This window comes from Kribbella sp. NPDC003505 (genome assembly GCF_040610875.1).
GTDB lineage: Bacteria > Actinomycetota > Actinomycetes > Propionibacteriales > Kribbellaceae > Kribbella.
Map to the genome: position 1 here is coordinate 280,431 of NZ_JBEXNA010000010.1, position 54,663 is coordinate 335,093.

Sequence of the window (54,663 nt, forward strand, 5' to 3'; positions counted from 1 at the left end):
CCGTGGTCGGAGCGCACGTCGGCGGGGCGATCGGGTGCCTGGTGCTGTTCGGCCTCGGGTTCGGCGTGTCGTCGATCGCGACCCCGGCGATCCTGCTCGACCGGTACGGCGCGAGCGGCTTCGGCACCATCGCCGGGATGCTCGGCACCCCGACCACGATCGCGAAGGCGGTCGGGCCGCTCGTCGGCGCCGGGGTGGCCGGCGCGTTCGGGTACCGGCCGCTGATCCTCGCGGTGGCCGCCGGCTGCGTGCTGGCCGGTGCGGCGCTGGCCCTCACCCGCCGGCTGGTGCCGCCGGCGTCGACCAGGATGTGACCTGGGTCGTGGTGCGGGTTGCGGCAGAGGGCATACTTGAAGCACGAGTGAACCCACTCGCGTGCTCCGGGGTCGGTGTAATTCCGAGCCGGCGGTAACAGTCCGCGACCCGGTCGCTGCGGTACGGCGATCGGTTGACCTGGTGGAATTCCAGGACCGACGGTGAAAGTCCGGATGGGAGGCGCACGCGGTCGACGGGTGCGCTCTGGCGCCCGACGGCGCGGAGCGTGGGCTGTGACGGCCCACGCGACGCGGTTTCCGGTGGGCGGCGGAGCGGACGTGCCGGCCGGAGGCCCCGGAGTGCGTCCGTGACGACGAGGGGCCCGAGCAGTGAACGACGCGTCGCCGATCGACATCGCCTGGATGAGGCGTGCTGTCGAGCTGGCTGCGAGGGGTGTCGGCAGCACCCATCCCAACCCGGTGGTCGGGTGTGTGATCACCGGCCGCGACGGGCATCCGGTGGGCGAGGGCTTCCATGCCGTTGCCGGCGGCCCGCACGCCGAGGTCGAGGCGCTCCGGATGGCCGGCGCCCGCGCCCGCGGTGGTACGGCGTACGTCACGCTCGAGCCGTGCAACCACACCGGCCGGACCGGTCCGTGCGCGGACGCCCTGATCGAGGCCGGGATCGCGCGCGTCGTGTACGCCGTACCCGACCCGAACCGGACTGCCGCGGGCGGCGCCGAGAAGCTGCGGGCCAAGAACATCGAGGTCCAGCAAGGGGTCCTGCGGTACGAGGCCGAGGCGGTCAACCACGTCTGGCTGCACAGCGTGCGGGTCGGGCGCCCGTTCGTCACCTGGAAGTTCGCGACGACGCTGGACGGGCGGTCCGCGGCCCCGGACGGGACGAGCAAGTGGATCACCGGCCCGATCGCGCGGGCCGACGTCCACCGGCTGCGGGCCGAGTGCGACGCGATCGTCGTCGGCACCCAGACGGTGCTGAACGACGATCCTGAGCTGACCGTCCGCGACGAGAACGACGTCCCCGCGGCGCGGCAGCCGCTGCGGGTGGTCGTCGGTGACCGCGAGATCCCGCCGACCGCGCGCGTCCGCAACGACCGCGCCGAGACGTTGCTGCTGCCGACCCACGATCCCGCCGAGGTGCTCCGGCAGCTGGACGACCGGCAGATCCGGCATCTCTGGCTCGAAGGCGGCCCGACGCTGGCCGCCGCGTTCCTGCGCGCCGGTCTGGTCGACCAGATCGTCGCGTACGTCGCCCCGGCCGTGCTCGGCTCCGGCTACGCCGCGGTCGGCGACCTCGGCGCGGAATCGATCGACCACCTGCGGCGGTTCAAGCTAGCGGACGTCACCCGCCTCGGCGACGACGTCCGGCTGACCCTGGTTCCTCTGGGAGGAAAGTAGATGTTCACCGGCATCATCGAAGAACTCGGCACGGTCGAGTCCCTGGACCTGCTGGATGGTGACGCCGCGCGGCTCACCATCCGCGGTCCGAAGGTGACCGAGGACGCCGCGCACGGCGCCTCGATCGCGGTCAACGGCTGCTGCCTGACGGTGGTGGAGTACGGCGGCGGCCTGTTCACCGCCGACGTCATGCGCGAGACGCTGCAGCGGACCAGCCTCGGCGGTCTGGAGAAGGGCTCGCCGGTCAACCTCGAGCGGGCCGTCGCCGCGCACGAACGGCTCGGCGGCCACATCGTCCAGGGCCACGTCGACGGCACCGGCACGATCGCCTCCCGGACCCCGGCGGAGCGCTGGGAGGACGTCCGGGTCGCGACGTCCCCGGAGATCCTGCGGTACGTCGCCGAGAAGGGCTCGATCGCGATCGACGGCGTGTCGCTGACCGTGACCGACGTCGACGACGCGACCGGCACGTTCGGGGTCAGCCTGATCCCGACCACGCTGGAGCTGACCGTGCTCGGCGCGAACAAGGTGGGCGACACCGTCAACCTCGAGGTCGACGTGATCGCGAAGTACGTCGAGCGGCTGCTGACCGCGGGCGCCGGGCAGGACAACGGAGGCGAGAAGTGAACGCGATCGACTGGCTGCTGCACTCCCAGGTGACGATCGCCGGGTCGCCCGTGCTCGTCCGGGAGATCGTCGGCAACGTGTTCGGTCTGGCCAGCGCACTGTTCGGCATGCGCCGGCTGGTCGCGGCGTGGCCGGTCGGCATCGTCGGCAACGTGCTGCTGTTCACGGTCTTCGTCGGCGGGATCTTCGATACCCCGCAGGACAAGGACCTCTGGGGTCAGGCGGGCCGGCAGGTGTTCTTCGCGCTCGTCAGCCTGTACGGGTGGTACCGCTGGTACCAGACCCGGCACCACGGCGCCGACAAGGCTGTGCAGCCGCGCTGGGCAACCGCGCGCGAGCGGCTCGAGCTCGGCGGTGTCGCCGTGGTGCTGTACGCGATCTCGTATTTCGTGCTGCGTGAGCTCGGCTCGTGGGGCCCGCAGTGGGACGCGTGGATCCTCACCGGCTCGATCCTGGCGACGTACGGGATGGCGCGCGGCTTCGTCGAGTTCTGGCTGATCTGGATCGCCGTCGACGTGGTCGGCGTACCGCTGCTGGTGCAGGCCAAGTTCTACCCGTCCGCGACGATGTACATCGTGTACGGCCTCTTCTGCGTCCTCGGGTTCGCGTCGTGGTGGAAGATCCAGAACCGTGAGCGGATCCAGACTCCTGAACCGGTGGTGGTGGGTTAGATGGGTGACGTGCTGAAGCTCGACACGATCGAGCACGCGATCGAGGAGATCCGTGCCGGGCGGCCGGTGATCGTCGTCGACGACGAGGACCGCGAGAACGAGGGCGACCTGATCTTCGCCGCGTCCAAGGCGACGCCCGAGCTGCTGGCGTTCCTGATCCGGTACAGCTCCGGTGTGGTGTGCGTGCCGATGGAGGGCGCGGAGCTCGACCGGCTCGGGATCCCCCTGATGACGCCGCACAACCGCGAGCGGATGCGGACGGCGTACACGATCTCCGTCGACGCGCGGGACGGCATCTCCACCGGAATCTCGGCCGCCGACCGGGCGCGGACGATCCGGGTGCTGGCCGATTCCGCCTCGGAGCCGTACGACCTGGTGCAGCCGGGACACGTGTTCCCGCTGCGCGGACGCGAAGGCGGCGTACTGGTCCGGCCCGGGCACACCGAGGCGTCCATCGACCTGGCGCGGCTGGCCGGGTTGACGCCGGCCGCGGTGATTTCGGAGATGGTGAACGACGACGGCACCATGAAGCGCGGTCCGGAACTGCGGGAGTTCGCCGACGAGCACGGGCTCGTGCTGGTGTCGATCGACGACCTGATCCGGTACCGGCGTCGTACCGAGTCCCAGATCCAGCGGGTCGCGACGACGACGCTGCCGACCCGGTACGGCGATTTCGTTGCCCACGGCTACCGGAACGTCGTGGACGGGTCGGAGCAGCTCGCCCTGGTGCGCGGCGAGATCGGGGACGGGCCGACGCTGGTGCGGCTGCACTCGGAGTGCCTGACCGGCGACGTGTTCGGTTCGCTGCGGTGCGACTGCGGGCCGCAGTTGGACGAGGCGCTTCGGCAAGTCGCTGCCGAGGGTGGTGTCGTCGTTTATCTGCGCGGCCATGAAGGGCGCGGGATCGGGCTGCTGCACAAGCTGCAGGCGTACGAGTTGCAGGACGCCGGGCGGGACACCGTCGACGCGAACCTGGACCTCGGATTGCCGGCCGACGCGCGCGACTACGGCACCGGGGCGCAGATCCTCGCCGACCTCGGGGTGACGTCGGCGCGGTTGCTGACGAACAACCCCGACAAGCTCGCGGGCGTCCAGGGGTACGGCATCGACGTCGTCGAGCGCCGCGGGATCTTCATCGACCCGACCGAGCACAACCTGCGGTACCTGCGCACCAAGCGCGACCGGATGGGCCACCACCTGCCAGGTGGCGTGTTGACCGAAGAGAACGGAGCCGGCTGATGTCGGGCAGTGGAGCACCCACCATCGAGGCACCCCGCGTGGACGGCGCCCGGGTCGCGATCGTCGCCGCCCAGTGGCACCCCAAAGTCACCGACGGCCTGCTCGCCGGCGCCCTCCGCGCACTGGAGGACTCCGGCGTCACCGACCACGCCGTCATCCGCGTGCCCGGATCGTTCGAACTCCCCGTGGCGGCCCTGCACGCCGCGAAGTCCGGGTACGACGCCGTGGTCGCGCTCGGCGTGGTGATCCGCGGCGACACCCCGCACTTCGAATATGTCTGCCAGGCGGCGACCGAAGGCCTCATGCAGGTCGGCGTCAGCACCGGCGTCCCCGTCGGCTTCGGCGTCCTCACCTGCGACAACGACCCCCAGGCCCTGGACCGAGCCGGCCTCCCCGACAGCCGAGAAGACAAAGGCTACGAAGCCACCCAGGCAGCCCTCTCGACCTTGGCCGCCGTCCGCCAACTGGGGTAGGACGAACCTGAGCTCATGGGACACCCTATGGGGTCGGTGAACAGCTAATAACCTGTTCACCGACCCCATTGCTTGTTCATAGACCTCAGTCGACGCGGGTGTGTTCCATGAACCAGTTCGTGGTCCAGGATTGGCCGCCGTCGGTGGAGAAGGACTGTTCCCAGGCGGCGTTGTCGGTGCCGGGGGTCCAGAGGAAGCGGACGTCGATGGGTTGGCCGTTCCAGTCGTCGGGGCCTTCGAAGGTGCCGGTGCCGTCGGGGGTGAAGGAGCCGATGACGGGGGTTTCGAGGCGGCCGCGCTGGCTGTTGATCCAGTGGATGGACCAGGTTTTGGCCTCGGGGTCGTAGAGGCGGAAGGTCGCCCCGCGGAAGCCTTCGCTCGGGAACCAGCCTTCGTCGAAGCTGATCGCGCCGTCGAAGTACGTGGTGGCCTCCATCGTCGCGTCGTGTTCGTACCACTCGAACGGCTCCCCGAGCACCGGACGCCGGCGCCGGTTGTGGAAGGACCAGCGGCCGACGAGGAAGTCGAAGTCGTCGGTCAATTTCGGCAGCTCCAAGGCCGGCGGGGGAGTGGAGCGTCGCGTGAAGTCCATGATCCAGTTGGTCTCCCACGTCTCGCCGCCGTCGTTGGAGTACGCCTGCTCCCAGTGCGCGGTCTCAGCGGTGATGTCGGACCACTCGTAGCTGCAGAGGATCGGCTGCCCCTCGTGCGAGTCCTCACCGACCAGGCGGCAACGTGAGCCGTCCTCCGACCAGCCGCCGTGCACCGGCGGGTACAGCTGCATCGTCCGGCTGTCGACCCACCAGATGCTCCACTGCCGCGACTCGGGATCGAACAGCCGGAGCGACAGCCCGTACGAGCCTTTGGTCGGGAACCGCATCTCGTCGATGCTGATCTGCCCGTCGAAGTACGTGCGGGCGGTCGTGGTCCCGTCGTACTCGAGCCACTCGTCGCACCCCGCGAACGCCTGCTTCAGCGTGCGGTGGTGGACGTCGAAGTACCCGTTGAGGAAGTCGAAATCGCCGGTCACCTTGGTCCAAGTCGTCATGGTGCCAGCCTGCGACCAAAACCTGACAACCCATGGCAGCGATCAGGACTAACCTCGGAGTATGCGTTCGAGCCGGCTGTTGTCGATCCTGCTGTTGCTGCAGACGCGCCGGCGGTTGACCGCGCGTGAGCTCGCCGACGAGCTGGAGGTTTCGCTGCGGACGATCTATCGCGACGTCGAGGCGCTCGCCGCGGCGGGAGTTCCGGTGTACGCCGACCAGGGGCGAGCAGGCGGGTATCGCCTGGTCGAGGGCTACCGCACCCGCCTGACCGGTCTCACCGAACAGGAAGCGGCCGCACTGTTCCTCGTCGGTATGCCGGGCGCGGCCGCGGCGCTCGGGCTGACCGCGGAGACGAGCGCCGCCGAACTCAAACTGCTGGCAGCGCTGGCTCCCGATCAGCGGGATCGCGCCGGTCGGCTGAAGAACCGCTTTCACCTCGACCTGCCCGCCTGGTACCAGGACGCCGAGGACTCGCCGCACCTGTCCGCGATCGCCGACGCCGTGCTCCACGACCGCCGGGTGTGGGTCCGGTACCGGCGTTGGGAGGAGCCTCGCGAGGTCGAACGGGTCCTCGAGCCGTACGGACTGGTCCTGAAGAACGGCAGCTGGTACGTGGTGGCGTCCACGCCGGGCGGGCTGCGGACGTATCGCGTCTCCAACATCCTCGAGCTGACGCCGACCGACGAGGCGTTCGAGCGGGCGACCGACTTCCACCTCGCGCACTTCTGGCAGAACCACCTGACGGGCTTCGACCGCCAGCGTTTCACCGGCGACGCCGTCGTCCGGGTGGCGGCGCGGCTCGCGGGCAGGATGTACGACGTCTCGTACCCGACGCTCGTCAAGGCGGTCGCCGCGGCGACGCCGGAGCCCGACGGGAGTGTCGTGGTCACGATCCCGATCGAGTCGATCGGCAACGCCGCCGCGTCGCTGAGCCGGTTCGGCGACGCGGTCGAGGTCCTCGAACCGCCCGAGCTGCGGGCGGAGATCGCCGCGCTGGCCCGCAGGATCCTTCGGCTCTACTCCTGAGCCCCACGGTGGCGCGCATCACCCGATTCCGTCTTTCCCATATATTACGAGTTTCGTACTATATGGATAACGGAAGAGGAGGCGCGATGAGGATCACGGTGTTCGGCGCGACGGGCGGGATCGGCGGCCACGTCGTACGGCAGGCGCTCGATGCGGGTCACAAGGTGACGGCGGTGGTGCGGACGGCGTCCGCGTTCGAGCTGGAGCACCCGTCGCTGGAGGTGGTACGGGTGCCGGGGCTGGATGCGGCGGAGACGCTGCGCGAGGCGGTCGACGGCAGTACGGCGGTGATTTCGGGAGTGGGGCCGCGCGGCCGGAAGGACGGGCCGGTCGCGTCGCGCAGTACGCAGTCGATCCTGGGCGCGATGGAGGCGACCGGGGTACGGCGGTTCGTCGCGGTGAGCGCTGCGCCGCTCGGGCCGATCCCGGCGGACGAGGGCTTTCTGAACCGGCGGCTGCTCTATCCGGCGATCAACGCGTTCGCCGCGGACGTGTACGCCGACCTTCGGGTGATGGAGGCAGACATCCGGGCGAGCGTGACGGACTGGACGATCGTGCGGCCGCCGAAGCTGACCAACAAGCCGTTGACGGGCCGCTACCGGACTGTTGTCGGCGGCACGGTGCCGCGGAGTTACTCCCTCTCGCGCGCGGACGCGGCGCATCTGATGCTGGCGGTGCTCGACGACCCGGCAACCGTTGGTCAGCCGATCGGGGTGGGGTACTGATGGTGCTGCGTGGGGTGAGCTTGTTCTTCAGCGGGTTGTTCGCCGGATTCCTGGTGTGTGTGATGGTGCTCGAGACCTCGCTGCGCTCGTTCGGCGCTGCCGTCTACACCCAGGTGCGTCTGGTCGAGCTGGACTCGCTGGACAAGCTCGCGTCGGTGACGCTGATACCGGCGATCGTCACGACCGTGGCGGCGGTGATCTGGAGCCGCGGCAACGGTCGACGGTCGACGATCGCCGCGGTCGCCTTACTGGTGATCGTGTTCGTGACGACACTGGCGGTGAACCTGCCGATCAACTCGGACCAGTTGTCGTGGTCGGTCCAGCAGCCGCCGGCGGACTGGGCGGGCGTCCGTGATCGTTGGCAGATCGCACATGCGGTGCGTACGGTCGCGGCGGTGGCGGCGTTCGGGCTGCTGGTCGGGGCATCCGTGCGTCAGCGCAGCGGCGGCCGGTCGAGTTCGCCGGCCATCAGCGAGGTCCGAGTCGGTCGGTGATGAGGTCGTGGGGGACGGCCTGGGCGGTGCGCCCCTGGAAGCCGGTGGTGGTTCGAGCCATGGTCAGTGAGTTGAGCAGGGCTTCTTCGACCGATTCGGTGACTGCCTGGAACGGGCCGCGGAGGTCGTCGTCGGCGTAGTCCGGCGTACCGGCGGTGGTGAAGGCGATCGCGTAGTCGCCGCTGCCGGGCGCGTAGTCGGAGCCGACGCGGCCCATCGCGAAGATCGCCCGCCTCGCCAGGCGCCCCAGCTGGCGCGAGTCCAGCGGGAGGTCGGTCGCCACGACGATCATGCAGGAGTTGCCGTCCGCGTCGATCGGGGGCGCCGGTACCGGCCGGCCGAGCACGGTCAGCAGCCCGGAGAAGTTGGCCTGCACCAGGACCCCGACCGTTTGCCCCGATGTCAGAGAACGTGACGCCGTACCGATGCCCGCCTTGAAGCCGAGCGCGGTCGTGCCGGTGCCGGCTCCGACGCAGCCTTCGGCGGGGAGAGCGGGCGAGGCGGTCTCGAGGGCTTCGTGGACGAGCGCGGGAGTGATGGGACGGCGGCGGATGTCGGAGAGGTAGCCGTCGTTGGTTTCGCCGACGATCGGGTTGAGGCTGGTGGTTCGTGGGTTGCGGTCCAGGAGCCAGGTGATCAGCGCGTCGGCGACGCGGAACGTGCTGAGGGTCCCGGTGAGCAGGACCGGGGTCTCGATCACGCCGAGCTCGTCGATCTGCGTCGTCCCGACCAGCTTCCCGTACCCGTTGCCGACAGCAACCGCGGCCGGCAGGCCGGCCGCCCAGCCGGCCGGGACGATCGCGGTCACGCCGGTGTTCAGCCCGTCGCCGGTGATCGTGGTCTGGCCGACGAGCACGCCGGGTACGTCGGTGATCGCGTTGAGCGGCCCGGTGGGCAGCGTTCCGACGACGACGCCGAGATCGCGGGCTCTCCGTGGACTGTGCATCCAGCTATCGTCGGCCACATGCTGCAGCACCTGGCCGGCCGGGTCTGGATCCACCCGCACGACCCGGATCCCGACGCGATCCGCCCGTCCGTCGCCGTGATCGCCGACGAGCGCGGCAGCGTGCTCGTCGACGCCGGCAACAGCCCCGAGCACGCCCGCGCCGTCGGTACGGCGATCGAGGCGGCTGGACTGCCCGCGCCGAGGTGGCTCGTCTACACGCACCACCACTGGGACCACACCTGGGGCGCCTGCGCCTGGCCGGACGTCACCGTCATCGCACACTCCACCGCCGTCGACCTGCTGGCCAAGGAAGCCGAGCGCCCCTGGAGCCACCGCTACCTGCACGACCAGGTCGAGGCTGATCCGAAGCTCGGCCCGAGTTTCCGCGCCCGCGCCCTGGCCGTCCCCGACTGGACCGATTTCCGCATCGTCCTCCCGGACGAGACCTTCGACGACCCGCTCACGCTGCCGAACGACGTCGTACTGCGGCATGTCGGCGGCAACCACGCGCCCGACTCCCTCATCGTCCTCGCCGACGGTGTCGCCCTCCTCGGCGACGCGTTCTACCCGCCGCCGTACCACCTGCGCACCCCCGACGACACGGTCGACTACGCAATGATCAAGCAGTTGCTGTCCGAGCGGCACGACTGGTACGTCGACGCGCACTCACCGCCCCGCAGCCGGTCAGCCGCGCTCGCCGGGACCTAGCGGCGACCGGTCGCCGACGAACCACAGGTGCCCGAACGGGTCCAGGAACGACCCCTGCCGATGCGTCCCCCAGGGCACGGCGTGATCGCGGACCGGGTCGAAGCTCCCGTCCGCGCCCGCCTCGACGGCACGCTGGACGAAGCCGTCCGGGTCGTCCACGAACACCTCGACCCGCACCGTGGGGGCGCCGGTCGCCGCGGGCGTGTCCCAGATGTTGTTCCCGGGCTCACCGAGGAACAGCGGGGCGCCGCCGACGCTCAGGCCGATCACGCTGCCCAGGTTCCACAGTTCGACGGCGCCGAGCGCCTGTGCGTACCAGCGTGCGGCGGCCGGGGCGTCGGATACCGCCAGCATCACCGAGATCTGCGTCGGTCTGTCCATGTCCCAGTAACGCACGGCGAAGGTCCGCCCACCGGACCTGGCGGCGGGCCGCGCGACCAGGACCCGTAGGCTGGGCGCGCGATGAAGAGTTTTGAGGAGCTGTTTGCCGAGCTGGGTGAGAAGGCGGCGACACGGCCGGAGGGTTCCGGGACCGTGGCGGCGCTGGATGCCGGCGTGCACGCGATCGGCAAGAAGCTGGTCGAGGAAGCCGCCGAGTCCTGGATGGCCGCCGAGTACGAGAGCAAGGAGCGGGCCGCGGAGGAGCTGTCCCAGCTGCTCTACCACGCCCAGGTGATGATGCACGCGCTCGGCCTGGAGCTCGACGACGTGTACCGACATCTGTAGGAGCACCTCCCGCAGATCACCGGTTCACAACCCCAGAAAGGGTCAGTCGCCATGCTGCGCGTCGCAGTACCGAACAAGGGCTCGCTGAGCGAAGCCGCCACCGAGATGCTCGTCGAGGCCGGCTACAAGCAGCGCCGGAGCACCAAGGACCTCACTCTCACCGACGCGGCCAACGAGGTCGAGTTCTACTACCTCCGTCCGCGTGACATCGCCGTGTATGTCGGCGAGGGCACGCTCGACGTCGGCATCTCCGGCCGCGACCTGGTGCTCGACTCGCACGCCGACGCGGACGTGATCATGGGCCTCGGGTTCGGCTCGTCCACGTTCCGGTTCGCCGGCCGGCCCGGGGTCGCGGACTCCGTGAAGGACCTGGCCGGCAAGCGGATCGCCACGTCGTACGCCGGGGTGCTGCAGGACCACCTGGCCGAGAACGGGGTCGACGCTTCGGTCGTGCGTCTCGACGGCGCCGTGGAGTCGGCCGTCCAGCTGGGCGTCGCGGACGTGATCGCCGACGTCGTGGAGACCGGGACGACGCTGCGCCAGGCCGGGCTCGAGGTGTTCGGGGAGCCGATCCTGCAGTCCGAGGGAGTGCTGATCAAGCGGCACGGCGTGGAGACCCCGGCGAACGGTCTGCAGCAGCTCGTCCGCCGGCTCGAGGGCGTCCTGATCGCGCGCAACTACGTGATGATGGACTACGACATCCGCGCCGAGGACGTGGACGCCGCCACCGCGGTCGCGCCCGGTCTGGAGTCGCCGACCGTCTCGCCGCTGCACCGGCAGGGCTGGGTCGCCGTCCGCGTCATGGTCCGGCGGGCCGAGGCGCAGCGGCTGATGGACCAGCTCTGGGAGGTCGGCGCCCGCGCGATCCTCACCACCGACATCCACGCGTGCCGGATCTGAAGCCTGCCGTCATGTCCGGGTCGACAGACAGCGTGTACGCGTTCCATCCGCGGATCGTGGCGGCGATGGCGGCCGGCATGGGGTTGTCGTTGATCGCCGTGTTCGGGGTGATCTGGTTCCGGTTGTCGCCGGAGGACCGCGCCACGTTCGACTGGTTCCAGCGGATCACCCTGCTGGCGTTCTTCGGCGCCGTGCTCTGGATCCTCTACCGGATGTCGACGCTGCGGGTGACCGCGTACCCGGACCGGCTGCGGATCCGGAACGTGTTCAAGTCCTACACGCTGACCTGGTCAGAGGTCACCGCGCTGCGCTTCCGGCCCGGGGACGCGTGGCTGCAGCTGTTCGATGCCGACGACAACCGGATCGGCATCCTGGCGGTCCAGGCCGCCGAGGGCGCGCGGGCGACCCGGGCCGCCAAGCAGCTGGCGGCGGTCGCCCGCGAACATGGCGCGGGTCCTAGACGGACACCTGAAAACTAGTCGTGTGCGATTCGCCCGGCGCGAGGACGACCAGGTCCTGACCGGTGCGGAACGCGTCCGGCGGGCAGGTCATCGGCTCGACCGCGAGCGCCGTACGGCCGACCGCTTCGCCGGTGAACAGCTGCATCCACGGCGTGTCACCGGTCAGCACGGAGCGCGCGCCGCTGTCCGGGTCGGTCAGCGCAACGGACCACTCGGCATCCAGCCCGGTGAAGGCGTTGTCGATCGAGGTCTCCCCGATCAGCCGGCCACCGCTGAAGTCGTACGGCGACCCGGCGACCGGCGCAAGGCCCGTCGGGGTCATCCGGTCGGCGGACACTTCGAGGCGATCGGCCGCGGTGAACTCGAGGACACAGTCGTCGATCACGCGCCCGACGGTCAGATACGGATGTGCTCCGTAGCCGTACGGCGCCGCACTCCTGCCGATGTTCGTCGCGACCGCGGTGACCGTGAGGCGGTCGGTGAGCTCGTAGGTGAGGCGTAGGTCGAGTTGGTGGGGGTAGCCGGGCTGGCCGTGCAGGCGGTGGGTCGCGACGACGACCGCCGGGTCCGAGCCGTCGTCGGCGCGGGTCCAGTTGGCCCAGCGGGTCAGGCCGTGGATGGCGTTCTGCCGGGCGGGCTCGGTCAGGTACAGCTGCTGGTCGGCGCCGTCGAACGTGTACTGCCCGTCGGTGATCCGGTTCGGCCACGGGAACAGGTGCTGCCCGAGCCCGGCGTGCGCGGCCTCGTCCTCGGCGTACCCGAGCAGGACCGGCCGTCCGTCGTACGTCAGCTCCCGCACCCCGCCCCCGACACTCACCACGGTCGCCTCGAACCCGCCGCCGCGAAGGACCCACTGCTCACCCGATGGCAAAACGTTCATGGGTCTATCCTCACCGACCCTGTCCATCGGGAGCGACCCTGTTCGTGGTGATGCTGTAGACACGCTGACAGGAGGTACGACGTGAAGTACATGCTGCTGATCAACGCCGGTGAGCTGGACCTGCAGGACGCGCCGGTGGGGTGTGAGCCGGAGGACTGGATGCGGTTCGACAAGGAGATCCAGGACGCCGGCGTGGTGGTCGCGTCCGAGTCCCTGGCCGATCTGGTCACCGCGACCCGGGTCGAGGTGGCCAACGACGGCCGGCGGACCGTGACCGACGGGCCGTTCGCGGAGACTCGGGAGGTGCTCGGCGGGTTCTACGTGATCGACGTACCGGACCTGGACGTCGCGCTCGACTGGGCCGCGAAGTGCCCGGGGTCGCGGGGCGGCGGGTCCGTGATCGTCCGGCCGGTCGCCGAGTTCTGATGGAGCAGGTCGAGGCGGTCTTCCGGGAGGAGCGCGGCCGGCTGCTGGCCGCACTCGCCCGGCGCTTCGGGGACCTCGACCTGGCCGAGGAGGTCACGTCGGAGGCGATCGAGGCGGCGCTCACCCGCTGGCCGGTCGACGGCGTCCCGCCGAACCCGGGCGGCTGGCTGATGACCACCGCCCGGCGGAAGGCGGTCGACCGGCTCCGGCGGGACCAGGTGTACGCCGCCAAACTCGCGATCCTGCAGGTCGAGGCGGACCGGTCCGCGCCGCAGGCCGCCGGGGACGACCTGCCCGACGAGCGGCTGCAACTGTTCTTCACCTGCGCGCATCCCGCGCTCGCCCCGGAGGACCGCGGCGCGCTGACCCTGCGCTGCCTGGCCGGGCTGACCACGCCGGAGGTCGCGCGGGCCTTCCTGGTCCCGACCGCGACGATGGCGAAGCGGATCGTCCGCGCGAAGAAGAAGATCCGGGAGGCGCGGATCCCGTTCCGGGTGCCCGGGCCGGACGAGCTGCCGGAGCGGCTGCCCGGTGTCCTGCAGGTGATCTGTTCGGTCTTCACCGAGGGGTACGCCGCCAGCGCCGGCCCGTACCTGCAACGCCTGGACCTCGCCGAAGAAGCGATCCGCCTGGCCCGCATCGTGCACCGGCTGCTCCCCGACGCGCGCGAAGTCACCGGCCTGCTCGCCCTGATGCTGCTGATCCACGCCCGTCGCGACGCCCGCACCGGCCCGGACGGCGAGATCGTGCTGCTCGAGGACCAGGACCGCGGCCGCTGGGACCACGAGATGATCGCCGAAGGCCGCGATCTGGTCGTCGCGGCCCTGACCGGCGGCCCGCCCGGACCGTATGCCGTCCAGGCCGCGATCAACGCCGTGCACGACGAGGCGACCGACTTCGCCGGCACCGACTGGCAGCAGATCGTCCAGTTGTACGACGTCCTGCTGGACCTCGACCCGTCCCCGGTGGTCGCCTTGAACCGCGCCGCCGCGATCGCGCTCCGCGACGGACCCGCCGCCGGCCTCCAACTCCTCGACGAGCTCGCCGCCGAACCCCGCCTCCAGGACTACCACCCGTTCGCGCTGGCGCGGGCGGACCTCCTGCAGCGCCTCGGACAGGTGCCCGAGGCGATCACCGCCTACGAGCACGCACGTGCGCTGGCCGGTTCCGAACCGGAACGAGCTCAGATCCGTGACCGGCTGGCCGCGTTGCAGCAGACTGACGCCATGGAGACCGTTTACGAAGCGGCGGGTGGGGCCGACGGCATGCTGCGGCTGGCGGCGGCGTGGCACGAGCGGGTGATGGCAGACGAGATCGTCAGCCACGCCTTTCACGGCGGGGCGCGGCCGGATCACACCGAGCGGCTCGCGGCGTACTGGGGACAGGCCCTGGGCGGACCGTCCGTCTACACCGAGTCCTACGGCAGCGAGGCATCCGTCCAGCGCCGGCACGCGGGTAACGGTGAACACGACGAGATGAACCATCGCGCGATCGACTGCTTCGACGCGGCGCTGGCCGATGCCGGCATCGACGACGAACGGGTCCGCTCGGTGCTGCACGACTACTTCGCCTGGACCACCTTCAACACGATGTACCGGCACAAAACCGAGGACATCGACGACGGCCAGGCCGTCACCCAGTGGTCGTGGGACGGACGTCAGGAGGCGGCTGAGTCGTGAGGCGGTAGCGCCACCGACGTGGCGACCAGCTCGAGCGCTGGGTCGAAGGGTGTCGACGGGTTGCCGTCGACGATGACGTGGGCGCGGGAGCGGGTGGCCTGCTCGGCGAAATGGTCACGCTCCCAGCGCATCCACTCCAGCCAGTGGTCGCGCAGGGCCTCGCCGTCGCGGTCGATGCCGCGGTCCAGCCGGACCTCGTTCGAGGTCTCGACCCACAGCCGCAGCGACTGCCAGTGCGCCGCGTCCCGGTCGCAGGCGGTGACGCCTTCGACGATCAGCAGGTCGACCGTGCTCGGTACGACGTGCAGCTCGGCGTACGCGCCCTGGTACCAGTCGTACCGCCGGTAGCGTCCCTCGCGACCGTCGGCCAGGCGCTGTAGGACGTGGTCGCGGAGCAGGGCGAAGCCGCGCTCCGCTCCGGTCCAGCCGTCGTACAAGTCGTCCATGTGGATGACGTACGTGTTCAGGTCGCGCAGTTTCGCGCGGGCCTCGACGTGGGCGGCGACGGTGGTCTTTCCGGAGCCGGCCGGTCCGTCGATGCCGATCAGCCGGGTGCGGCCGAGCTGGGGTGATCCGGCCTGGACGTTGTCCAGGAGCGAGTCGATGGTCAGGGGCGTGGGGCCGTGGTCAGGGGCCTTGTCAGTTGATTCCATGGCGTTTCAGGATGTCCTCGATCTCGTCGAACTCCGACGATTCCTGCTGCTTCGCCTTCCCCTTCGACGGCTTGGCAGCTTTGGCGGTGGCGGCTGACGCCGGCGCTGGGCCTGTGGACGTCAACTCACCCGCGGGCGAGGCGGGCTTCTTCTCTGCCTTCTTCTGGTTCCCACCGCGGCCGCGGGCCACACCGGAGACGATGTACAGCACGACCGAGACGCCGAACAGCGCGACACCGGACCACACGGTCGGCGAGAAGATCAGGTGCGTGACCCAGCTCACGGAGGAGCGGACCACGTCCCAGACCAGCTCCAGCAGCCCGGTCAGGTACAGCGAAACCGGAAGCAGGGACCAAGCCACACCGCGCGTGCCGGCCGCGACCCCGCGGCGCCGCCACGCGGCCCACGAGCCGATCAGACCGAGCAGCGTGAGCCCTACGCAGAACGGCAGCAGCGTCAAATCGTTGAAGTCAGGCACATACCCAGGCTCGCACAGTCGGACCGCGATCCAAGAGGGGAACAGCCCTGACGGACCCCTGAAACCGCGGTCCGGGACAATGAAGCCGTGCAACCACCGCAGCGGAGACTGGCATTCACCGGGTTCGACGACGACGACGGGTCGGCGGATCCGGCGCTGGCGAACGCGCTCGCCACGGGCGACGGGGGAGCGGTGCTCGCGGCGCTCACCAAGGCTCGGCTGCTGGTGCCGGTCGTCGCGATGCTCGGCGAGGTGGAGTACGACGAGAACGGGCTGGCGCACGACAAGACGTCGGACATGGCTGTCGCGCTGCTCCAGGGACAGGACGGGCGGAACGCACTGCTCGCGTTCACGGGCACCGAGAGCCTGGCCCGCTGGAGTCCGGAGGCGCGCCCGATGCCGGCCCGGGCGCAGCTGGTCGCGACGGCCGCGATCCAGGAAGGCGCGGCCGCGATCGTGCTGGACATCGCCGGCCCGGCCGCGGGCGTGATCGAGACCGACGACGTACGCCGCTTGGCCGCCGGCTTCCAGGTGGTGCGGCTGGAGGACGGCGGCTACGGGTGGATCGAACTCACGCAATAGATCACTGGGTAACCAGTACGTCGGACTTGCGGTGGTACGACTCGTTCGTCCACCACAGCATGGCGACCACGGCGCCGAGACCGAGGTCGGACCAGAGCCACCACGGGCTGTCGAAGTGGCCGAACATCGCCAGCGACGCCCAGACCACGAACTGCACCACACAGGTGACCAGCCAGACGCCGGTCGCGACCCGGAGTGCGGTCGTCAGCCCGCGCGGCGGGGCCGCGTCCGCGACGCCGGCGAGGATCATCCGGAGCTCGCCGCGGGTCCGGGCCGCGAGCACGCGGTCCTGGCGGTCACTCGCCTGAGCCGGGGTCAGCGCGGCCTGCCGGACGGCACTTTCCAGCTTGGAGATCGCCGCGCGCCGGTCGGCGTCGCTGAGTCGGACCTGGTCGGGGGTCAGCAGGGGTTCGAGCAGCGTGTTCATGATCGGGAGTCCTCTCGTCGTGTTCCGATGGCTAAAAGCGTAGGGATTGCACAGTTACGCCGCCCGGTGCTCAGGACCCGTTCTCGGGTGGTGCTACCACCCCTGTCACGATGAACGTATGACCGACCCTCTGCCGCCCGGACTCGAGTTGTCCTGGGGCGTCCTGCCGGGGCAGCGGCGCGGGCCGAAGCCGGCGCTGTCGATCGAGCAGATCGTGGCCACCGGCATCGAGTTCGGCGACCGGTACGGGTTCGAGGCGGTCTCGCTGCAGCGGATCGCGGCGCACCTCGGCGTCACCACGAACGCGATGTACCGCTACGTCCGGTCCAAGGAAGAGCTGATCGTGCTCGTCCACGACAAGGCGGTCGGCCTACCGCCCGAGCTGCCGTCCGGCTGGCGCGCGGCGGCGATCGCGTGGGTGGACGCGCAGGTCAAGCTGTACGCCGAGCGCCCGTGGCTGCTCGACGTACCGATCCGGGGCGCGCCCGTCACGCCGAACCTGCTGCGCTGGGTCGAGGTGATGCTCGCGGCGCTGGCCGGGACCGGGCTCAGCCAGCACGACAACCTCGGCTGCCTGGTGCTCCTGGACGGCTGGTCGCGGAACTACGCGACCCTGGCCCGCCAGCTCGGAGCGAGCGACACCACGCCCGTCCAGGCCGAGGAGGTCGGCAAGTTCCTGGTGCCGCGACTGATCGAGGGCGGCTACCCGACGCTGACGGCGCTGTACCTGAACCACGAGTACGAGGACGAGCTCGACGACGACCTCGAATTCGGCCTGGCGAGAATCCTCGACGGCATCGAGGTCCTGATCGGCAAGCAGGCCTAGGTGTGTGTCATCTCGACAGGACGTGTCGCAACCGGTCGGCCGGTCTCACGCTCAGCCGGCGGGCGTCGGTGCCGCAGCGCGCCGAGACGTCCTGTCGACCTGGCACACGATCAAGGCAGCGCGATCCGTACCGGCCCCTCGGTGCGGGCCTCGACCCACCGGAGGTGGAACTCGCTGCCGGGGGCAACTTCCGCGCGGCGGGCGGGCTCCGTGCGGAGGTTGATCGGCGCGGTCAGCGTGGTGGCGGGTGGTTGCGCCGGTACGCCGTTCGCGCGCGCCGTCGCGATCAGGTCGGCGAGCGCGTCGGCGGCCGGCTTGCGCCGGTGGTCGACGGTGAACAGGCCCAGGTCGTACTCGCGGTCCGGGAAGTCGAGCAGGCGGCGGTCGATGTCGTGCGAGGACCACCAGGTCACGCCGTACAGCGCCGGGTTGCCCAGGACTGTCGCAACGGTCCGTCGGGTGAACTCGGCCTGCAGTTCGACGGGGATGTCAGGCCCGGGCACGCCGATCTCCTGCAGCCAGACCGGTCGCTGCGGGTCGAGCGACCTCGCGAGCTCGATCAGGTAGTCCGCGTGCGTGAGGGTGGCCGGGCCGAGGGGACCGTCCACTCGTGAGACCCCGTTGAAAACCCACGAGTGGACAGTGGTCAGATCCCCGACATCCACCGCGTCGACCGGGTGGAACGGATGGTCGCCCTGATACCAGGCGTCGTCGAAGACCGAGTGCAGCGCGAGGACGCCGGGCGCGGCCTTCTTGAGCGTGGCCAGCAGATCCTGCGCCCACGCGGTCGAGGCCTCCGGCGTGGTCGGGCTGTCCGGCCAGAGGTTGTTGACCTCGTTGCCGAGCGTGATCGCGAAGACGTTCGGCTTCGCGGCGACCGCCCGGGCCACGACGTCGACGTACGCCGTGAGTCCGTCGCGGACCGTGCTGTCCTCGAACAGGCTGCTCTTGTGCCAGGTCAGCACCCACGACGGGAGGAAGTCGAAGCTGGACAGGTGCCCTTGGATCAGGTCGACCGCGACGCTCAGCCCATGCTCGGCGGCCGCGTCGACGGTGTCCAGCAGGTCGGCGATCGCCCGCTCGCGGATGATCGCCCGGTTCGGCTGGATCCACGGCCAGACCGGGAACACCCGGACGTGATCCAGGCCGAGCCCGGCCAGGTCCGCGAAGTCCCGGCGGACCGCGTCGCCGTCGTAGTCCAGCCAGCTGTAGAACCATCCCGCCGAGGGCACGTAGTTCGCACCGAACCTGGGCACGACGGTCTCCGAAGCCATGCGGAGGATGCTAAATCGGTTTAGGCCGTCAGGCAACATCAGGCCGGAGGAGCGGTCGACTCGCGGACGGTCAGGACCGGGTCGGCGGAGCGGCGGTTGATCACCGTGCCGGGGTCGGCGATCGTCTGCAGCAGCACCTCGGCGGCCTGGCGGCCGAAATCGAAGGTGTCACGGGACAGCGCCGTCAGTGCCGGGTGCATGAGCTGGGTGAGGATCGAGTCGTCGAACGCGACGATCGACAGGTCGCCCGGGACCGACACGCCCATCTCCATCGCGACGCCGAGCCCGGCCACCGCCATCACGTCGCTGTCGTAGACGATCGCGGTCGGGCGGTCCGGCTGGGAGAGCAGCTTGCGGGTGATCGCGGCGCCCTCCGCGTCGCTGAAGTCCGTGGTCAGCGAGGGCGCGTCGAGCAGCCCGAGGCGGGGCGCGGCGTCGCGGACGGCCCGGATCCGGCGCTGGGTGTGCTGGAAGTTCGGCGTACCGGCGACGTGGGCGATCCGGCGATGACCGAGCGCGGCCAGGTACTCCACGATCGAGAGCATCGCGTCGCGGTCGTCGGCCCAGACCGAGGCCAGCGCGCCCTTGCCGCCGCGGCCGCCGATCACCACGGCCGGCAGTTCGAGCGCCTTCAGTGCCTCGACCCGCGGGTCCTTCACGGTCAGGTCGACCAGGATCACGCCGTCGACGCGGTGCTCCGACGCCCAGCGCCGGTACACCTCGATCTCGGCGGCGGTGTCCTCGACGATCAGCAACTGCAGCGAGATCGACTCCGCGGACAGGCCCGACTGGACGCCGGACAGCAGGTGCGCGAAGAACGGCTCGACGCCGAGCGTCCGGGCCGGCCGCGCGATTACCATGCCGACCGAGTCGACCCGCGACGCACCGAGCGCGCGCGCCGCGCTGTGCGGCCGCCAGCTCATTTGCTCGGCGATCTTCAGGATCCGCTCCCGGGTCGCGTCGCTGACGCCGGGCCGTCCGTTCAGCGCGAACGACACCGCGCCCTTGGACACCCCGGCCCTGGTCGCGATGTCCGCGATCGTCGGTCTCGCCATATCTGGCACCTCCTCCACCCTTGACAGCGGATTCTACGATGTGGATAGTTCGGGAGCTATACCGGTTTATCAAATCCAGGAGATCCCATGCGTAGACGCCGTTCGGCGCTCGTGGCCAGTCTTGCCGCCGCCGCTCTCACCCTCGCCGGATGCGGCCTCGGTTCCGAGGATTCCGGCGGCAGCGGCGGCGCCAAGCCGACCGTCGACGCGAACGCCCAGGTGACCGGTGAGGTCAGCTTCCAGACCTGGGCGCTGAAGCCCAAGTTCACGTCGTACGTCGAAGGCGTGATCAAGGCGTTCGAGGCGAAGTACCCGGGCACCCACGTCACCTGGCTGGACCAGCCCGGCGACGGTTACGACAAGAAGGTGCTGAGCCAGGCGTCGGCCGGCCAGCTCCCCGATGTCACGAACCTGCCGCCCGACTTCGCGCTGAGTCTCGCCAAGCAGAACATGCTGCTCGACGTCGCCGCCGCGGACCCGAAGCTGAGCGAGGAGTACGTCGAGGGCGGCGTGCAGGCGTACCAGTACCAGGGCATGGACGGCACCTTCGGCTACCCGTGGTACCTGAACACCGACATCGACTACTGGAACGCGACCAAGTTCGCCGCGGCCGGCCTGGACGCGAAGAACCCGCCGAAGACCTTCGACGAGCTGCTCGCCGCCGCGAAGACGATGCACGACAAGACCGGCGGCAAGGAGTACCTGATGAGCCGGCTGCCGGGCATCGGTGACTTCACCAACGCCGGCGTCAAGATCCTGTCCGACGACGGCAAGAAGTTCGTCTTCAACACCCCCGAGGCCGCCGCGCTGCTGGACAAGTACCGCGACGCCTACAAGGCCGGCTACATGCCGCGCGACATCCTGACCAACGAGTATCTGGGCAACTCCAAGCTCTTCACCCAGGGCAAGGTCGCCTGGACCACCGGCGGCGGCAACGCGATCCAGGACTTCAACAAGGACAACCCGTCGCTGAAGGGCAAGGTCGTCCCGTCGCCGGCGCTGGACACGCCGCCGCTCTACGTGCAGGGGCTGTCGGTGTCGTCCAAGACCAAGAACCAGGCGGCGGCGATCGCGCTCGCCCGGTTCGTCACCAACGCCGAGAACCAGGCCGCGTTCGCGAAGATCGTGAACATCTTCCCGTCCACCAAGGCGTCCGCGTCCGACCCGTACTTCTCGAAGTCCGATGGCACGCCGGAGAGTGACGCGAAGGTGCTCGCGTTCGAGTCGCTGGCCAAGGCCAAGGTGCTGCAGCCGCCGGTGATCAGCGGTGCGACCAACGACTTCATCGGGCAGCAGATCTCGCTGGCGATCTCCGGCAAGATCTCCTCCCAGGCCGCACTCGACGCCGCAGTGGCCAAGGCCAACCAGCTGCTCACCCAGTGATGCGTTCCAACCGTTGGTTCACCCCGTGGGTGCTGGTGATCCCGGCACTCACGTGGTTGCTGGTCTTCAATCTCTGGCCGTCGATCAACACCGTCATCCTGTCGTTCACCAACGCCAAGCCGCTGGGCGGCGGGACCTTCGTCGGCCTGAAGAACTTCGAGACCCTGCTGCACGACGAGCAGCTGCGGTGGGCGCTGCTGAACAGCGTCATCTACATGGTGGTCTGCCTGCCGTTCCTGACCGTCCTGCCGCTGCTGCTCGCCGTCCTGGTGGAGAAGAAGCTGCCCGGGATCACGTTCTTCCGGACCGCGTTCTACACGCCGGTGGTGGCGTCCGCGGTCGTGGTGGCGCTGATCTGGCAGTGGATCCTGGACGACCGCGGCCTGGTCAACGGACTGGCCGAGAAGCTCGGGGTCATCTCCGGGCCGCTGCCGTTTCTGTCCGATCAGTGGCTGTTGCTGCTGAGCGCGATCAGCCTGACGATCTGGAAGGGGCTCGGGTACTACATGATCATCTACCTGGCCGCGCTCGGGAACGTCGGGCGTGAGCTGCACGAGGCGGCCGCGGTCGACGGCGCCGGGCCGCTGCGGCGGTTCGTGCACGTGACCATCCCGGGCGTCCGCGGGACGATGATCCTGATCTCGATCCTGATCTCGGTGTCGGCGCTGCGGGTGTTCTCCGAACTGTTCATCCTGAGCGGCGGCAAGGGTGGACCGGGCGGCCGGGACAACTCCGTCGTGATGCTGATCCAGCAGTACAGCCAGGGCTTCGAGGGCAACCTCGGCTACGCGTCCGCGTTGTCGATCGTGCTGTTCTTCGTCACCGTCGTACCGATGCTGGTGCTGGCCCGCCTCAACCGCCGGGGAGCAGAAGCATGAGCATTGTCACCGATCCGGCGCGTCCGGCCGTTGCTCCGGAGCCGCCGAAGCCTGTCCGGCGCAAGGGATCGTTCGGGTTCAACTCGGTCTCGCCGCGGGAGAAGGTCGCGCGGTACGTCCTGCTGGTGTTCGTACTGCTGATCACGATCGGGCCGTTCCTGTGGCAGCTGTCGACGTCGCTGAAGGGATCGGGGGAGGACATCTACACCCGGATCCCGCGGCTGCTGCCGGCGCAACCGACGTTCGACCACTACAAGGCGGTCACCGACACCATCCCGGTCTGGGACTACGCGCGGAACTCGCTCGTGGTCGCGTTCCTGGTGGTCGGCGGCAACATCGTCGGCGCGTCGCTGGCCGGGTTCGCGATCTCCCGGCTGCAGTTCCGCGGCCGCAAGATCGTCCTCGGCCTGTTCCTCGCGACGCTGGTCCTGCCGGGCGAGGTCACGATCATCTCGCAGTACGTCACGGTCCGGGAGTTCGGGCTGGCCAACACGTTGTTCGGTGTCGCGTTGCCGGGCATGATCGGCGCCCTCAACGTGCTGCTGATGTACAACGCGTTCCGCGCGCTGCCGCTCGAGGTCGACCAGGCGGCGATCGTGGACGGCGCGAACGCGTGGCAGCGGTTCGTGTACATCGGCCTGCCGTCGGTGCGCGGGACGATCAGCGTGATCGCGATCTTCGCGTTCATCGGCGCCTGGGACGACTTCCTCTGGCCGCTGATCGTGCTGACCGATCCGGACAAGTACACGCTGACGGTCGGCCTGCAGTACCTGTCCGGCACGTTCAGCAACAACCCGCGGCTGATCGCGGCGGGCACGATGATCGCGTTCATCCCGATCGTGATCGTCTTCGCCACCCTGCAGCGCTTTTTCTTCAAGGGCGTCGAGGAAGGCGCGGTCAAGGGCTGACGCGACCCGGCTCCGGCCCCGCGGTGGCCGGAGCCCGGCCGCGTGCTGCCGGACTACTTCACCAGCACGATCGAGTTGATCGGCGTGAAGTCGTACGACGCGTACTCACCGACGTAGCGCTGCACCGGGTAGCAGTTCGTGCCGTTGTAGCCCTTGCAGATCTGGAAGCCGGCGCCGCCGGTCTGGTTGTTGATCAGCACCTTGTAGCCGGTCACGTTCTGCAGGTTGTGCGCGCCGTAGCTGTACCAGATGTTCTTGCTCAGGATGCTGCCGTTCGGCTCCCGCAGACACACGGCGCCCGACGGGCAGGTCGCCGTCGTGCCCATGGTCGCCGCGGCCCCTGTCGACGCTGTCGACGCCGTCGACGCCGCGTTGGCCGTCGGCGCCAGCGCCATCCCGGTACCGATCACAGCAGCGGCGATGCCGGCGGCAGTCATAGCAATCTTGCGCATTTCTGTCCCTCCCGAGTGGTGACCTCCGGTCGGAGGTCTCACTGTCGAAGGTAGGGGCGATGACCCTGTGCAGGCGGGGTGTTCCACCCAGTTTCGGGCTGGCCCGAAAAGGGTTGATCAGTGCAGCCGCGGTTCGGCGAAGTCGAGCCAGCGGGCGGTGTCGGCGGGCGTGTGGTGGCGGATCGACCAGTCGACCAGGCGGAGCGTCATGTGCGCCCAGTAGAGGCGCAGCACGGCGGGGTCGAGCCTGGTCGCCAGGAGGTCGTCGAACCACGTCAGGTCCGCGCCGGGCAGCCGGGCGTGCGCGTCGAACCGCAATGTGACCAGGGCGAACCGGCGATCGCCGCGACCGATCCCGTCCCAGTCGACGATCCCGGTGATCCGCCCGGCGTCGGTCAGCACGTTGCCGGTGTGGAAGTCGAGGTGTACGAGGTCGTCGCCGGCCATGCCGCCCGGGTCGGCGCGGCCGATCTCGTGGAGGCGGTCCAGGAGTTTCCGCGTGCGGTCGTCGTACACCTGGAGCGACTCGTGCAGGCAGAAGCCCGGGCCGCTCTCGAGCAGATACATCGACGGCACGGGCAGGCTGCCGCCCCGGCCGGCGAACTGGTCGGTCAGCGCGATCATCGACTCCAGCAGCGTCCGGTCGACCGTCCGCGGCGCCCGCCCTGGTAGGCGCTCCTGCACGACACCGACGATGCCGGGAAGTTCGGCCAGCAAGTCGTACCGCGGGACGGGCAGGCCGTCCTGCCGCGCCGCGTCGAGGACTTCCGCCGTACGCCGGAGGTCGGCCGCCGAGCCGAATCCGCGGGTGAGGACGCCGTCCCGCCCGTCCGGCCACCGCACGAACGCGGCCCCGACCTCGCCCGCCGCGGCCTGTCCCAGGAACTCGAGTCCGGCGCCGGTGGCGTCGTTGACGTCCCGCAGCAACTGCTGTGCGTCGAGCTTCGCCACCGGAGCGGGTACGGCGTCTGGAGTCACGACACCCGACAGTAGTTGACCTGGAGTGCACTCCAGGTCGCAGGATGGAGGGCATGACTACGTACGCACCGGCCGAGGCCTCCGAGCGCACCGGTCTGAGCCTGGACACCTTGCGCTACTACGAACGCCTGGAACTGTTCGGGCCCGTCCACCGGGACACGGCCGGACGCCGCGTCTACAGCGACCATGACGTGGCGTGGGTCGGCCTCCTGGTGTGCCTGCGCAACGCCGGGCTGGGCATCAGCGACCTCCAGCAGTTCATGGGCCGCATGCGGGACCGCTCGAGCGGCCCGACCGGCTTGGTCGAGCTGCTCGAGGAGCACCGCTCCCGGCTGCGCGACGAGGTCGCGAAGATGAATCTCGCGCTCGGCGTACTGGACGACAAGATCGCCTACTACAGCGCCCAGGACGGTCAGTCGAAGAAGTAGGGATAAGGCACCGGCTCCGGCAGGCTGGCGGCGTCGAGCCGCTCTTGGTGCTCCGGTGCCAGGGTGAAGTCCGCGGCCCCGAGCAGATCGTCGAGGTACGCCGGCGTCCGCGGACCGATGATCGGTGCCGTCACGCCCGGCCGCTGCATCAGCCAACGGACCGCGACCTGCGGCATCGTGTGCCCGGTCTCGGCCGCAACCGCCGCCAGTTCGTCGATGACGTGCCAGGTGCGTTCGTTCGCGTACCGATCCCAGTCGTGGGTGCCGGGCGTGGAGACCTTGCTGTCCGCGGGCGGTGCGGTCATGCCGCGCCGGAACGCGCCGGACAGCCAGCCCGAACGCAGGGGAGACCAGGTGATGACGCCGAGACCCTCGTTCTGGCAGACCGGGAGCAGCTCCCACTCGGGGGAGCGGTCCAGCAAGGTGTAGAGCGGCTGAAGGCCGGCGAGCGGCTGCCACCCGTTCTGCGCGCACAGGTCGACGGCTTTCTGCAGCTGCCAGCCGCGGAAGTTGCTGACGCCGATGTAGCGGACCTTGCCGGCCTGCACGAGGCCGTCCAGCGTCGACAAGGTCTCGCCAAGGGGAGTGCTGTCGTCCCAGCGGTGGAGCTGGTACAGGTCGATGTAGTCGGTTCCCAGCCGGCGCAGGCTTGCGTCGACCGCGTCGAGAACGTGCTTGCGGGACAGGCCTTGATCGCTCGGGCCCGGGCCGGTGGGCCAGTAGACCTTTGTCGCGATGACGTAGTCCTCTCGCCGCTGCGTCTTCAGCCATCGTCCCAGCACTTCCTCGGACGCGCCCGCGCCGTACACGTCGGCGGTGTCGATGAACGTACCGCCGGCGTCGGTGAACGTCTCGAGGATCGTGCGGCTGTCCTGCTCGTCGGTCCGGTCGCCGAACATCATCGCGCCCAGGCAGAGCTCGCTGACCTTCAGGCCGGTCGTTCCCAGGTTCCTGTAGTCCATCTCCCCGACGCTAGGAGCTGGACCGCGCTCCAGCTCAAGACCTGTGCGTCGCCGAGGGAAAGACCGCGCCGGTGTACTTCTCGCCGGGGCCCTGACCGGGCTCGTCCGGGATGCTGCTGGCCTCGCGGAACGCGAGCTGGAGCGAGCGCAGGCCGTCGCGCAGCGGCGCGGCGTGGTGATGGCCGAGGGCCGGGGCGGAGGCGTCCAGCAGGCCGGCCAGCGAGTCGATCAGCGAGCGGGCCTCGTCGAGGTCCTTGTGGTCGGGCAGGTCCGCGGCCAGGCCGAGGTTGACCGCGGCGGCGCTCATCAGGTGCAGCGCGGCGGTGGAGATGATCTCCACGGCGGGGACCTCGGCGATGTCGCGGGACGCGGTCGAGAGCGGACCGGGCTGGGCGTCGGACTGGGCGTCGGACTGGGCGTCGGACTGGGCGTCCTGGTGGGGGTCGGACTGTGAAGTGGCATCTGCGTCGGTCATGCTGCTACTCTTGCACGGCGACCGACCCGGTCTGTTGGTGACCCCTGAGCGGAATACATCAGGTTCACCAGCCGTTCGAGTCTAAGCGGAGGGCCACCTCCCACCCAGTCGATGAACAGTCGGCGGGTCCCGGTCAACAGTACGGCGTACCACCCGCCCGGGTCGGGACGTCGTACCGCTGGGAATTGGGCCTTCGTGTGATCGCACGAGGGCCTTCGTGTTTTCCAGGGGGCTCGCGGTGATCACGAGGTGGCATCCAGTACGAGTTCAACCCAGGAGGACCCATCACCACTGATTTGCGCGTCAACGAGCGCATCCGCGTTCCCGAGGTGCGGCTGGTCGGACCGAACGGTGAGCAGGTAGGCATCGTCCGGATCGAGGACGCACTGCGGCTGGCCCAGGAGGCCGACCTCGACCTGGTCGAGGTCGCGGCGACCGCACGGCCTCCGGTCTGCAAGTTGATGGATTTCGGCAAGTACAAGTACGAGACCGCGCAGAAGGCGCGCGAGTCCCGCCGGAACCAGACCAACACCATCATCAAAGAGATGAAGCTGCGGCCGAAGATCGACCCGCACGACTACGAGACCAAGAAGGGTCACGTGGTGCGGTTCCTGAAGGCCGGGGACAAGGTCAAGATCACCATCATGTTCCGCGGTCGTGAGCAGTCCCGGCCGGAGCTCGGCTTCCGGCTTCTGCAGCGGCTCGCCGAGGACGTCAGCGAGCTCGGCTTCGTCGAGTCCTCGCCGCGTCAGGACGGCCGGAACATGATCATGGTGCTCGGACCGCACAAGAAGAAGTCCGAGGCGCGCGTGGACGTGGAAGCCGAGAAGGCGCAGCGCAAGGCCGAGCGCGAGGCCGAGGAGCAGGCGGAGCGCCAGGAGCGCGCCGAGCAGGCTCAGGCCCACGAGGCCCAGCGCGCCGCCGGTGTCACCAAGAAGCCGAAGGGTCCGGCCGACAACCTCGACCCGGAGTGACGTCACGCTCCGGCTCGTGACGGGCCGGAGCCGTCGCACCGAAGTTCGAGTCAACGAAGAAACAACCAGGAGCTGAACAGCCATGCCGAAGATGAAGACCCACTCGGGGATGAAGAAGCGGGTCCGGGTCACCGGGTCGGGCAAGATCCGTCGTGAGCAGACCGGTGTCCGCCACCTCGCCGAGGCGAAGACCTCGAAGCGCAAGCGCCGCCTGTCCGGCACCGTCGAGGTCGCCCCGGCGTACGTGAAGAAGGCCAAGAAGCTTCTCGGCATCTGAGCACCCCCACCCTCCCCGAACATCCCCCGCCGAGTGGACTCCGTCCGGCTCCGGCGCAGAAATACAAGGAGTAACACCTCATGGCACGCGTGAAGCGGGCAGTCAACGCCCACAAGAAGCGCCGGGTCGTACTCGAGCAGGCCAGCGGCTACCGCGGTCAGCGCTCGCGGCTGTACCGCAAGGCCAAGGAGCAGGTCACCCACTCGCTCGTCTACGCCTACCGTGACCGCAAGGCGCGCAAGGGCGACTTCCGGAAGCTGTGGATCCAGCGCATCAACGCCGCGGTCCGCGCCGAGGACCTGACCTACAACCGCTTCATCCAGGGCCTGCGCCTGGCCGAGGTCGAGGTGGACCGCAAGATCCTCGCCGACCTGGCCGTCAACGACCCGGCCGCGTTCTCCGCGCTCGTGCAGGTGGCCAAGGCCGCCCTGCCGGCGGACGTGAACGCGCCGAAGACCGACGCGGCCTGAGCACCACCCGTAGCTGCGAAGTGGCGAGTCCCGGTCTGTTGACCGCGCAATCCGCGCGGATCAAGCAGGCTCGGCGGCTCGCCACTCGTTCGTTCCGGCGCAAGTCCGGACGCTTCCTGGTCGAGGGCCCGCAGGCTGTCCGGGAAGCACTGGAGCACCGCGAACTCGTCGTCGAGGTGTACGCCGAGCCCGCCGTCGCGACCCGGCATCGCGATCTCCACGACCTTGCCGTGACCGCCGGGGTCCCATGGTTCGGGGTCGATCGTGCCGCCGTCGAGGCGTTGAGCGAGACCGTCACCTCGCAGGGCGTGGTCGCTGTCTGCTCCCTGGTGACCGTCCCGCTGCCGGCCGGCTCCCTGCAGCTCGTCGCCGCCGGCGTCCAGGTCCGCGACCCCGGCAATGTCGGTACGTTGATTCGTACGGCGGACGCGGCCGGCGCCGATGCCGTCGTACTGACGGCCGAATCCGTCGACCCGCACAACCCGAAGGCGGTCCGGGCCAGCGTCGGCAGCATCTTCCACCTGCCGATCAGCACGGACGTCGCCCTGGGCGAGGCTGTCCGCACCTGGCGTGAGCAGGGCCTGCAGGTCCTCGCCGCCGACGGGTACGGGGCGACCGATCTGGACACGTGCATCGACGACGGCACCCTGGCGAGACCCACCGTGTGGCTGTTCGGCAACGAGGCGCACGGCCTGCCCGACGGCGTCAACGCGCTCGTCGACCACTCGGTGAAGGTCCCGATCTACGGGCGCGCCGAGTCGCTGAACCTTGCCGCCGCGGCCGCCATCTGTCTCTACGCGTCCGCCCGGGAGCAACGCCGATGATCTTCGACCTGCCGGGACGGTTCTGGCGTGGCAACCTGCACACCCACTCGAACCGTTCCGACGGAGCGCGGACCCCGGCCGAGACCGCCGACGTGTACCGCGGCGCCGGCTACGACTTCGTGTCGATCACCGACCATTTCCGCGCCGAGTACGGCTTCGCAATCAGCGACACCCGAGACCTCCGCACAGCCGGCTTCACCACGATCGTCGGCGCCGAACTGCACGCCCCGCGCACCGAAGCAGGCCGGCAATGGCACATCGTCGCAGTCGGCCTCCCGCTGGACTTCGCGCCGCCGTCCGCCTCCGAAACCGGTCCTGAGCTGGCCCGCCGAGCCCGTGCCGCCGGCGCATTCGTCGGCATGGCCCACCCGTCAGCATCTCTCCTGACCGCGGCCGATGCGGAGAGCCTCGATGCCGCCCACTCGATCGAGGTCTACAACGCGCTCTCCGACCGCGAAAACCGCGGCGACAGCTGGCACCTGACCGATGTCCTCCTCAACCGAGGCCACCGCTTCACCACCTACGCAGCCGACGACGCCCACCTCCAACCCCAGGACCCGCAACCCTGCCGAGCCTGGGTCCACGTCCGCGCCGAATCCCTCGAGCCGGACGCTCTCCTGACCGCCCTCAAAGCCGGCCACTTCTACTCGAGCACCGGCCCCGAGCTGTACGACGTACGCATCGAAGGCGACACGATCACGGTGCAGTGCTCACCCGCGGCCAAGATCCTCCTGAGCGGAGGCCACCCGGGCGCCGAGTGGGCCGAGGGCACCGACCTCACCGAGGCCACGTTCCCTCTGACGCTTTTCCGCGCGACCCACTGCCGCGTCACGGTCGAAGACGCGTCCGGCGGTCGAGCCTGGACGAACCCGATCTACCCGGTCAGCGTTTGACGCGCGCCTCGAGGCCGTCGAGGAGGGCGTCGAGGCCGAAGACGAAGTTCTGGGTGAGGCCGGCGTCGAGGCCTACGGCGGTGCGGCGGCGGACGGAGGCCTGCATCTCGGGGTAGTCGCCGGCGACGGCCTCGGCCTGTTCGACGATCTGGCTGACCCAGTTGTCCTCTGACCGGCCGGACTTGCGGACCATCTCGCGGGTCGCGACCTCGGCGCTGACGGTGCCGAGGACGTACGACATGACGCTGCTCATCGCCAGGTCGATCTCGTGCTCGGTGAACCCGGCGGCGCCGAACAGCACCAGGCCGCGGGCGCCGAGCGACATCGCGTTCGGGCCGATGCTCGGGCGGGTGTACATCACCTCGGGCAGCCACGGGTGCCGCAGGACGGCGGATCGCAGGCTGTGCCCGAACAGCAGCGCGCCGGCCCGCCATCCGGCCAGCTCCGGCTCGGGTACGTCGATCTCGCCCCAGACCTCGTCGATCAGCAGGTCGACGAGGTCGTCCTTGGTCGGCACGTGCCAGTACAGGCTGGTCGCGCCGGCGTCGAGCTTCGCGGCCAGTTTGCGCATGCTCAGCCCGGCGACGCCGTCGGCGTCCAGGATCGTCATCGCGGCGGCCACGATCTGCTCCCGGCTGAGCGTCTCCCGGGCGGGGGAGGCCTTGCGCTCCCGGGTCCAGATCCAGTCCTTCATGGCGTCCATCCTACAAAGGACTCGCACGCCGTTCGAGTTAGTCGTACAGTGTGCGAGTGACTAGTACACCGTTCGAGTCCACCACCGAGGGGCACCCCCGCCGCTGGTGGATCCTGTTGATCCTGTGCTTGAGCCTGATGGTGCTGGTCGTCGACAACACCGTCCTGAACCTGGCCATCCCGTCCCTGATGCGCGACCTCGGCGCTACGCCCGCGGACATCCAGTGGGTGATCGACGCCTACATCCTGGCCTTCGCCGGGCTGCTGCTGACCGCCGGAAGCCTGTCGGACCGCTTCGGCCGGCGGAAGATGCTGCTGCTCGGACTGGTGGTCTTCGGCGCGGCGTCGCTGCTCGCGACCCTCGCCGAGAATCCGTGGCAGCTGATCGCCTGCCGCGGCCTGATGGGCGTCGGCGGTTCGCTGCTGATGCCGAGCACGCTGTCGCTGCTGTTCACGGTGTTCCCGCCGGACGAGCAGCGCAAGGCGATGGCGGGCTGGTCGATGGTCGCGATGGTGGGCGTGGTGGCCGGCCCGACGGTCGGCGGCGTCCTGCTGAACCACTTCTGGTGGGGTTCGATCTTCCTGCTGAACGTGCCGATCGCGATCCTACCGATCATCGGCACGCTGGCGCTGATCCCGGAGTCCAAGGGCCCGGCGCGCACCGTCGACCCGGCGGGCGCGGTGCTGACGATCGTCGGGATGGCGTCGATCGTCTGGGCGATCGTGTCGATCCCGCTGCACGGCTGGGGATCCGCTCGGGTGCTCGGTGCGCTGGCGGTCGGCGTCGTCGCGCTGACGGCGTTCGCTCTGTGGGAGAAGCGGAGCGCGCATCCGATGGTGCCGCTGGCGCTGTTCAAGGACCGCCGGTTCAGCGGGACGAGTCTGTCGATCGTGCTGCTGTCGTTCACCGCGGGCGGGTTGCTGCTGGCGCTGACGCAGTACCTGCAGTTCGCGCTCGGGTACTCGCCGCTGAAGGCGGGGCTCGCGCTGATCCCGTACGCCGTGTCGGCGGCGCTGTTCAACGGGCTGGGCGCGACGCTCGGGAAGAAGATCGCGGACCGGACGCTGATCTCGCTCGGTCTGCTGATCATCGCGGGCAGTTTCGCGATCCTCACCCAGGTGTCGGACTCGAGCGGATACGGGCTGTTGATCGTCGGCCTGCTGGTGATGGGCGTCGGCGGCGGCCTGGCCGGCCCGGCGGCGTACACGCTGTTGATGCAGGCCGTTCCGCCGGACCACCGCGGAGTCGGCTCGGCGATGAACGACACCGTCCAGCAGACAGGTGCCGCGCTGTCGGTCGCCGTGCTGGGCAGTGTGCTCGCCGCGGCGTACTCGTCGGCCCTGCCGGACTCGGTTCCGGAGGCGGCGCGCAAGTCCATCGCGGACACGCTCGCGCTCGGCCCGGACTTCCTCGCGGCCGCCAAGCACGCCTTCGTCGACGCCATGTCGATCGCGATGACGGTCGGCGCGCTCGGCGCGGTCGCCGGCGCGGTCGTGGCGCTGGCCGTCCTGCCGAAGGGCGAGAAGAAGGTGCCGGACGCCGTACAGCCGGTGGACGACCCGGTGCACTGACAGCATTCGCGGTATGACGCGACGGTGGCTGATCGACCCGCCGACCCGACTCCAGCTCTGGGTCGGCGGGCCGTGACTGAGCAGGGCGCGGCGAACCTGGTGCTGATGTTGGTGTTCCTGCTGCCGCCGATCGCGCTCGGGACCATGCTGGCCGGGCGGTCACGCGGAAACCGGCGGGTCTTGACGTGGGCGCGCACGCTCGCGGTCGCGACGATCGTCCTGGCGTTCGCGTACGACCTGGCCGGAGCGGTCTTCCTGCTCCTGTCGGAGCCCCGGAACGGCTCGTGGATGACACCACCCGGCGCAGCGGACGACCCGTACTTCTACCTCCCGATCGGCGTCGGCGCCTTCATCGCCGGCCTCGCCATCCTCATCGGCGTAACCCGAGCCCACCACCGCCTGGGCCCTAGCTGATTGCCTGGCTTGGGGAGGATCGAACTGGATGGTCAGATCGGCCATGCGGAGACGACCAGCCGCTGGCGTGACATGACCCGGGACAACGCCGCCGCGATGTCCCGGGAAGCTGACGCTGCGGTTCGGGTACCACCTGGTCGGCGAACCGTGTGCCGCAGCCGCACAAGTGGTCGCCGCCCTACGCCTCCGCGGCTGGACGGGCACTCCCCGTGCATGCTCCGCCACCTGCCGGTCACCTAGGCCAGCCTAGTCGGGCCGGGGAGGATCTCGTCCCGATACGGGGGCAAGATCCTCCCCGACCCGGGATGTGGGGAGGGGGTTGTGGACGGCCGATTCACGGTCTTGGGGCTGGGGTTTCTAGACTGCAATCCGCAGACGTATCAACCCGAGAGCGAGCCATGTCCGGTCCCAACACTGATTACGACCCGGTCGAAGTGACGCCGCTGCATGCCGAAGAGGTGGAGCGGACGCGCGACGAGGCGCTGGCGGCGTTCACCGGGGCGGCCGATCTGGCCGCCCTGCAGGAGGCCAAGTCCGTCCATCTCGGCGACAAGTCGCCGATCGTGCTGGCCAACCGGGAGATCGGCGCGCTGCCGCCGCAGGCCCGCAAGGAGGCCGGGCAGCGGATCGGCGCGGCCCGGAAGGCGATCAACGAGGGGTTCGCGTCCCGGCTCGCGGTGCTCGAGGCCGAGCACGAGGAGCGGATGCTGGCCACCGAGCGGGTCGACGTGACGCTGCCGTGGCACACCCCGGAGCTCGGCGCGCGGCACCCGCTGTCGCTGATCTCCGAGCAGGTCGCGGACGTGTTCACCGCGCTCGGCTGGGACGTCGCCGAGGGGCCCGAGGTCGAGGCCGAGTGGCTGAACTTCGACGCGCTGAACTTCCAGCCCGACCATCCGGCGCGGCAGATGCAGGACACCTTCTTCGTCGAGCCGGCCGGCTCCGGCAAGGTGCTGCGGACGCACACGTCGCCGGTGCAGGCGCGGTCGATGCTGACCCGCAAGCCGCCGATCTACGTGATCTGCCCGGGCCGGGTGTTCCGCACCGACGAGCTGGACGCGACGCACACGCCGGTCTTCTACCAGGTCGAGGGGCTGGTGGTGGACGAAGGGATCACGCTCGCGCACCTGAAGGGCACGCTCGACCACTTCGTCGTCTCGATGTTCGGCGAGGGCCTCGAGGCCCGGCTGCGGCCGAACTTCTTCCCGTTCACCGAGCCGTCGGCCGAGGTGGACCTGAAGTGCTTCGTCTGCCGCGGCGCGTCCGTCGGCAACCCGGACCGCCCGTGCCGGACCTGCGGCAGCGAGGGCTGGATCGAGTGGGGCGGCTGCGGCGTGGTGAACCCGCGGGTCCTGCAGGCCTGCGGCATCGACACCGATCGGTACTCCGGTTTCGCCTTCGGCATGGGTCTGGAGCGGACGCTGATGTTCCGCAACGGCGTCGAGGACATGCGGGACATGGTCGAGGGTGACGTGCGGTTCAGCCGCCAGTTCGGGATGGAGATCTGATGCGGGTCCCACTGTCATGGCTTCGTGAGTACGTCGACCTGCCGGGTGACGTCACCGGCCGCCAGGTCGCGGAGCAGCTGATCCGGGCCGGTCTCGAGGTGGAGACGGTCGAGGAGTCCGACCTGACCGGTCCGCTCGTGGTCGGCAAGGTCCTGACGTACGAGAACGAGCCGCAGAAGAACGGCAAGACCATCCGCTGGTGCTCGCTCGACATCGGCAAGGACGAGCCGCAGTGGGTGGTCTGCGGCGCGCACAACTTCGAGGTCGGCGACCTCGTGGTGGTCGTGCTGCCGGGTGCGGTGCTGCCCGGCGGCTTCGCGATCGCGGCGCGCAAGACGTACGGCCACGTGTCCAACGGCATGATCTGCTCCAGCGCCGAGCTCGGTCTCGGCGACGATGGCACGCACGGCATCGTCGTGCTGGAGCCGGGCGAGGCCGCCCCGGGCGACGACGCGATCGAGCTGCTCGCGCTGCGCGACGACGTGCTCGACATCGCGGTGACGCCGGACCGCGGGTACTGCCTGTCGATCCGGGGTGTCGCCCGCGAGGCCGCCACGGCGTACGGCGTGCCGCTGAAGGACCCGGCCGACCTGCCGCTGAACGGGTCCGGCGAAGGCGGGTATCCGGTGCGGGTGGACGACGCCAAGGCGTGCAGCGTGTTCGTCACGCGGACGGTGACCGGAATCGACGCCAAGTCGCTGTCGCCGCGGTGGATGCAGAAGCGGCTGCTCGCCTCCGGGATGCGCCCGATCTCGATCGGCGTCGACGTCACGAACTACGTGATGCTCGAGCTGGGCCAGCCGATCCACGGCTACGACAAGGCGCGGCTGTCCGGCGAGATCGTCGTCCGCCGGGCGAACGCCGGCGAGAAGCTGATGACGCTGGACGACCAGACGCGCGAGCTGGACGCCGAGGATCTGCTGATCACCGACGACTCCGGCCCGATCGGCATCGCCGGGGTGATGGGCGGCGCGTCGACCGAGATCTCCGAGGCCACCACGGACGTGGTGATCGAGGCCGCGCACTTCGACCCGATCGTGATCGCGCGGGCGTCGCGGCGGCACAAGCTGTCGTCGGAGGCGTCGCGCCGGTTCGAGCGCGAGGTCGACCCGCACCTGCCGCGGTACGCCGCGCAGCGCGTCGCCGACCTGCTGGCCGAGTACGCCGGCGGGACGATCCTCGCCGAGGAGACCGTCGTCGACACCCACCCGAAGCCGTCGCCGGTCACGCTCCGCGCGGACCACGCGGCCCGCGTGGCAGGCGCCCCGATCACCCTCGAGGAAACGGTCCGGCATCTGGAGTCCGTGGGCTGCACGATCGAGGTTGCCGCGGCGGACGCGGTCGCCGCACCGTTGGCTGCCGGCGCGCACGCTCCCGCGCTGGCCGCGGCCGGCACCACCACCGTCGCCTCCACCCGGATCGAGGGGGACGACCTGCTGACGGTGACGCCGCCGTCGTGGCGGCCTGACCTTCGGGACCCCAACGACTTCGCCGAGGAAGTCATCCGGCTGTTCGGGTACGACAACGTGCCGTCGATCCTGCCGCCCGCGCCGGGTGGGCAGGGGCTGACCGTGGCCCAGAAGCGCCGGCGGAAGGTCGCGACCGCGCTCGTCGGCGCGGGGCTGACCGAGGTGGTCTCGTACCCGTTCACGGGTGCGGCCGACTTCGACGCGATGGGCATCCCGGCCGACGACTCCCGCCGTACGACGGTCAAGCTGGTCAACCCGCTGTCCGACGAAGAGCCGTCGATGCAGACCACGCTGCTCGCGACGCTGCTCCGGACCGCCGAGCGCAATGTCGGCCGCGGCGCGAACGACCTGGCGATCTTCCAGACCGGCCTGGTCTTCCACCCGAAGCCGGAGACGAAGCCCGCGCCGCTCCCGTCGGTCGAGCACCGGCCGAGCGACGCCGAGGTCCAGTCGCTGTACGAGGCGCTCCCGGACCAGCCGCTGCACATCGGCGTGGTGCTGACCGGTTCACTGACCCCGACCGGTTGGTGGGGCAAGGGCCGCCCGGCGAGTTGGGCCGACGCCGTGCAGATCGCGCGGCTGATCGCGTCCGCGGTCGGTGTCGAGCCGGCCGTGAAGAACGCCGAGCTCGCGCCGTGGCACCCGGGCCGGTGTGCGGAGTTCTCGGTCGACGGGAAGGTCGTCGGGCACGCGGGTGAGCTGTACCCGAAGGTCTGCCAGGCGTTCGGCCTGCCGGCCCGGTCGAGTGCGGCCGAGCTGGACCTGGAGGCGCTGATCGCGGCGGGTCCGGAGTCGATCACCGCGCACCCGTTCTCGTCGTACCCGGTGGCCAAGGAGGACGTCGCGCTGATCGTCCCGGCCGAGGTCGCGGCGGCGGACGTGCAGGTGGCGCTGGCCGAGGGTGCGGGCGAGCTGCTGGAGTCGGTGCGGCTGTTCGACGTGTACACCGGCGAGCAGATCGGGGCGGGCAAGAAGTCGCTGGCGTTCGCGCTGCGGTTCCGGGCGCCCGACCGGACGCTCAAGGAGAACGAGGTCGCCGCCGCCCGGCAGGCCGCGGTCCAGGTCACGGTCGACCGTTTCGGCGCCGTTCAGCGGGTCGGCTGACGGCCATGAGGGGTGGTCACCCGCGGGTGGCGGTCGCGGCTCCGAACACGGCGGCCGCCGACGCCGGCGTGCGGGTGGCCGCGGAGGGCGGCAACGCGGTGGACGCCGCGATCGCCGCCACGCTCGTCGCGATGGTGAACGAGGTCGGCATTGTGTCGCCGGCCTCGGGAGGGTTCGTCACGCTGCAGGTGGCCGGTGGCGATCCGGTCACCATCGACGGCTGGGTGGAGATGCCCGGCCGCGGCCTGTCGGCGGACCGGTTCGGTCGCAGCGTCTGGGACATCACCACCGACTACGGCGGCGGGACGACGACCACCGTCGGCCACGGCTCCGTCGCCACCCCCGGCGGGATGAAGGCTCTCGACCTCGCGCATCACCGCTCCGGCAAGGCGCCCTGGCACGAGGTCGTGCAGCCCGCGATCGACATCGCCCGGAACGGGTTCCCGCTCAGCCGCACGTCGGGCTACTACCTGGGCTTCACCCACGAGATCATCTTCGGCTGGCACCAGCCGAGCCACGGTGTCGTGCACGACGGCGACGGGGACGTGATCAAGGCCGGCAGCACGGTCGTGATCCCGGAGCTCGCCGAGGCGCTCGAGCTGATCGCCCGCGAGGGCGCCGAGACGATGTACACCGGCCAGCTCGCCCAGCTGCTGATCCACGACATGGCCGCGAACGACGGCATCCTCACCGCGGAGGACCTGGCGGCGTACGAGGCCGTCGTACGGCCGGCGCTGGTCGTCGAGCAGAACGGCTGGCGCCTGGCGACCAACCCGCCGCCCGCGGTCGGGGGTGTGGCCGTCGCCGCGATGCTTGCCTTACTCGACGGCGTACCGTCCGACGGGAGCTGGAGCCAGTCCGAGCTGGAGCGCCTGGTCAACGTCCAGCACGCGGTGCTCGGACGCCGGCTCGCCGAGCTCGACAAGGAGGATGTGCGCAAGCTCGAGGGCCAGAAGCTGCTCGAGCTCGCGGCGGCCGGAGACCTCCGCGCGCTGACCTCTCCGAGTACGGTGACCGTTTCGGTGGTCGACGACCAGGGCGACGCGTGCGCGATCACGGTCTCGTCCGGCTACGGCTCCGGCGTCCTCACGCCCGGCACCGGCATCTGGCTGAACAACGCCCTCGGCGAGCAGGAACTCCTGCACGGCGGGCCGCACAGCCTGGCCCCGGGCACCCGCCTCACCTCGAACATGGCGCCGAGCGTCGCCCGCCGCGACAGCGACGGCGCCGTGCTGGCGATCAGCTCGCCCGGCTCGGACCGGATCCCGACCGCGCTCGCGCAGGTCTACGCGCTGCACATCCACGGCGGTCTGCCGCTGCGGGAGGCCGTCGAGCATCCGCGGCTGCACGTCCGTGTCCGTGAGGACGTGGTCGTCGACTACGAGGACGACCTGCCGGTGTCCGGGACGACGGCGCTGCCGTCCCGCCCGATGCCGCCGCACTCGATGTACTTCGGCGGCGTCGCGGCCGCGTTCTGGGATCCGGCCGACGGTCTGCTCGCGGTCGGCGACCCGCGCCGTACCGGAGCCGTGGCGATCTCACCCTGACCGGTAAGGTCACCCCACAGACAGATCCGAAAGGCAGCCGATGCGGGACACCCACCCCGAGCTCTCCGTCGTCGTACCGATGTACGACGAGGAGGAGGTGCTGCCGATCTTCTTCGAGCGGATGCACCCGCTGCTCGACGGTCTGGGCATCAGCTACGAGCTGCTGGTGGTCGACGACGGCAGCCGGGACCGGACCGCGGCGCTGTTGCTGGAGGCCGCCAAGGACTGGCCGCAGCTCCGGGTGGTCCGGCTGCTCCGCAACAGCGGTCACCAAGCAGCGCAGTCGGCCGGCTTCCGCCGCGCCCGCGGGCGGTACGTGGTCACGATCGACGCGGATCTCCAGGACCCGCCGGAGGTCATCGCCGAGTTCCTGCAGGCCGTCCGCGAGCAGGACGTCGACGTCGTGTACGGCGTGCGTTCGGACCGCTCGAGCGACTCGTGGGCGAAGCGGACGTCGGCCCGGCTGTACTACCGGCTGATGTGCCGGCTGGTCGGCAAGGACATCCCGTTCGACGCGGCCGACTTCCGGCTGGTGACCCGGCGCGTGGTGGACTCGGTGAACGCGCTGCCGGACGACGGCCGGGTGTTCCGGCTGGTGATCCCGTGGCTCGGCTTCCCGAGCACCGAGGTCAGGTACGTCCGGGCGGAGCGGGCCGCGGGCTCCACGAAGTACAGCGTCTCCAAGATGGTGCGGCTCGCGTTCGACAGTGTGACCGCGTTCTCGGCGGCCCCGCTGCGGCTGGCGACCTGGCTGGGCCTGCTCGGCGGCGCGATGTCGGGGCTGTTCGTCGTCGGCGCGCTCGTGATCAAGCTGACCGGCCGGAGCATCCCAGGCTGGACATCGACGGTGCTCACGGTCAGCGTGATCGGCGCGATCCAGCTGCTCTGCCTCGGCCTCCTGGGCGAGTACGTCGCCCGCCTGTTCCAGTCGAGCCAACGCAGACCGCAGTTCCTCGTCGGCTACGACAGCCTCGAGGACCACGGGCACCAGGAGGAGCCCGTCCACGAGAGCACGCCCACCAACAGATGAAGCGGTCCCTCCCGTGGCTGCTGCCGATCCTGGTGGCGGCCGGTGGGTTCGCGTCGCTCGGCGACGTCGGCGTCGCTCCGCCGGTCAAGTACGTCGTGTACTTCGCCGGGGCGATCGCGCTGCCTGGGACGCTGCTGCTGCGGGCCGTGTGGCGCAGTACGGGCAACTGGGCGGAGGATCTCGGACTCGGATCGGTCGTCGGCGCGACGTGGCAGCTGATCGGCTGGGCGCTCTTCACTGCGGCCGGCCTGCAGGACTGGCTGATCGTGTGGCCGGCGCTCGTCCTGATCGGTTTCGCTGTCAACGGGCGGCAGCACTTCCGGATCGCCGAGCCCAGCCCGCTGCCGATCGCGTGGACCGTCGGGCTGGCGGTGTCCGCGGCCGTGATGCTCGGCGCGGCGACGTTCGGCGTGATGGCGTACCACCCGATGCCGCCGCACGGCGAGGCGTACTACCCGGACCTCCTGTACCACCTGTCGATGGTGCACGAGCTGACCCGCGCAGTGCCGCCGGAGGTTCCCCAGGTCGTCGGCGAGCGGCTCGACTACCACTGGTTCGCGAATGCCGACATGGCCGCGGCCGTCGACGTCACGCGGCTCACTCCGCTGATCGTGCTGTTCCGTCTCTGGGTCCTGCCGTGGCTGGTCGTTTCGCTGCTCGTCTGCGCGACACTGGCCCGGATCGTCAGCCGCACCTGGTGGACCGGCGTGCTCGCCGCACTGGCGCTGGCCGCGCCGCAGCTGTTCCTGCTCGTCGACACGAGTGTGAACCTCGCACCACCGGTCAGCCTGCTCAGCCCGTCGCAGACCTTCGGCATGGTCGCGGCCGTCACCACAGCCGTCTTCCTCATCGAGCTCCTGTTCAAGAACGGCAGCCACCGGCTCTGGCTACTCATCGTGCCGATCGCCGTGGTCGGCGGCGGCTCCAAGCCGACCGTGCTGCCCTTGCTGGTGGCGGCAGTCGCCCTCGCTGCGCTCTACCTACTGGTGACGACCCGGCGGCTTCCGTGGCGTCTGATCGGTACGGCGGCGGTGCTGCTGGTTGTAGGCGCGGTGACCTTCCTGACCGTCGCAGGAAGCACGAGCGGCTCGCGGTTGCAGTTTCTGGCCGTACTGAAGTCGCTGCCCGTCTACACCGCGGCCACTGGCGACAAGACGCAGCCGGGTGACGGGGGACTGATCCTGCCTGCGCTCGTGCACGGCGAGGTGATCGGGACGCTCAGTCTGCTGCTAGGACTGCTGCTGACACTTCAGGCCATGTCCTGGGCCGGGCTCGGCGTGGTCGGACGCAAGGACCCGGTCGCGTGGTTCTTGCTCGGCGCCATGGTCGCGGGCTGGGCCGGCTACCTGCTCGTCGACCACCCGTCGGTGAGCGAGTCGTACTTCGTCTACACCGCCGCACCGTTCAGCCTGGCCGGAGCCGGATGGTTCGCCGCGACCAGTGCGCGCGCATCGGGCCGGCCGGTGCCGATCGCGGTTGCCGCCTTCGTGCTGTCGATCGGGTACGCCGGCCTGCTGGTCTGGGCCCGTGGCGTCCCAGCTGCGTCGACCGGTCGCCAGTTGTGGCTCAGCACCCGGATGCTGCTCGTCGTGCTCGGCATCACGCTGTTCCTGCTGCTCGTGTGGCGGCTGACGTTGCGACAAGCAGGCGGCGGCATGTTCGTCGTCCTCGTACTGCTCTCGACCGCTCCGATCAGCTCGTTCGTGCAGAGCGCGATCCGGGGTGACACCGAGAAGGCGCCGACGTACCGGGCCGCGCGGTGGTGGGTGTACCCGGACGAGGCCGAGGCGGCGCTGTGGCTCGGGCAGAACTCCGCCGCAGGCGATGTGGTGGCGACGAACACCTGGTGCCGTCCGGCAGGTCCGCCCGCGGCCGGCTGCGACGCCCGCGGCTATCTCGTCAGCGGTATCGCCGGCCGCCGCACGCTGATCGAGGGCTGGGCGTACACGAACCAGGCGATGGCCCGGCAGGGCGACGGCGGCCGCCGCTACACCGAGCAGCCGTCGCCGTGGCCCGACCGCGTCGCCCTCACCAACCAGGCCCTCACCGCCCCGACGGCCGACGTACTGCGCAGGATGCGCGACGAGTACGGCGTTCGGTGGCTGTACGCCGACACGCGCAACGGCCCGGTGTCGCCGGCGCTCGACCAGCTCGCCGTCCGCCGACACAGCGTCGGCAAGGTCCGGATCTACGACCTCGGAGAGTGATTTAGCCGTAACATGGAGTCCGCGTGGGCCGTTACGTCTACGCAGGCCCGCCCGCCACGCGGCCGCAGCAATGCACCTGATTGCTCGGGAGGGCGGGACTGATGCGGGCAACCCGACCGGGGGCCATTCTTGTTGCCACCGGCCTGTTGAGCCTCGGCACTCTCACTGCGACGGCGTACGAGGTGCCGACGACCCCGTTCGCCGGGGCCACCACGGTGATGCCGGGCTCCGGACTGCGGCAGACGATCACCGTGAGCGGGCCGACCGAGCTCGGCGATCCGACGACCGCCGGATTCCGTGGCATCGGTCCGGCCACCTACCAGCCGGCGATCGGGACGAGCACTCCGGCGCAGGACGTGGTGGTGAACACCGGCGACTGTGCGTCCACCGGCGGCTGTGGCGAGCGCGGCACCGTGACGATCGCGTTCTCCCAGCCGGTGCGGAACCCGATCCTGCACGTCGGCGGCCTCGGCGGATCGGTCACCCGGACCGTGAGCGGCCGGACGACCGCGCAGTCCGAGCTGCACGCCGTCCTGAAGCTCAGCACCGCGGGCCTCAGCCTCACGAAGCTCGGCCAGGGCAACAACCTGGCGGTCACCAGCGACACGATTACCGCCGCCAACCACGACACCGGGCCGAACTGCGTCAACACCAAGTGCCCGTCCGGCCTGGACACGTCCGCGACCGCCGCCTGCGGATCGGTCCGCGTGAACGGGGTTGTCGCCAAGGTCAGCTTCGACGTGACGGCGCTGTTCACCAAGCACCCGAAGCTTCCCGCGGTGAACAACGGCTCGTCGGGCGACGCGTTCTCGGTCGTCGCGTCGGCTCCCGAGGACTTCGGCGACGCACCGGCGTCGTACGGCGCCGCGTGGTCCGCGCTGAGCGACGTACACCTCGGGAAGGACGTCACCGAGGACAACGCCGGCGTCGCGAACGGCACGACCGGCCCGGTGACACCGGACCAGGCCGACGACGGTGTCGCCTTCAAGCCGCTCCGGACGAGCCAAACGACGTACACGACCGACCTGCAGCTCGGGGGTACGTCGAAGGCAGGGCGGGCGTGTGCGTGGATCGATGTCAACGTCAACGGGACGTTCGAGCCGGGTGAGCGGGCGTGCGCCGCCTTCGCCGCCGGGCAGACCACGGTCACGCTGCGCTGGGCCGAGCTCGCGCCGAGGGCCGGCGCGTCGTACGCGCGGGTGCGCGTCGGGTACAGCGATGCGCAGGTCGAGAAGCCGACCGGCGCGGCCGATGCCGGCGAGGTCGAGGACTACCCGTTCGCGATCACGCCGCCGCCCCCGCCCGTCCTGACCGACGACACCGCGACGACCGCGTTCAACACCGCTGTTGTCGTCAAGGTGCTCGCCAACGACAAGCCGGGCGACCCTGGTACGCCGCTGGCGCCTGGGACGCTCTGTCTCGTCGACGGCAACAAGTGCGTGCAAATGGTGAACGTCGTCGGGCAGGCCAAGTACGTCGCCGGGCCCGACGGCACTGTTCGCGTCGAACCGGTGCCCGGCTTCGTCGGACCGGGCAAGCCGATCACCTACCGGGTTGCCGACAGCAACGGTACGGCGGTCACGGCGAAGCTGACCTTGACCGTGGCGCTTCCGGATCGGCCGGTCGCGAGCCCCGACGCCGCGACCACGCCGCAGAACGTCAGCGTGTCCGTCAAGCCGCTCGCCAACGATCGCGCCGCCGCGGGCGTGCAGCTGGTGCCCGGTTCCGTCGTACTGCGTGATCCGGCCGACGCGACGTTCAAGAAGAAGGTCGTGATCGCGGGCGAGGGCGAGTACGTCGTGAAGCCCGGCGGTGGTGTGGACTTCGTTCCGAAGCCGCAGTTCACCGGCGTCGGTACGTCGATCGGCTACCGCGTCACCGACACCACTCGCCAGACGGCCGAGTCGACGCTGACTGTCACGGTCACGCGGGTGACCCCGACCGCGAACGGCGACTCGGTGTCGACCGCGTTCGACACGGACCTCGTCGTACCTGTGCTGGACAACGACCTGCCCGGTTCGCCGGACGCACCGCTCGTGCCGGCCACTCTCCGGCTGGTTGATCCGGCCGGCGAGCGGCTCGTCGAGCAGGTGACGATCGCCCGGCAGGGGACGTACCTGGTCGCGGCCGGCAGCGTGACGTTCCAGCCCCTGCACGGCTTCACCGGCGTCGGCACGCCCGTGACTTATCAGGTGCTCGACAAGAACGGTACGGCGGCGCGCGCCGAGCTGACCGTCTCCGTCGCTGCGCCCGGCCCGCCCGTCGCGAACCCGGACACCATCACCACGCTGCAAGGCCGGTCTGTCGTGGCCGCCGTGCTTGCCAACGACAAGCCGGGGCCGACGGGGGCGGCGCTGAAGCCAGGCAGCGTGCGGCTCCTGACACGGACGCAGCCGGTGCTGTCGCTCGTCATCGCGGGCCAGGGCAAATACTCGGTGCGGGCCGACGGTCGCGTGCTGTTCGAGCCGTTGCCGACGTTCAGCGGTACTGCGACCGCGGTCGGGTACCAGGTCGCCGACAGCAACAACGCGATCGGCAGGTCGACGCTGACCGCCCGGGTGACCAAGGTCATCCCGGACGCGTCCGACGACACCGCGGGTACGGCGTACGACGCCAGCGTGACGGTGCCGGTGCTCGCGAACGACACGGCCGGCGACCCGTCGGTGCCGCTCGTGCCGACCTCCGTGCGGCTGATCGATCCGACCACGAAGCTGCCGGCCGCGACGCTGGTGATCCCCGGCCAGGCGACGTACAGCGTGACGGCGGACGGGACGGTCGACGTCGATCCGCTGCCGAAGTTCACCGGCCCCGCGACGCCGGTCAGCTACCGGGTCTCGGACGTGAACGGTACGACGGCCACGGCGACGCTGGCCGTCACGGTCGCGAAACCGCCCGCGCCGACCGCCGCACCCGATACCGCGACCACGAAGCAAAACGTCACGGTTCGCGTCGCACCGCTCGCCAACGACCTCGCCGGACAGGGGACCGCGCTCGATCCGCGCAGCCTCGCGCTCGTCGATCCGGCCGACGGCTCGCCGAAGAAGGCCGTCAAGATCCCTGGGCAGGCCGACTACCAGGTCACCCCGGACGGCGCGGTCACCGTCGACCCGCTGCCCGGCTTCCGGGGCGTGACGAGTCCGGTCGGCTATCGGGTCGCCGACCTGTTCGGCCAGACCGCGCGGTCCACGATCACGGTCACGATCACGCCGATCACCCCGGTCGCGGCGGATGACGCCGCGCGGACGCCGTACGACAAGAGCGTCACGGTGCAGGTGCTCGCGAACGACAAGGCCGGCGACCTGACGGCGCCGCTGGTCCCGGGCAGTCTGCTGCTCGTCGATCCGGCCGACGGTGCTTCGAAGGCGACGGTGCGGATCCCCAACGAGGGCACGTACTCGGCCGCCGGGGGAGTGGTCCGCTTCGATCCCGGCGCCACGTTCCGTGGTCCCGGTACGCCGGTGACGTACCAGGTGGCGGACGCCAACGGGACGAGGACGACCGCGCGGTTGACCGTCACCGTCGGCCGGCCGCCGGTCGCGGTGGCCGACAACGCATCGACGCTCCAGAACGTGACCGTGACGGTGAACGTGCTGTCCAACGACCAGCCCGGCACCGACGCGACGCTTGATCGCGGTTCGGTCGGCCTGAACGGGTCCGCGAAGAAGTTGACGGTCGCCGGTCAGGGCATCTATACGGTGCAGCCGACCGGCTCGGTCGAGTTCGACCCGCTGCCGGGCTTCCGGGGTCACGCGAGTCCGGTCAGTTACCGGGTCGCCGACTCGGACGGCAATCACGCGACCTCGACGTTGAGCATGACGGTGACGCCGGTCAATCCGGTCGCGGTCAACGACTCGGTGATCACGCCGTACGGGCATCCGATCACGGTCGACGTGGCCGCGAACGACAAGCCCGGTGACGCGTCGGCGCCGCTGAAGCCGGCGAGCGTGGTGGTGAAAGACGCGGCCGGACAGTTCGGCAAGACGATGACGCGAGCCGGCGAAGGCAGGTATGCGGTCGATGCGTACGGCGCGGTGACCTTCACGCCGGCCAAGGGATTCCAGGGGGTGACGACGCCGACGACGTACCGGATCGCCGACGCCAATGGCACGACCGCGGACGGACTGCTGCTCTTGACGGTCGGCAAGGGGCCGACGGCGGTCGCGGATGCTGTTGCGGTCAAGCAGAACGTGACGGTCACGGTCGACCCGCTGGCGAACGACGAGCCAGGGACGGGCGCCCAGCTCGATCCGAAGTCGGTCCAGTTGTTCGGCGGGACCTGGGGACCGCGGGTGGCGATCCCCGGGCAGGGTGTGTTCACGGTGAAGGCCGGGAAGATCACGTTCGACCCGGAACCGGCGTACCGCGGCGTCGTGTCGGTCGCCTATCGGGTCAGCGACACGACCGGCAACAAGGCGAGCGCATCTGTCACGGTCACGCTCGCGCCGGTCGTCCCGGTGATCAAGGACGACGCTGCGGCCACGCCGTACGAGACCGCGATCACGGTGGACGTACTGGCGAACGACAAGCCGGGTGACGCGAGTGCACCGCTCGTACCGGGTGGCGTGCGGCTGATCGACCCGGCGACCGGGAATCCGCTCGCGGCCCTGTCCGTACCGGGGGAGGGCACGTTCACGGTGCAGCCCTCAGGGGCGATCCGGTTCGCGCCGGCGGACGGGTTTGCCGGGGCGGCGGTCCCGGTCGGGTATCAGGTGGCCGACCGCAACGGCACGCTCGGCTCCGGTGCGCTGACGATCACGGTCCAGGCACGCCCGGTCGCCGTACCGGACGAGGCCCGGACCAAGCAGCACATGGCGGTGACCGTCGACCCGCTCGCCAACGACCAGCCGGGGCCGGGCGCGACCCTCGATCCGGCGTCGGTGCTGCTGGTCGGGCCGGGTGGTGCGCTGGTCGACCACGTGACGATCCGCGGGCAGGGCGCGTACGTCGTTGCCGGCGGCAAGGTCACGTTCACACCGGAAGCGGCGTTCACGGGCACCGCGCGACCGGCGGCGTACGACGTGAAGGACAGCAATCACAACTCGGCGCGATCCACCGTCACCGTCACGGTGCTGCCGGTGCGACCGGTCGTCGTCGACGACAGCGCGAAGACGGCGTTCGGTACGCCGGTCGCGGTGAACGTGCTCGCCAACGACAAGCCCGGCGACCCGTCCGCACCGCTTCGCCCGGGATCCGTCGTACTGCGGGACCCGGCGGACGGTCGTGAGAAGAAGACCGTGACCGTGCCGCACGAGGGCACCTTCGTCGTCGGCGCGGACACTGTCGAGTACACCCCGGCGCAGGGTTTCGCCGGTACGACGACCGCATTGGCCTACCGGGTCACGGATGCGAACGGCACGTCGGGCACCGCACTCATCGACGTCACGGTCGCCGGCCCACTGCTCGCCAAGGCGGCCCCGGACGCGGCCACTGGAACACCGGGCAACCCGGTCGCGGTGAACCCGCTGCTCAACGACAGCGGCACGATCCAGCCGGGCTCGGTCTGTCTCCGGACGCCGGGCGGCGCATGCGCGAAGCAGGTCACGAGCGGCGCGGGCACCTGGTCGGTCGGCGCGGACGGCACTGTCACGCTCAAGCCGGTGGCCACCTTCACCGGTACGGCGAAGGTGACCTACGAGCGGACCGATGAGACCGGCGCGACGCTCGCCGCGCCGGTCAGGCTCACCGTCGGCGCCGAGCCCGCCGAGGACCTCCGCACCGTCAACCGCGCCGAGCTCCCGCCGACCGGCGGACCGCCGCCCGTCATCCTCACCCTCGGCGCCCTGCTCGCCGCACTGGGCACCACCCTCGTGCTGCTGTCGCGCACCCGCAAGTGATTCCCCAGGCCATCACAATTGCGCTGCCGGCGGCTGTCACCGCGTGCTCGTGCCCGGCGCCGGCGATTGTGATGGCCTACAGATCCAGGACCAGCATGATCTCGTCGCGGTAGTCGTCGGCGGCGACGCGGACGGCGCGCGGGTGGCGGCCGACGACGTGGTAGCCGAGCGGGCCGTAGAACTTCTCCAAGCCGAGGCCATCGCGGATCGTCAGCTGCAGCTGCTCGAGACCGAGATCGACGGCGGACCCGCGCAGCCCCTCCATCAGCACCCGGCCCGCGCCGGTGCCCTGGCTGCCCGGGTGGACCATGACGCGCAGCACCGTGCGCCAGTGCGCCTGCAGGTCGCTGCCGCGGCTGACCAGCATGCCCATCCCGACGTACCGCTCACCGTCGTGCAGGACGCCGAGCAGGTCCAGGCCGGCCGCGACCCGCCCGAGCGCGCCGTCGAGGTTCTCCGCGATCTTCCCGACCGGAGCCGGCGCGGTGTACCCGACCGCGCCGCCCGCGTTCGTCGCCGCCACCCACGTGTCCAGCAGGTCTGCCCGCAAGCCCGGCTCGAGCGCGTCGTCCGGGGTCGCCACCAGGTACTTCACCGCACCTCCATCTGCGACTGAGTTGCAGATAGTCTACGGCGCGGTCACTTCACCTGGCGCAGCTTGTCCGGGTTCCGAATCAGGTACAGGTCGCTGATCAGGCCGTCGCTGACCTCCAGGAACGCGACCGTGTCCGGCTCGTCGCCGTCGTAGGCGATGTAGGCGACCTCGCCGTTCAGCGTGCCCATCCGGATCTCGAACCCCGGGTTCTCCGCGATCACCGCGAACAGCCAGCGGGCGATCTTCTCCGCGCCCTGGATCGGCCGCAGCGCGGCCCGCTTCTTGCCGCCGCCGTCGCTGATCAGGACCGCGTCCGGCGCGAGCAGCGCGACCACCTGGTCGAAGTCGCCCGACCCGGCGGCCTGCATGAACCGCATCGTCAGCTCGTCGTGGCTCGCCTTGTCGACGTGGTGCCGCGGCTGCCGCGCGTGCACATGGCTGCGGGCCCGGTGGGCGAGCTGCCGGACGGCGGCCTCCGAGCGGCCGAGCGTGTCCGCGATCTCGTCGTACGGCAGGTCGAAGACCTCGCGCAGCACGAACGTGGCGCGCTCGAGCGGCGAGAGCGTCTCGAGGACGACGAGCATCGCCATGCTCACCGAGTCCGCGAGCTCGGCCGCGGCCGCCGGGTCGTCCTCGTCGGTCGCCAGCGGCTCGGGCAGCCACGGGCCGACGTACTGCTCGCGGCGCGCCTTCTGCTCCCGCAGCCGGTTCAGTGCGAGCCGGGTGGTGATCCGGATCAGGTACGCGCGCACGTCGCGGATGTCGTCGTGCTCGATCGCGGACCAGCGCAGCCACGCCTCCTGGACCACGTCCTCGGCGTCGGACACGCTGCCCACGACCCGGTACGCCGCGCCGACCAGCACCGCCCGGTGCTCGGCGAACTCGCGGGCGAGTTGGTCGTCGGTCATCGGACCGGCCTCAGTTCGCAGAACTCCTTGAAGCCCTGGCTGGTGAGTCCGAGGGCGGAGTTGATCCGGGAGCGGTAGTTCTCCAGCGCGACGATCGCGGTCAGCTCGACCAGCTGCTCCTCGCTCAGGTCCTGCCGCAACCGCTCGACCTGCTCGTCGGTGACTTCCGGTGGAGTGGCCGTCATCGCCTCGGTGTAGTCCATCACCGCGCGCTCCAGATCCGTGTAGACGTCGCTGTCGCGCCACCTTGGCACATCGTGCAGCTTCGCCGCGTCGACACCCTGGTGGTGGAACTCCCAGTAGCCGAAGTCCATGCACCAGCTGCACCCGATCCGCGCCGACGCCACCATCACCGCGAGTGCCTTCAGCTCCGGGGCGAGCGCCTTCCAGCGCGCCGCCGTACCCTCCAGCAACGCCGTCGACAGCAACACCGGCCGGTTGTGCAACGCCACCTTCACCGGATCCGGCACCTTCCGGAACTTCCGCCGGCTGCCCCACTCCACCAGCCGCACCACCAGCCCCCGCCGGTGCACCATCCCAACCCGAGCCATCCCAACCTCCAAGATCCGTCGTCACCCACAGGACACGCGGCACCCCTCCCTTCGTGACGTGACCCCGCTCACACGCCGCCCGTGGTTCCACTTTGTGCATGAGATCCGTAGCGTCGGAGGCCGGCCGTACGGATCCGGTGCACAAGGTCGCCGCGGGGATGGACACGGTTGGATATTCATGCGGTTCGTGGCATACTCATTCACATGAGTGTGACGGTGGCGGTGGCCGGGGCCAGTGGGTATGCGGGGGGTGAGCTGCTCCGGTTGCTGAGTGGCCACCCGGACGTCGAGATCGGCGCCCTGACCGCCGGAGGAAACGCCGGTACGGCGCTCGGCGTGCACCATCCGCACCTCGTGCCGCTGGCCGGGCGCATCCTGGTCGAGACCACGGCGGAGAATCTCGCCGTTCACGACGTGGTGTTCCTGGCCCTTCCGCACGGACAGTCCGCCGCCATCGCCGAGCAGCTCGGCGCTGACGTCACCGTGATCGACTGCGGCGCGGACTTCCGGCTGACGGAGGCCGAGGTGTGGACCGAGTTCTACGGCGGCGAGCACGCCGGCTCGTGGCCGTACGGGCTCCCGGAGCTCCCCGGGCAACGGGACAAGCTCCGCGGGTCGAACCGGGTCGCCGTACCGGGCTGTTACCCCACCGTCTCCACGCTGGCGATGCTGCCGGCCGTGCAGAGCAAGCTCGTCGACCCGACCCAGCTGGTCGTGGTCGCCGTCAGCGGTACGTCGGGCGCGGGCAAGGCGCCGAAGACGCACCTCCTCGGCGCCGAGGTGATGGGATCCGCCTCGGCGTACGGCGTCGGCGGCGTCCACCGGCACACGCCGGAGATCGAGCAGAACCTCGCGCCGTACGCCGACCAGCCGGTGAGCGTCTCGTTCACGCCGGTGCTCGCGCCGATGGCCCGCGGCATCCTCGCCACCTGCAGCGCACCCGTCGCCGACGGCGCCGACTACGCGACGCTCCGGAAGGCCTACGAGGACGCGTACGCCGACGAGCCTTTCATCCACCTGCTGCCCGAGGGGCAGTGGCCGCAGACCCAGGCCACCCTCGGCGCGAACACCGTGCAACTGCAGGTCGCCCTCGACCGGCGCACCGGCCGCGCCGTCGTCGTGGCCGCGATGGACAACCTCACCAAGGGCACCGCCGGCGCCGCCGTGCAGTGCATGAACCTGGCCACCGGTCTCGACGAGACCACGGCCCTGCCCCTCGTAGGAGTAGCCCCGTGACCGTAGGTATCACACCGGACGCTGCGCTGAATTTTGGAGTCGATCGGAGCGCCGGAGTGACCGCGCCGGCCGGCTTCCGAGCGGCCGGGGTGATCGCCGGGATCAAACCAGCCGGTACGCCGGACCTCACCGTCGTGGTCAACGACGGCCCGCACGACGTCGCCGCCGGCGTCTTCACCACCAACAAGGTGAAGGCCGCGCCGGTGCTCTGGTCGCAGCAGGTGCTGTCGGCCGGCGCGTTGAAGGCTGTCGTGCTGAACTCCGGCGGCGCCAACGCCTGCACCGGGCCGGAAGGCTTCCAGGACACCCACAAGACCGCCGAGAAGCTGGCCGAGGTGCTCGGCGTCGGCGCGGCCCAGATCGGGGTCTGCTCGACGGGCCTGATCGGCGAGCGGCTTCCGATGGACAAGGTGCTTCCCGGGATCTCCGCGGCGGTCGACGCGTTGGGCGACGGACCCGAGGCCGGTCTCGCGGCGGCGACCGCGGTGATGACGACCGACAACGTGCCGAAGCAGGCCGCGCTGAAGCACGCCGACGGCTGGAGTATCGGCGGGCTCGCCAAGGGCGCGGGGATGTGTGCGCCGAACATGGCGACGATGCTGAGCGTGATCACCACCGACGCCGTCCTCGACCAGCCGCACCTCGACCACGCGCTGCGGAACGCGGTCGCCAAGACCTTCAACCGGCTCGACGTCGACGGCGGCACCTCGACCAACGACACCGTCCTGCTGCTCAGCTCGGGCGCGTCCGGTGTGCCGGTCACGCCCGAGGCGTTCGAGGCGGCGCTCACGGACCTGGCTGCTGACCTGGTGAAGCAGCTGCAGGCCGACGCCGAGGGTGTCACCAAGCATGTGAGCATCACGGTGCAGGGCGCCGCGACCGAGGCGGAGGCGCTGGCCGCCGCCAAGATCGTTGCCGAGGACAACCTGTGCAAGACGGCGTTCTTCGCCTCCGATCCGAACTGGGGACGGATCGCGATGGCGGTCGGCAACGCGCCCACGGCGTTCGACCCGTCGCTGCTCGACATCACCCTGAACGGCGCGGCGATCTGTGTCGCGGGCGGCAAGGGCGTGGACAGGTCCGAGGCGGACCTCAGCGGTCTCGAGATCGACGTGGTGATCGACCTGCACGCAGGCCCGGCGTCCGCGACGGTCCTCACCACGGACCTGTCGCACGCGTACGTCGAAGAGAACTCGGCGTACTCGTCATGATCCAGGCGGATGCGATCGAGAAGGCCGCCGTACTGACCGAGGCCCTGCCGTGGCTGAAGCAGTTCCACGGCAAGACCGTCGTGGTGAAGTACGGCGGGAACGCGATGGTCGACGAGAAGCTCAAGCGCGCGTTCGCCGAGGACATCGTGTTCCTCCGGTACGCCGGGGTGCGGGTCGTCGTCGTGCACGGCGGCGGGCCGCAGATCAGCGACATGCTCGGCCGGCTGGGCATCGACAGCGAGTTCCGCGGCGGGCTCCGGGTCACCACGCCCGAGGCGATGGACGTCGTCGGGATGGTGCTGGTCGGCAAGGTCGGCCGGGAGCTGGTCGGGCTGCTGAACGCGCACGGCCCGTTCGCGGTCGGCATGTCCGGTGAGGACGCGGGCCTGTTCACCGCGGAACGCCGGACGGCGCTGGTGGACGGCGAGCAGGTCGACATCGGCCTGGTCGGCGACGTGGTCGGGGTCCGCCCGGAGGCGGTGATCGACCTGATCGACGCGGGCCGGATCCCGGTGGTGTCGACGATCGCCCCGGACGAGGACGGTCAGGCGCACAACGTGAACGCCGACACCGCCGCCGCCGCGCTCGCGTCGGCGCTCGGCGCGGAGAAGCTCGTCGTCCTGACCGACGTCGCCGGGTTGTACCGGAACTGGCCGGACAGCGACGAGATCATCACCCAGATCGACACCGCCGAGCTGGCCCGGTTGCTGCCGTCGCTGGCGTCCGGCATGGTGCCGAAGATGGAAGCGTGCCTGCGCGCCGTCGAATCCGGGGTCTCCCGGGCGACCGTGATCGACGGCCGTGTGCCGCACTCCTTGCTGCTCGAGATCTTCACCGACGCCGGAAGTGGAACCCAGGTGATCCCGTCATGACCGAGCTCCTGACCGTCGACGGCACGCAGGCGGCGCTGACGTCGCGCTACAGCGGTGCCTTGATGAACACCTTCGGTGCGCCCAAGCGGGTCCTGGTCCGCGGCGAGGGCGCGTACCTGTGGGATGCCGACGGCAACAAGTATCTCGACCTGCTCGGCGGACTCGCGGTGAACTGCCTCGGCCACGCGCACCCGTTCGTGGTCTCCGCGGTGACGTCGCAGCTCGCCACGCTCGGCCACGTCTCGAACTTCTTCGCCTCCGCGCCGCAGATCGCGCTCGCCGAGAAGCTGCTCGGCCTGTTCGACGTGCCGGGCAAGGTGTTCTTCACCAACTCCGGCACCGAGGCGAACGAGGCGGCGTTCAAGATCACCCGGCGCACGGGCCGGACCAAGATCGTCTCGACGGTCGGGGCGTTCCACGGCCGGTCGATGGGTGCGCTCGCGGTGACCTGGAAGCCGGCGTACCGGGAGGCCTTCGCGCCGCTGCCCGGCGACGTCGAGTTCGTCCCGTACGGCGACGCGGACGCGCTGGCCGCGGCGGTCGACGACGAGACGGCGGCGGTGGTGCTCGAGCCGATCCAGGGCGAGAACGGCGTCGTCGTGCCACCGGCCGGCTACCTGCAGGCGGCGCGGCGGATCACGTCCGAGCACGGCGCACTGCTGTGGATCGACGAGATCCAGACCGGGATCGGCCGGACCGGGACCTGGTTCGGGTACGAGAACGACGGCATCACGCCGGACCTGGTGACGGTGGCGAAGGGCCTCGGCGCCGGGATCCCGATCGGTGCGTGTGTCGGGCTCGGCCCGGCGGCCGACCTGCTCCAGCCGGGCAACCACGGCACCACGTTCGGCGGCAACCCGGTCGCGGCGATCGCCGGGCTGGCGGTGCTGACCGTGATCGAACGGGACGGCCTGCTCGCGCAGGTGAATGCCGTCGGCAACCACCTCGCGTCGTCGATCATCGCGCTCGACCACCCGCTGATCGCCGGTGTCCGCGGCCGCGGGATGCTGCTCGCGATCCAGCTGACCGCGCCGGTGTCGGACCAGGTGGCGGCACTCGCGCTGGACGCCGGCTTCGTGATCAACAACCCGGTCCCGGACGCGTTGCGGCTGGCGCCGCCGTACATCCTCGGCAAGGCTGATGCCGACAGTTTCGTCGCGGCCCTCCCGGGGCTGCTCGACCAGGTGGAGGTTCCGTGACGATCCGGCACTTCTTGCGGGACGACGACCTGTCGCCGGTCGAGCAGGACGAAGTACTGACGCTGGCCGCGCAGCTGGCGGGGGACCGGCACGGGCACCAGCCGCTCGCCGGGCCGAAGACCGTCGCGGTGATCTTCGACAAGTCGTCGACCCGGACCCGGATCTCGTTCGCGGTCGGGATCTCCGAGCTCGGCGGCGTACCGCTGGTCATCGACGCGCAGACCTCGCAGCTCGGCCGCGGCGAGCCGATCGCCGACACCGCCCGGGTGCTGGACCGGCAGGTCGAGGCGATCGTCTGGCGGACCTCCGGCCAGTCGCGGATCGAGGAGATGGCCGCGGCGTCGTCGGTGCCGGTGATCAACGCACTGACCGACGAGTTCCACCCGTGCCAGATCCTGGCCGACCTGCAGACCGTGCGGCAGCACAAGGGCTGGACCTCCGGGCTGAAGCTGGCGTACCTCGGCGACGGCGCCAACAACATGGCGCACTCGTACCTGCTCGGCGGCGCGACCGCCGGCATGCACGTCGTCATCGGCTCGCCCGCGGACTACCAGCCGGATCCGGACGTGCTCGTGCGCGCGGCGGCGATCGCCGAGGCGACCGGGGGATCGGTCGCCTGGACGGAGGACCCGATCGCGGCCGCGGACGGCGCCGACGTGCTCGCCACCGACACCTGGGTGTCGATGGGCCAGGAGGCCGAGGCAGCCGAGCGCGAGGCGCCGTTCGTCCCGTACGCCGTGACCGGGGAACTTCTCGCCAAGGCGAAGCCCGATGCGATCGTGTTGCACTGCCTTCCCGCCTATCGTGGCAAGG

56 protein-coding genes and 1 riboswitch (2 of these 57 running past the window's edge) are annotated in these 54,663 nt (G+C 70.2%); of the genes, 39 read left to right on the forward strand and 17 right to left on the reverse strand.

The genetic code is table 11. The features are described from left to right. The 6 genes from ABZX12_RS31100 to ribH all read left to right on the forward strand — a co-directional run. Positions 1–314, forward strand: partial view of an MFS transporter gene (locus ABZX12_RS31100; protein WP_355698976.1) — the final stretch only. Its footprint begins 898 nt before the window's first position; the window shows 314 of its 1,212 coding nt (coding positions 899–1,212); its start codon lies beyond the left edge, outside the window; its stop codon occupies positions 312–314. 57 nt (positions 315–371) lie between these two features. Continuing rightward, positions 372–505: riboswitch (FMN riboswitch) on the forward strand. Between the two features lie 139 nt (positions 506–644). After that, positions 645–1,673 carry a bifunctional diaminohydroxyphosphoribosylaminopyrimidine deaminase/5-amino-6-(5-phosphoribosylamino)uracil reductase RibD gene (gene ribD / locus ABZX12_RS31105; RefSeq protein WP_355698978.1) on the forward strand — a complete coding sequence of 343 codons (1,029 nt, stop codon included), beginning with the start codon at positions 645–647 and terminating at the stop codon, positions 1,671–1,673. Then, complete coding sequence (locus tag ABZX12_RS31110; RefSeq protein ID WP_355698980.1) at positions 1,674–2,300, forward strand: riboflavin synthase; 627 nt, start codon at positions 1,674–1,676, stop codon at positions 2,298–2,300. Further along, positions 2,297–2,971, forward strand: a complete 675-nt coding sequence (gene pnuC / locus ABZX12_RS31115; RefSeq protein ID WP_355698982.1) for a nicotinamide riboside transporter PnuC — start codon at positions 2,297–2,299, stop codon at positions 2,969–2,971. Before ABZX12_RS31110 ends, pnuC begins: the two co-directional genes overlap by 4 nt. After that, positions 2,972–4,210: a bifunctional 3,4-dihydroxy-2-butanone-4-phosphate synthase/GTP cyclohydrolase II gene (locus tag ABZX12_RS31120; protein ID WP_355698984.1), complete on the forward strand. Its 1,239-nt coding sequence runs from the start codon at positions 2,972–2,974 to the stop codon at positions 4,208–4,210. Further along, complete coding sequence (gene ribH / locus ABZX12_RS31125) at positions 4,210–4,683, forward strand: 6,7-dimethyl-8-ribityllumazine synthase (protein ID WP_355698986.1); 474 nt, start codon at positions 4,210–4,212, stop codon at positions 4,681–4,683. Before ABZX12_RS31120 ends, ribH begins: the two co-directional genes overlap by 1 nt. Before the next feature lie 85 nt (positions 4,684–4,768). Here the strand turns inward: ribH and ABZX12_RS31130 are convergent, their stop codons facing one another. Continuing rightward, positions 4,769–5,731, reverse strand: coding sequence for a hypothetical protein (locus tag ABZX12_RS31130; RefSeq protein WP_355698988.1), 963 nt, complete (start codon positions 5,729–5,731; stop codon positions 4,769–4,771). A gap of 61 nt (positions 5,732–5,792) precedes the next feature. Here ABZX12_RS31130 and ABZX12_RS31135 point away from each other — a divergent pair, with 61 nt between their 5' ends. The 3 genes from ABZX12_RS31135 to ABZX12_RS31145 all read left to right on the forward strand — a co-directional run bounded on the left by ABZX12_RS31135 (position 5,793) and on the right by ABZX12_RS31145 (position 7,977). Next, positions 5,793–6,758, forward strand: a complete 966-nt coding sequence (locus ABZX12_RS31135; RefSeq protein ID WP_355698990.1) for a WYL domain-containing protein — start codon at positions 5,793–5,795, stop codon at positions 6,756–6,758. 86 nt (positions 6,759–6,844) lie between these two features. Beyond that, positions 6,845–7,483 carry an NAD(P)H-binding protein gene (locus tag ABZX12_RS31140; RefSeq protein ID WP_355698992.1) on the forward strand — a complete coding sequence of 213 codons (639 nt, stop codon included), beginning with the start codon at positions 6,845–6,847 and terminating at the stop codon, positions 7,481–7,483. Next, positions 7,483–7,977: an anthrone oxygenase family protein gene (locus ABZX12_RS31145; protein ID WP_355698994.1), complete on the forward strand. Its 495-nt coding sequence runs from the start codon at positions 7,483–7,485 to the stop codon at positions 7,975–7,977. The genes ABZX12_RS31140 and ABZX12_RS31145 overlap by 1 nt, the downstream gene beginning before the upstream one ends. Here ABZX12_RS31145 and ABZX12_RS31150 read toward each other — a convergent pair. Next, positions 7,952–8,923, reverse strand: coding sequence for a P1 family peptidase (locus tag ABZX12_RS31150; protein ID WP_355698996.1), 972 nt, complete (start codon positions 8,921–8,923; stop codon positions 7,952–7,954). The genes ABZX12_RS31145 and ABZX12_RS31150 overlap by 26 nt on opposite strands. An 18-nt stretch (positions 8,924–8,941) precedes the next feature. On the opposite strand from ABZX12_RS31150, the gene ABZX12_RS31155 reads away from it, so the two are divergent. Beyond that, positions 8,942–9,631 (forward strand): MBL fold metallo-hydrolase, encoded by a 690-nt coding sequence (locus ABZX12_RS31155; protein WP_355698998.1) that lies wholly within the window; start codon positions 8,942–8,944, stop codon positions 9,629–9,631. Here ABZX12_RS31155 and ABZX12_RS31160 read toward each other — a convergent pair. Next, the gene (locus ABZX12_RS31160) at positions 9,608–10,012 is read right to left on the reverse strand and encodes a VOC family protein (protein WP_355699000.1); all 405 of its coding nucleotides are present in this window, start codon (positions 10,010–10,012) and stop codon (positions 9,608–9,610) included. The genes ABZX12_RS31155 and ABZX12_RS31160 overlap by 24 nt on opposite strands. A gap of 81 nt (positions 10,013–10,093) precedes the next feature. Between ABZX12_RS31160 and ABZX12_RS31165 the strand changes: the two genes are divergently transcribed. From ABZX12_RS31165 to ABZX12_RS31175, 3 genes are read left to right on the forward strand one after another with little or no spacing between them, the layout of a single operon-like run. Continuing rightward, positions 10,094–10,357, forward strand: a complete 264-nt coding sequence (locus ABZX12_RS31165) for a phosphoribosyl-ATP diphosphatase (protein WP_355475986.1) — start codon at positions 10,094–10,096, stop codon at positions 10,355–10,357. Between the two features lie 51 nt (positions 10,358–10,408). Continuing rightward, positions 10,409–11,257 carry an ATP phosphoribosyltransferase gene (gene hisG, locus ABZX12_RS31170; RefSeq protein ID WP_355699002.1) on the forward strand — a complete coding sequence of 283 codons (849 nt, stop codon included), beginning with the start codon at positions 10,409–10,411 and terminating at the stop codon, positions 11,255–11,257. A gap of 11 nt (positions 11,258–11,268) precedes the next feature. Continuing rightward, a complete protein-coding gene (locus ABZX12_RS31175) occupies positions 11,269–11,736 on the forward strand; it encodes a PH domain-containing protein (RefSeq protein WP_355699004.1) in 468 nt (155 codons plus the stop codon). Here the strand turns inward: ABZX12_RS31175 and ABZX12_RS31180 are convergent. Then, positions 11,714–12,598 carry an aldose 1-epimerase family protein gene (locus ABZX12_RS31180; RefSeq protein ID WP_355699006.1) on the reverse strand — a complete coding sequence of 295 codons (885 nt, stop codon included), beginning with the start codon at positions 12,596–12,598 and terminating at the stop codon, positions 11,714–11,716. The two genes, ABZX12_RS31175 and ABZX12_RS31180, sit on opposite strands and share 23 nt — an antisense overlap. Positions 12,599–12,688: 90 nt before the next feature. Here ABZX12_RS31180 and ABZX12_RS31185 point away from each other — a divergent pair, with 90 nt between their 5' ends. Together ABZX12_RS31185 and ABZX12_RS31190 are read left to right on the forward strand one after the other, a co-directional pair. After that, positions 12,689–13,024: a YciI family protein gene (locus tag ABZX12_RS31185; protein ID WP_355699072.1), complete on the forward strand. Its 336-nt coding sequence runs from the start codon at positions 12,689–12,691 to the stop codon at positions 13,022–13,024. Continuing rightward, the gene (locus ABZX12_RS31190) at positions 13,024–14,703 is read left to right on the forward strand and encodes a DUF6596 domain-containing protein (RefSeq protein ID WP_355699008.1); all 1,680 of its coding nucleotides are present in this window, start codon (positions 13,024–13,026) and stop codon (positions 14,701–14,703) included. Before ABZX12_RS31185 ends, ABZX12_RS31190 begins: the two co-directional genes overlap by 1 nt. Here the strand turns inward: ABZX12_RS31190 and ABZX12_RS31195 are convergent. Together ABZX12_RS31195 and ABZX12_RS31200 are read right to left on the reverse strand one after the other, a co-directional pair. Continuing rightward, positions 14,682–15,356: a hypothetical protein gene (locus tag ABZX12_RS31195; RefSeq protein ID WP_355699010.1), complete on the reverse strand. Its 675-nt coding sequence runs from the start codon at positions 15,354–15,356 to the stop codon at positions 14,682–14,684. The two genes, ABZX12_RS31190 and ABZX12_RS31195, sit on opposite strands and share 22 nt — an antisense overlap. Beyond that, the gene (locus tag ABZX12_RS31200) at positions 15,343–15,834 is read right to left on the reverse strand and encodes a hypothetical protein (protein ID WP_355699011.1); all 492 of its coding nucleotides are present in this window, start codon (positions 15,832–15,834) and stop codon (positions 15,343–15,345) included. Before ABZX12_RS31200 ends, ABZX12_RS31195 begins: the two co-directional genes overlap by 14 nt. Before the next feature lie 87 nt (positions 15,835–15,921). On the opposite strand from ABZX12_RS31200, the gene ABZX12_RS31205 reads away from it, so the two are divergent. Next, positions 15,922–16,416: an SseB family protein gene (locus tag ABZX12_RS31205; RefSeq protein WP_355699013.1), complete on the forward strand. Its 495-nt coding sequence runs from the start codon at positions 15,922–15,924 to the stop codon at positions 16,414–16,416. A gap of 1 nt (position 16,417) precedes the next feature. On the opposite strand, the gene ABZX12_RS31210 is transcribed toward ABZX12_RS31205, so the two are convergent. Next, positions 16,418–16,843 carry a DUF1707 domain-containing protein gene (locus tag ABZX12_RS31210; RefSeq protein WP_355699015.1) on the reverse strand — a complete coding sequence of 142 codons (426 nt, stop codon included), beginning with the start codon at positions 16,841–16,843 and terminating at the stop codon, positions 16,418–16,420. A gap of 118 nt (positions 16,844–16,961) precedes the next feature. Between ABZX12_RS31210 and ABZX12_RS31215 the strand changes: the two genes are divergently transcribed. Next, the gene (locus tag ABZX12_RS31215; protein ID WP_355699016.1) at positions 16,962–17,669 is read left to right on the forward strand and encodes a TetR/AcrR family transcriptional regulator; all 708 of its coding nucleotides are present in this window, start codon (positions 16,962–16,964) and stop codon (positions 17,667–17,669) included. Positions 17,670–17,779: 110 nt separating this feature from the next. Here the strand turns inward: ABZX12_RS31215 and ABZX12_RS31220 are convergent, their stop codons facing one another. Then, the gene (locus ABZX12_RS31220; RefSeq protein WP_355699018.1) at positions 17,780–18,943 is read right to left on the reverse strand and encodes a glycosyl hydrolase; all 1,164 of its coding nucleotides are present in this window, start codon (positions 18,941–18,943) and stop codon (positions 17,780–17,782) included. A 38-nt stretch (positions 18,944–18,981) separates the two neighbouring features. Continuing rightward, positions 18,982–19,998, reverse strand: a complete 1,017-nt coding sequence (locus tag ABZX12_RS31225; RefSeq protein ID WP_355699020.1) for a LacI family DNA-binding transcriptional regulator — start codon at positions 19,996–19,998, stop codon at positions 18,982–18,984. Between the two features lie 87 nt (positions 19,999–20,085). On the opposite strand from ABZX12_RS31225, the gene ABZX12_RS31230 reads away from it, so the two are divergent. Genes ABZX12_RS31230 through ABZX12_RS31240 form a run of 3 tightly spaced genes read left to right on the forward strand, consistent with a single transcriptional unit; the run spans position 20,086 to position 23,167 of the window. Next, the gene (locus ABZX12_RS31230; protein WP_355699022.1) at positions 20,086–21,381 is read left to right on the forward strand and encodes a sugar ABC transporter substrate-binding protein; all 1,296 of its coding nucleotides are present in this window, start codon (positions 20,086–20,088) and stop codon (positions 21,379–21,381) included. Further along, positions 21,381–22,259 carry a sugar ABC transporter permease gene (locus tag ABZX12_RS31235; protein ID WP_355699024.1) on the forward strand — a complete coding sequence of 293 codons (879 nt, stop codon included), beginning with the start codon at positions 21,381–21,383 and terminating at the stop codon, positions 22,257–22,259. Before ABZX12_RS31230 ends, ABZX12_RS31235 begins: the two co-directional genes overlap by 1 nt. Next, entirely contained in the window at positions 22,256–23,167 is a 912-nt protein-coding gene (locus ABZX12_RS31240; protein WP_355699026.1) for a carbohydrate ABC transporter permease, read from the forward strand. Before ABZX12_RS31235 ends, ABZX12_RS31240 begins: the two co-directional genes overlap by 4 nt. 53 nt (positions 23,168–23,220) lie before the next feature. Here ABZX12_RS31240 and ABZX12_RS31245 read toward each other — a convergent pair whose 3' ends face one another. Both ABZX12_RS31245 and ABZX12_RS31250 read right to left on the reverse strand, forming a co-directional pair. Beyond that, positions 23,221–23,619, reverse strand: a complete 399-nt coding sequence (locus ABZX12_RS31245; protein ID WP_355699028.1) for a hypothetical protein — start codon at positions 23,617–23,619, stop codon at positions 23,221–23,223. A 117-nt stretch (positions 23,620–23,736) separates the two neighbouring features. Then, complete coding sequence (locus ABZX12_RS31250; RefSeq protein ID WP_355699030.1) at positions 23,737–24,597, reverse strand: phosphotransferase; 861 nt, start codon at positions 24,595–24,597, stop codon at positions 23,737–23,739. 53 nt (positions 24,598–24,650) lie between these two features. Between ABZX12_RS31250 and ABZX12_RS31255 the strand changes: the two genes are divergently transcribed. Further along, on the forward strand, positions 24,651–25,025 hold the full coding sequence (locus tag ABZX12_RS31255; RefSeq protein ID WP_355699031.1) for a MerR family transcriptional regulator: 375 nt from the start codon (positions 24,651–24,653) through the stop codon (positions 25,023–25,025). Here the strand turns inward: ABZX12_RS31255 and ABZX12_RS31260 are convergent. Together ABZX12_RS31260 and ABZX12_RS31265 are read right to left on the reverse strand one after the other, a co-directional pair. Continuing rightward, on the reverse strand, positions 25,010–25,987 hold the full coding sequence (locus ABZX12_RS31260; RefSeq protein ID WP_355699033.1) for an aldo/keto reductase: 978 nt from the start codon (positions 25,985–25,987) through the stop codon (positions 25,010–25,012). The two genes, ABZX12_RS31255 and ABZX12_RS31260, sit on opposite strands and share 16 nt — an antisense overlap. Positions 25,988–26,021: 34 nt before the next feature. Then, positions 26,022–26,462: a DUF1844 domain-containing protein gene (locus ABZX12_RS31265; protein ID WP_355699035.1), complete on the reverse strand. Its 441-nt coding sequence runs from the start codon at positions 26,460–26,462 to the stop codon at positions 26,022–26,024. A gap of 296 nt (positions 26,463–26,758) precedes the next feature. On the opposite strand from ABZX12_RS31265, the gene infC reads away from it, so the two are divergent. The 5 genes from infC to ABZX12_RS31290 all read left to right on the forward strand — a co-directional run bounded on the left by infC (position 26,759) and on the right by ABZX12_RS31290 (position 29,900). Beyond that, the gene (infC, locus tag ABZX12_RS31270; RefSeq protein WP_355475946.1) at positions 26,759–27,436 is read left to right on the forward strand and encodes a translation initiation factor IF-3; all 678 of its coding nucleotides are present in this window, start codon (positions 26,759–26,761) and stop codon (positions 27,434–27,436) included. An 82-nt stretch (positions 27,437–27,518) separates the two neighbouring features. Continuing rightward, positions 27,519–27,713, forward strand: coding sequence for a 50S ribosomal protein L35 (rpmI, locus tag ABZX12_RS31275; protein WP_184842517.1), 195 nt, complete (start codon positions 27,519–27,521; stop codon positions 27,711–27,713). A gap of 80 nt (positions 27,714–27,793) precedes the next feature. Continuing rightward, positions 27,794–28,183 (forward strand): 50S ribosomal protein L20, encoded by a 390-nt coding sequence (gene rplT / locus ABZX12_RS31280; protein WP_131296281.1) that lies wholly within the window; start codon positions 27,794–27,796, stop codon positions 28,181–28,183. Between the two features lie 20 nt (positions 28,184–28,203). After that, the gene (locus ABZX12_RS31285; protein WP_355699037.1) at positions 28,204–29,007 is read left to right on the forward strand and encodes an RNA methyltransferase; all 804 of its coding nucleotides are present in this window, start codon (positions 28,204–28,206) and stop codon (positions 29,005–29,007) included. Beyond that, positions 29,004–29,900: a CehA/McbA family metallohydrolase gene (locus tag ABZX12_RS31290; RefSeq protein WP_355699039.1), complete on the forward strand. Its 897-nt coding sequence runs from the start codon at positions 29,004–29,006 to the stop codon at positions 29,898–29,900. The genes ABZX12_RS31285 and ABZX12_RS31290 overlap by 4 nt, the downstream gene beginning before the upstream one ends. On the opposite strand, the gene ABZX12_RS31295 is transcribed toward ABZX12_RS31290, so the two are convergent. After that, a complete protein-coding gene (locus ABZX12_RS31295; protein ID WP_355699041.1) occupies positions 29,890–30,594 on the reverse strand; it encodes a TetR/AcrR family transcriptional regulator in 705 nt (234 codons plus the stop codon). The genes ABZX12_RS31290 and ABZX12_RS31295 overlap by 11 nt on opposite strands. Before the next feature lie 56 nt (positions 30,595–30,650). On the opposite strand from ABZX12_RS31295, the gene ABZX12_RS31300 reads away from it, so the two are divergent. The 8 genes from ABZX12_RS31300 (at position 30,651) to ABZX12_RS31335 (ending at position 47,278) form a co-directional block, all read left to right on the forward strand. Beyond that, positions 30,651–32,165: an MFS transporter gene (locus ABZX12_RS31300; protein ID WP_355699043.1), complete on the forward strand. Its 1,515-nt coding sequence runs from the start codon at positions 30,651–30,653 to the stop codon at positions 32,163–32,165. A gap of 72 nt (positions 32,166–32,237) precedes the next feature. After that, a complete protein-coding gene (locus ABZX12_RS31305) occupies positions 32,238–32,579 on the forward strand; it encodes a hypothetical protein (protein ID WP_355699045.1) in 342 nt (113 codons plus the stop codon). A 398-nt stretch (positions 32,580–32,977) separates the two neighbouring features. Then, positions 32,978–34,087: a phenylalanine--tRNA ligase subunit alpha gene (gene pheS / locus ABZX12_RS31310; protein ID WP_355699047.1), complete on the forward strand. Its 1,110-nt coding sequence runs from the start codon at positions 32,978–32,980 to the stop codon at positions 34,085–34,087. Beyond that, a complete protein-coding gene (gene pheT, locus ABZX12_RS31315) occupies positions 34,087–36,660 on the forward strand; it encodes a phenylalanine--tRNA ligase subunit beta (RefSeq protein ID WP_355699049.1) in 2,574 nt (857 codons plus the stop codon). The genes pheS and pheT overlap by 1 nt, the downstream gene beginning before the upstream one ends. A 5-nt stretch (positions 36,661–36,665) precedes the next feature. Continuing rightward, the gene (locus ABZX12_RS31320; protein ID WP_355699050.1) at positions 36,666–38,207 is read left to right on the forward strand and encodes a gamma-glutamyltransferase; all 1,542 of its coding nucleotides are present in this window, start codon (positions 36,666–36,668) and stop codon (positions 38,205–38,207) included. 40 nt (positions 38,208–38,247) lie between these two features. After that, complete coding sequence (locus ABZX12_RS31325) at positions 38,248–39,237, forward strand: glycosyltransferase family 2 protein (RefSeq protein WP_355699051.1); 990 nt, start codon at positions 38,248–38,250, stop codon at positions 39,235–39,237. Then, entirely contained in the window at positions 39,234–41,444 is a 2,211-nt protein-coding gene (locus tag ABZX12_RS31330) for a hypothetical protein (RefSeq protein ID WP_355699052.1), read from the forward strand. The genes ABZX12_RS31325 and ABZX12_RS31330 overlap by 4 nt, the downstream gene beginning before the upstream one ends. A gap of 101 nt (positions 41,445–41,545) precedes the next feature. After that, on the forward strand, positions 41,546–47,278 hold the full coding sequence (locus tag ABZX12_RS31335; RefSeq protein WP_355699053.1) for an Ig-like domain-containing protein: 5,733 nt from the start codon (positions 41,546–41,548) through the stop codon (positions 47,276–47,278). A 76-nt stretch (positions 47,279–47,354) separates the two neighbouring features. Here the strand turns inward: ABZX12_RS31335 and ABZX12_RS31340 are convergent, their stop codons facing one another. Genes ABZX12_RS31340 through ABZX12_RS31350 form a run of 3 tightly spaced genes read right to left on the reverse strand, consistent with a single transcriptional unit; the run spans position 47,355 to position 49,332 of the window. Further along, positions 47,355–47,873, reverse strand: a complete 519-nt coding sequence (locus ABZX12_RS31340; protein WP_355699054.1) for a GNAT family N-acetyltransferase — start codon at positions 47,871–47,873, stop codon at positions 47,355–47,357. A 44-nt stretch (positions 47,874–47,917) separates the two neighbouring features. After that, the gene (locus ABZX12_RS31345) at positions 47,918–48,781 is read right to left on the reverse strand and encodes an RNA polymerase sigma-70 factor (protein ID WP_355699055.1); all 864 of its coding nucleotides are present in this window, start codon (positions 48,779–48,781) and stop codon (positions 47,918–47,920) included. Continuing rightward, the gene (locus tag ABZX12_RS31350) at positions 48,778–49,332 is read right to left on the reverse strand and encodes a carboxymuconolactone decarboxylase family protein (RefSeq protein ID WP_355699056.1); all 555 of its coding nucleotides are present in this window, start codon (positions 49,330–49,332) and stop codon (positions 48,778–48,780) included. The genes ABZX12_RS31345 and ABZX12_RS31350 overlap by 4 nt, the downstream gene beginning before the upstream one ends. A gap of 204 nt (positions 49,333–49,536) precedes the next feature. Here ABZX12_RS31350 and argC point away from each other — a divergent pair, with 204 nt between their 5' ends. The 5 genes in view from argC to argF are tightly spaced (at most 2 nt apart) and all read left to right on the forward strand, a layout consistent with a single transcriptional unit that may run on beyond the window. Continuing rightward, positions 49,537–50,568, forward strand: coding sequence for an N-acetyl-gamma-glutamyl-phosphate reductase (gene argC, locus ABZX12_RS31355; protein ID WP_355699057.1), 1,032 nt, complete (start codon positions 49,537–49,539; stop codon positions 50,566–50,568). Then, complete coding sequence (argJ, locus tag ABZX12_RS31360; RefSeq protein ID WP_355699058.1) at positions 50,565–51,779, forward strand: bifunctional glutamate N-acetyltransferase/amino-acid acetyltransferase ArgJ; 1,215 nt, start codon at positions 50,565–50,567, stop codon at positions 51,777–51,779. The genes argC and argJ overlap by 4 nt, the downstream gene beginning before the upstream one ends. After that, on the forward strand, positions 51,776–52,651 hold the full coding sequence (gene argB / locus ABZX12_RS31365; protein ID WP_355699059.1) for an acetylglutamate kinase: 876 nt from the start codon (positions 51,776–51,778) through the stop codon (positions 52,649–52,651). The genes argJ and argB overlap by 4 nt, the downstream gene beginning before the upstream one ends. Further along, positions 52,648–53,850 (forward strand): acetylornithine transaminase, encoded by a 1,203-nt coding sequence (locus tag ABZX12_RS31370; RefSeq protein WP_355699060.1) that lies wholly within the window; start codon positions 52,648–52,650, stop codon positions 53,848–53,850. The genes argB and ABZX12_RS31370 overlap by 4 nt, the downstream gene beginning before the upstream one ends. 2 nt (positions 53,851–53,852) lie before the next feature. Next, on the forward strand, positions 53,853–54,663 hold the 5' portion of the coding sequence (gene argF / locus ABZX12_RS31375) for an ornithine carbamoyltransferase (RefSeq protein ID WP_355699073.1). Its footprint extends 119 nt past the window's final position; 811 of the gene's 930 nt are visible here — the first part of the coding sequence; it begins with the start codon at positions 53,853–53,855; its stop codon lies off the right edge, out of view.

Bases quoted from the DNA above. Each gene is read 5' to 3' on its own strand.
- ABZX12_RS31110 (WP_355698980.1), top strand. From the start codon at position 1,674: ATGTTCACCGGCATCATCGAAGAACTCGGCACGGTCGAGTCCCTGGAC.
- ABZX12_RS31120 (WP_355698984.1), top strand. From the start codon at position 2,972: ATGGGTGACGTGCTGAAGCTCGACACGATCGAGCACGCGATCGAGGAG.
- ribH (WP_355698986.1), top strand. From the start codon at position 4,210: ATGTCGGGCAGTGGAGCACCCACCATCGAGGCACCCCGCGTGGACGGC.
- ABZX12_RS31130 (WP_355698988.1), bottom strand. From the start codon at position 5,731: ATGACGACTTGGACCAAGGTGACCGGCGATTTCGACTTCCTCAACGGG.
- ABZX12_RS31135 (WP_355698990.1), top strand. From the start codon at position 5,793: ATGCGTTCGAGCCGGCTGTTGTCGATCCTGCTGTTGCTGCAGACGCGC.
- ABZX12_RS31140 (WP_355698992.1), top strand. From the start codon at position 6,845: ATGAGGATCACGGTGTTCGGCGCGACGGGCGGGATCGGCGGCCACGTC.
- ABZX12_RS31145 (WP_355698994.1), top strand. From the start codon at position 7,483: ATGGTGCTGCGTGGGGTGAGCTTGTTCTTCAGCGGGTTGTTCGCCGGA.
- ABZX12_RS31150 (WP_355698996.1), bottom strand. From the start codon at position 8,923: ATGCACAGTCCACGGAGAGCCCGCGATCTCGGCGTCGTCGTCGGAACG.
- ABZX12_RS31155 (WP_355698998.1), top strand. From the start codon at position 8,942: ATGCTGCAGCACCTGGCCGGCCGGGTCTGGATCCACCCGCACGACCCG.
- ABZX12_RS31160 (WP_355699000.1), bottom strand. From the start codon at position 10,012: ATGGACAGACCGACGCAGATCTCGGTGATGCTGGCGGTATCCGACGCC.
- ABZX12_RS31165 (WP_355475986.1), top strand. From the start codon at position 10,094: ATGAAGAGTTTTGAGGAGCTGTTTGCCGAGCTGGGTGAGAAGGCGGCG.
- hisG (WP_355699002.1), top strand. From the start codon at position 10,409: ATGCTGCGCGTCGCAGTACCGAACAAGGGCTCGCTGAGCGAAGCCGCC.
- ABZX12_RS31175 (WP_355699004.1), top strand. From the start codon at position 11,269: ATGTCCGGGTCGACAGACAGCGTGTACGCGTTCCATCCGCGGATCGTG.
- ABZX12_RS31180 (WP_355699006.1), bottom strand. From the start codon at position 12,598: ATGAACGTTTTGCCATCGGGTGAGCAGTGGGTCCTTCGCGGCGGCGGG.
- ABZX12_RS31185 (WP_355699072.1), top strand. From the start codon at position 12,689: ATGCTGCTGATCAACGCCGGTGAGCTGGACCTGCAGGACGCGCCGGTG.
- ABZX12_RS31190 (WP_355699008.1), top strand. From the start codon at position 13,024: ATGGAGCAGGTCGAGGCGGTCTTCCGGGAGGAGCGCGGCCGGCTGCTG.
- ABZX12_RS31195 (WP_355699010.1), bottom strand. From the start codon at position 15,356: ATGGAATCAACTGACAAGGCCCCTGACCACGGCCCCACGCCCCTGACC.
- ABZX12_RS31210 (WP_355699015.1), bottom strand. From the start codon at position 16,843: ATGAACACGCTGCTCGAACCCCTGCTGACCCCCGACCAGGTCCGACTC.
- ABZX12_RS31215 (WP_355699016.1), top strand. From the start codon at position 16,962: ATGACCGACCCTCTGCCGCCCGGACTCGAGTTGTCCTGGGGCGTCCTG.
- ABZX12_RS31220 (WP_355699018.1), bottom strand. From the start codon at position 18,943: ATGGCTTCGGAGACCGTCGTGCCCAGGTTCGGTGCGAACTACGTGCCC.
- ABZX12_RS31225 (WP_355699020.1), bottom strand. From the start codon at position 19,998: ATGGCGAGACCGACGATCGCGGACATCGCGACCAGGGCCGGGGTGTCC.
- ABZX12_RS31230 (WP_355699022.1), top strand. From the start codon at position 20,086: ATGCGTAGACGCCGTTCGGCGCTCGTGGCCAGTCTTGCCGCCGCCGCT.
- ABZX12_RS31235 (WP_355699024.1), top strand. From the start codon at position 21,381: ATGCGTTCCAACCGTTGGTTCACCCCGTGGGTGCTGGTGATCCCGGCA.
- ABZX12_RS31240 (WP_355699026.1), top strand. From the start codon at position 22,256: ATGAGCATTGTCACCGATCCGGCGCGTCCGGCCGTTGCTCCGGAGCCG.
- ABZX12_RS31245 (WP_355699028.1), bottom strand. From the start codon at position 23,619: ATGCGCAAGATTGCTATGACTGCCGCCGGCATCGCCGCTGCTGTGATC.
- ABZX12_RS31255 (WP_355699031.1), top strand. From the start codon at position 24,651: ATGACTACGTACGCACCGGCCGAGGCCTCCGAGCGCACCGGTCTGAGC.
- ABZX12_RS31260 (WP_355699033.1), bottom strand. From the start codon at position 25,987: ATGGACTACAGGAACCTGGGAACGACCGGCCTGAAGGTCAGCGAGCTC.
- ABZX12_RS31265 (WP_355699035.1), bottom strand. From the start codon at position 26,462: ATGACCGACGCAGATGCCACTTCACAGTCCGACCCCCACCAGGACGCC.
- rpmI (WP_184842517.1), top strand. From the start codon at position 27,519: ATGCCGAAGATGAAGACCCACTCGGGGATGAAGAAGCGGGTCCGGGTC.
- rplT (WP_131296281.1), top strand. From the start codon at position 27,794: ATGGCACGCGTGAAGCGGGCAGTCAACGCCCACAAGAAGCGCCGGGTC.
- ABZX12_RS31290 (WP_355699039.1), top strand. From the start codon at position 29,004: ATGATCTTCGACCTGCCGGGACGGTTCTGGCGTGGCAACCTGCACACC.
- ABZX12_RS31295 (WP_355699041.1), bottom strand. From the start codon at position 30,594: ATGAAGGACTGGATCTGGACCCGGGAGCGCAAGGCCTCCCCCGCCCGG.
- pheS (WP_355699047.1), top strand. From the start codon at position 32,978: ATGTCCGGTCCCAACACTGATTACGACCCGGTCGAAGTGACGCCGCTG.
- pheT (WP_355699049.1), top strand. From the start codon at position 34,087: ATGCGGGTCCCACTGTCATGGCTTCGTGAGTACGTCGACCTGCCGGGT.
- ABZX12_RS31320 (WP_355699050.1), top strand. From the start codon at position 36,666: ATGAGGGGTGGTCACCCGCGGGTGGCGGTCGCGGCTCCGAACACGGCG.
- ABZX12_RS31325 (WP_355699051.1), top strand. From the start codon at position 38,248: ATGCGGGACACCCACCCCGAGCTCTCCGTCGTCGTACCGATGTACGAC.
- ABZX12_RS31330 (WP_355699052.1), top strand. From the start codon at position 39,234: ATGAAGCGGTCCCTCCCGTGGCTGCTGCCGATCCTGGTGGCGGCCGGT.
- ABZX12_RS31335 (WP_355699053.1), top strand. From the start codon at position 41,546: ATGCGGGCAACCCGACCGGGGGCCATTCTTGTTGCCACCGGCCTGTTG.
- ABZX12_RS31345 (WP_355699055.1), bottom strand. From the start codon at position 48,781: ATGACCGACGACCAACTCGCCCGCGAGTTCGCCGAGCACCGGGCGGTG.
- ABZX12_RS31350 (WP_355699056.1), bottom strand. From the start codon at position 49,332: ATGGCTCGGGTTGGGATGGTGCACCGGCGGGGGCTGGTGGTGCGGCTG.
- argC (WP_355699057.1), top strand. From the start codon at position 49,537: ATGAGTGTGACGGTGGCGGTGGCCGGGGCCAGTGGGTATGCGGGGGGT.
- argB (WP_355699059.1), top strand. From the start codon at position 51,776: ATGATCCAGGCGGATGCGATCGAGAAGGCCGCCGTACTGACCGAGGCC.
- ABZX12_RS31370 (WP_355699060.1), top strand. From the start codon at position 52,648: ATGACCGAGCTCCTGACCGTCGACGGCACGCAGGCGGCGCTGACGTCG.